The 57,671-nt window shown below is 71.6% G+C and carries 46 protein-coding genes and 2 tRNA genes (1 of these 48 cut by a window edge); 24 read left to right on the forward strand and 24 right to left on the reverse strand.

The annotated features are described in order from the left end of the window. Positions 1-312: 312 nt before the first annotated feature. The 4 genes from KZ829_RS21400 to KZ829_RS21415 form a co-directional block, all read right to left on the reverse strand. Positions 313-1,092 carry a PIG-L deacetylase family protein gene (locus KZ829_RS21400; RefSeq protein ID WP_220145708.1) on the reverse strand — a complete coding sequence of 260 codons (780 nt, stop codon included), beginning with the start codon at positions 1,090-1,092 and terminating at the stop codon, positions 313-315. Between the two features lie 54 nt (positions 1,093-1,146). After that, positions 1,147-1,836, reverse strand: coding sequence for a phosphotransferase (locus KZ829_RS21405; protein WP_220145709.1), 690 nt, complete (start codon positions 1,834-1,836; stop codon positions 1,147-1,149). Between the two features lie 180 nt (positions 1,837-2,016). Beyond that, positions 2,017-4,161, reverse strand: coding sequence for a 3-hydroxyacyl-CoA dehydrogenase NAD-binding domain-containing protein (locus tag KZ829_RS21410; protein WP_220145710.1), 2,145 nt, complete (start codon positions 4,159-4,161; stop codon positions 2,017-2,019). Between the two features lie 14 nt (positions 4,162-4,175). Next, a complete protein-coding gene (locus KZ829_RS21415) occupies positions 4,176-5,390 on the reverse strand; it encodes an acetyl-CoA C-acetyltransferase (RefSeq protein ID WP_183221707.1) in 1,215 nt (404 codons plus the stop codon). Between the two features lie 114 nt (positions 5,391-5,504). Here KZ829_RS21415 and KZ829_RS21420 point away from each other — a divergent pair, with 114 nt between their 5' ends. Further along, on the forward strand, positions 5,505-6,710 hold the full coding sequence (locus KZ829_RS21420) for a TetR/AcrR family transcriptional regulator (protein ID WP_220145711.1): 1,206 nt from the start codon (positions 5,505-5,507) through the stop codon (positions 6,708-6,710). A 109-nt stretch (positions 6,711-6,819) separates the two neighbouring features. Beyond that, complete coding sequence (locus KZ829_RS21425) at positions 6,820-8,655, forward strand: AMP-dependent synthetase/ligase (protein WP_220145712.1); 1,836 nt, start codon at positions 6,820-6,822, stop codon at positions 8,653-8,655. A gap of 49 nt (positions 8,656-8,704) precedes the next feature. Here the strand turns inward: KZ829_RS21425 and KZ829_RS21430 are convergent, their stop codons facing one another. Both KZ829_RS21430 and KZ829_RS21435 read right to left on the reverse strand, forming a co-directional pair. Beyond that, positions 8,705-9,115: a hypothetical protein gene (locus KZ829_RS21430; protein ID WP_220145713.1), complete on the reverse strand. Its 411-nt coding sequence runs from the start codon at positions 9,113-9,115 to the stop codon at positions 8,705-8,707. A 171-nt stretch (positions 9,116-9,286) separates the two neighbouring features. Beyond that, positions 9,287-9,904 (reverse strand): hypothetical protein, encoded by a 618-nt coding sequence (locus KZ829_RS21435; RefSeq protein ID WP_220145714.1) that lies wholly within the window; start codon positions 9,902-9,904, stop codon positions 9,287-9,289. Positions 9,905-10,180: 276 nt separating this feature from the next. Between KZ829_RS21435 and KZ829_RS44585 the strand changes: the two genes are divergently transcribed. After that, on the forward strand, positions 10,181-11,275 hold the full coding sequence (locus KZ829_RS44585; protein ID WP_220145715.1) for a glycoside hydrolase family 26 protein: 1,095 nt from the start codon (positions 10,181-10,183) through the stop codon (positions 11,273-11,275). Positions 11,276-11,313: 38 nt separating this feature from the next. Beyond that, positions 11,314-11,868: a riboflavin biosynthesis intermediates N-glycosidase gene (gene ybiA / locus KZ829_RS21445; RefSeq protein WP_220145716.1), complete on the forward strand. Its 555-nt coding sequence runs from the start codon at positions 11,314-11,316 to the stop codon at positions 11,866-11,868. Positions 11,869-11,895: 27 nt separating this feature from the next. Here ybiA and KZ829_RS21450 read toward each other — a convergent pair whose 3' ends face one another. The 5 genes from KZ829_RS21450 to KZ829_RS21470 form a co-directional block, all read right to left on the reverse strand. Continuing rightward, a complete protein-coding gene (locus KZ829_RS21450; protein WP_220145717.1) occupies positions 11,896-12,387 on the reverse strand; it encodes a pyridoxamine 5'-phosphate oxidase family protein in 492 nt (163 codons plus the stop codon). Between the two features lie 72 nt (positions 12,388-12,459). After that, positions 12,460-13,242 carry a S1 family peptidase gene (locus KZ829_RS21455; RefSeq protein ID WP_220145718.1) on the reverse strand — a complete coding sequence of 261 codons (783 nt, stop codon included), beginning with the start codon at positions 13,240-13,242 and terminating at the stop codon, positions 12,460-12,462. Positions 13,243-13,373: 131 nt separating this feature from the next. Continuing rightward, a complete protein-coding gene (locus KZ829_RS21460) occupies positions 13,374-14,636 on the reverse strand; it encodes a M14 family metallopeptidase (RefSeq protein WP_220145719.1) in 1,263 nt (420 codons plus the stop codon). 69 nt (positions 14,637-14,705) lie between these two features. Further along, positions 14,706-15,623 carry an oxygenase MpaB family protein gene (locus KZ829_RS21465; RefSeq protein ID WP_220145720.1) on the reverse strand — a complete coding sequence of 306 codons (918 nt, stop codon included), beginning with the start codon at positions 15,621-15,623 and terminating at the stop codon, positions 14,706-14,708. Between the two features lies 1 nt (position 15,624). Beyond that, positions 15,625-16,638: an LLM class F420-dependent oxidoreductase gene (locus KZ829_RS21470; RefSeq protein WP_220145721.1), complete on the reverse strand. Its 1,014-nt coding sequence runs from the start codon at positions 16,636-16,638 to the stop codon at positions 15,625-15,627. Positions 16,639-16,705: 67 nt separating this feature from the next. On the opposite strand from KZ829_RS21470, the gene KZ829_RS21475 reads away from it, so the two are divergent. Beyond that, positions 16,706-17,338, forward strand: coding sequence for a GntR family transcriptional regulator (locus tag KZ829_RS21475; RefSeq protein WP_220145722.1), 633 nt, complete (start codon positions 16,706-16,708; stop codon positions 17,336-17,338). Here the strand turns inward: KZ829_RS21475 and KZ829_RS21480 are convergent, their stop codons facing one another. Continuing rightward, positions 17,339-18,775 carry an aldehyde dehydrogenase family protein gene (locus tag KZ829_RS21480; protein ID WP_220145723.1) on the reverse strand — a complete coding sequence of 479 codons (1,437 nt, stop codon included), beginning with the start codon at positions 18,773-18,775 and terminating at the stop codon, positions 17,339-17,341. 94 nt (positions 18,776-18,869) lie between these two features. Between KZ829_RS21480 and KZ829_RS21485 the strand changes: the two genes are divergently transcribed. The 6 genes from KZ829_RS21485 (at position 18,870) to KZ829_RS44590 (ending at position 24,155) form a co-directional block, all read left to right on the forward strand. After that, a complete protein-coding gene (locus KZ829_RS21485; protein WP_220145724.1) occupies positions 18,870-19,994 on the forward strand; it encodes an acyl-CoA dehydrogenase family protein in 1,125 nt (374 codons plus the stop codon). A 308-nt stretch (positions 19,995-20,302) separates the two neighbouring features. Beyond that, positions 20,303-20,695 carry a hypothetical protein gene (locus KZ829_RS21490; RefSeq protein WP_220145725.1) on the forward strand — a complete coding sequence of 131 codons (393 nt, stop codon included), beginning with the start codon at positions 20,303-20,305 and terminating at the stop codon, positions 20,693-20,695. A 169-nt stretch (positions 20,696-20,864) separates the two neighbouring features. Continuing rightward, positions 20,865-22,004: an ankyrin repeat domain-containing protein gene (locus tag KZ829_RS21495; protein WP_220145726.1), complete on the forward strand. Its 1,140-nt coding sequence runs from the start codon at positions 20,865-20,867 to the stop codon at positions 22,002-22,004. Between the two features lie 14 nt (positions 22,005-22,018). After that, positions 22,019-22,093: transfer RNA gene (locus KZ829_RS21500), tRNA-Cys, on the forward strand. 138 nt (positions 22,094-22,231) lie between these two features. After that, positions 22,232-23,161, forward strand: coding sequence for an LLM class flavin-dependent oxidoreductase (locus KZ829_RS21505; protein ID WP_220145727.1), 930 nt, complete (start codon positions 22,232-22,234; stop codon positions 23,159-23,161). Between the two features lie 79 nt (positions 23,162-23,240). After that, positions 23,241-24,155 (forward strand): DMT family transporter, encoded by a 915-nt coding sequence (locus tag KZ829_RS44590; RefSeq protein WP_220145728.1) that lies wholly within the window; start codon positions 23,241-23,243, stop codon positions 24,153-24,155. Positions 24,156-24,252: 97 nt separating this feature from the next. Here the strand turns inward: KZ829_RS44590 and KZ829_RS21515 are convergent, their stop codons facing one another. Continuing rightward, positions 24,253-24,927: an enoyl-CoA hydratase-related protein gene (locus KZ829_RS21515; RefSeq protein ID WP_220145729.1), complete on the reverse strand. Its 675-nt coding sequence runs from the start codon at positions 24,925-24,927 to the stop codon at positions 24,253-24,255. Positions 24,928-25,045: 118 nt separating this feature from the next. Here KZ829_RS21515 and cmk point away from each other — a divergent pair, with 118 nt between their 5' ends. The 3 genes from cmk to KZ829_RS21530 all read left to right on the forward strand — a co-directional run bounded on the left by cmk (position 25,046) and on the right by KZ829_RS21530 (position 27,284). Then, entirely contained in the window at positions 25,046-25,726 is a 681-nt protein-coding gene (gene cmk / locus KZ829_RS21520; RefSeq protein WP_220145730.1) for a (d)CMP kinase, read from the forward strand. Then, positions 25,723-27,159 carry a ribosome biogenesis GTPase Der gene (gene der / locus KZ829_RS21525; RefSeq protein WP_220145731.1) on the forward strand — a complete coding sequence of 479 codons (1,437 nt, stop codon included), beginning with the start codon at positions 25,723-25,725 and terminating at the stop codon, positions 27,157-27,159. Before cmk ends, der begins: the two co-directional genes overlap by 4 nt. A gap of 51 nt (positions 27,160-27,210) precedes the next feature. Further along, a tRNA-Pro gene (locus KZ829_RS21530) sits at positions 27,211-27,284 on the forward strand. 180 nt (positions 27,285-27,464) lie between these two features. On the opposite strand, the gene KZ829_RS21535 is transcribed toward KZ829_RS21530, so the two are convergent. Next, positions 27,465-27,698, reverse strand: a complete 234-nt coding sequence (locus KZ829_RS21535) for a hypothetical protein (RefSeq protein ID WP_220145936.1) — start codon at positions 27,696-27,698, stop codon at positions 27,465-27,467. A gap of 98 nt (positions 27,699-27,796) precedes the next feature. Continuing rightward, positions 27,797-28,051 carry a hypothetical protein gene (locus tag KZ829_RS21540; protein ID WP_220145732.1) on the reverse strand — a complete coding sequence of 85 codons (255 nt, stop codon included), beginning with the start codon at positions 28,049-28,051 and terminating at the stop codon, positions 27,797-27,799. A gap of 439 nt (positions 28,052-28,490) precedes the next feature. Between KZ829_RS21540 and KZ829_RS21545 the strand changes: the two genes are divergently transcribed. From KZ829_RS21545 to KZ829_RS21575, 7 genes are all read left to right on the forward strand, one after another. After that, the gene (locus tag KZ829_RS21545; protein WP_220145733.1) at positions 28,491-29,276 is read left to right on the forward strand and encodes a hypothetical protein; all 786 of its coding nucleotides are present in this window, start codon (positions 28,491-28,493) and stop codon (positions 29,274-29,276) included. A 20-nt stretch (positions 29,277-29,296) separates the two neighbouring features. After that, on the forward strand, positions 29,297-30,958 hold the full coding sequence (locus KZ829_RS21550) for a right-handed parallel beta-helix repeat-containing protein (RefSeq protein WP_220145734.1): 1,662 nt from the start codon (positions 29,297-29,299) through the stop codon (positions 30,956-30,958). A 132-nt stretch (positions 30,959-31,090) separates the two neighbouring features. After that, positions 31,091-32,602 carry a glycosyltransferase family 39 protein gene (locus KZ829_RS21555; RefSeq protein WP_220145735.1) on the forward strand — a complete coding sequence of 504 codons (1,512 nt, stop codon included), beginning with the start codon at positions 31,091-31,093 and terminating at the stop codon, positions 32,600-32,602. A gap of 14 nt (positions 32,603-32,616) precedes the next feature. After that, positions 32,617-34,311 (forward strand): glycosyltransferase family 2 protein, encoded by a 1,695-nt coding sequence (locus tag KZ829_RS21560; protein ID WP_220145736.1) that lies wholly within the window; start codon positions 32,617-32,619, stop codon positions 34,309-34,311. After that, complete coding sequence (locus KZ829_RS21565) at positions 34,308-35,321, forward strand: glycoside hydrolase family 26 protein (protein ID WP_220145737.1); 1,014 nt, start codon at positions 34,308-34,310, stop codon at positions 35,319-35,321. The genes KZ829_RS21560 and KZ829_RS21565 overlap by 4 nt, the downstream gene beginning before the upstream one ends. A gap of 55 nt (positions 35,322-35,376) precedes the next feature. Then, positions 35,377-36,624 carry a type VII secretion protein EccE gene (locus tag KZ829_RS21570; protein WP_308285601.1) on the forward strand — a complete coding sequence of 416 codons (1,248 nt, stop codon included), beginning with the start codon at positions 35,377-35,379 and terminating at the stop codon, positions 36,622-36,624. Then, positions 36,621-37,679, forward strand: coding sequence for a hypothetical protein (locus tag KZ829_RS21575; protein ID WP_220145738.1), 1,059 nt, complete (start codon positions 36,621-36,623; stop codon positions 37,677-37,679). Before KZ829_RS21570 ends, KZ829_RS21575 begins: the two co-directional genes overlap by 4 nt. Positions 37,680-37,709: 30 nt before the next feature. Here the strand turns inward: KZ829_RS21575 and eccCa are convergent, their stop codons facing one another. Next, positions 37,710-41,672: a type VII secretion protein EccCa gene (gene eccCa / locus KZ829_RS21580; RefSeq protein ID WP_220145739.1), complete on the reverse strand. Its 3,963-nt coding sequence runs from the start codon at positions 41,670-41,672 to the stop codon at positions 37,710-37,712. A 161-nt stretch (positions 41,673-41,833) separates the two neighbouring features. Between eccCa and eccD the strand changes: the two genes are divergently transcribed. Together eccD and eccB are read left to right on the forward strand one after the other, a co-directional pair. Then, a complete protein-coding gene (gene eccD, locus KZ829_RS21585) occupies positions 41,834-43,243 on the forward strand; it encodes a type VII secretion integral membrane protein EccD (protein WP_220145740.1) in 1,410 nt (469 codons plus the stop codon). A gap of 6 nt (positions 43,244-43,249) precedes the next feature. Then, entirely contained in the window at positions 43,250-44,617 is a 1,368-nt protein-coding gene (gene eccB / locus KZ829_RS21590) for a type VII secretion protein EccB (protein WP_220145741.1), read from the forward strand. On the opposite strand, the gene KZ829_RS21595 is transcribed toward eccB, so the two are convergent. Then, complete coding sequence (locus tag KZ829_RS21595) at positions 44,618-45,862, reverse strand: S8 family serine peptidase (protein WP_220145742.1); 1,245 nt, start codon at positions 45,860-45,862, stop codon at positions 44,618-44,620. It abuts the gene before it with no gap. A gap of 20 nt (positions 45,863-45,882) precedes the next feature. Beyond that, the gene (locus KZ829_RS21600) at positions 45,883-46,410 is read right to left on the reverse strand and encodes a hypothetical protein (protein ID WP_220145743.1); all 528 of its coding nucleotides are present in this window, start codon (positions 46,408-46,410) and stop codon (positions 45,883-45,885) included. A 19-nt stretch (positions 46,411-46,429) separates the two neighbouring features. Here KZ829_RS21600 and KZ829_RS21605 point away from each other — a divergent pair, with 19 nt between their 5' ends. Then, on the forward strand, positions 46,430-47,293 hold the full coding sequence (locus tag KZ829_RS21605) for a hypothetical protein (protein ID WP_220145744.1): 864 nt from the start codon (positions 46,430-46,432) through the stop codon (positions 47,291-47,293). On the opposite strand, the gene KZ829_RS21610 is transcribed toward KZ829_RS21605, so the two are convergent. The 6 genes in view from KZ829_RS21610 to KZ829_RS21635 are tightly spaced (at most 51 nt apart) and all read right to left on the reverse strand, a layout consistent with a single transcriptional unit that may run on beyond the window. After that, the gene (locus tag KZ829_RS21610; RefSeq protein WP_220145745.1) at positions 47,235-48,113 is read right to left on the reverse strand and encodes an SseB family protein; all 879 of its coding nucleotides are present in this window, start codon (positions 48,111-48,113) and stop codon (positions 47,235-47,237) included. The two genes, KZ829_RS21605 and KZ829_RS21610, sit on opposite strands and share 59 nt — an antisense overlap. Next, positions 48,110-49,087 carry an SMI1/KNR4 family protein gene (locus tag KZ829_RS21615; RefSeq protein WP_308285602.1) on the reverse strand — a complete coding sequence of 326 codons (978 nt, stop codon included), beginning with the start codon at positions 49,085-49,087 and terminating at the stop codon, positions 48,110-48,112. The genes KZ829_RS21610 and KZ829_RS21615 overlap by 4 nt, the downstream gene beginning before the upstream one ends. 51 nt (positions 49,088-49,138) lie before the next feature. Continuing rightward, on the reverse strand, positions 49,139-50,023 hold the full coding sequence (locus tag KZ829_RS21620) for a hypothetical protein (RefSeq protein WP_220145746.1): 885 nt from the start codon (positions 50,021-50,023) through the stop codon (positions 49,139-49,141). A 21-nt stretch (positions 50,024-50,044) separates the two neighbouring features. Then, the gene (locus tag KZ829_RS21625) at positions 50,045-50,779 is read right to left on the reverse strand and encodes a hypothetical protein (protein ID WP_220145747.1); all 735 of its coding nucleotides are present in this window, start codon (positions 50,777-50,779) and stop codon (positions 50,045-50,047) included. 24 nt (positions 50,780-50,803) lie between these two features. Continuing rightward, a complete protein-coding gene (locus KZ829_RS21630) occupies positions 50,804-51,379 on the reverse strand; it encodes a hypothetical protein (RefSeq protein WP_220145748.1) in 576 nt (191 codons plus the stop codon). Continuing rightward, positions 51,376-57,671: the 3' portion of a WXG100-like domain-containing protein gene (locus KZ829_RS21635; protein WP_220145749.1), read on the reverse strand. 3,757 nt of this gene lie beyond the right edge of the window; only the last 6,296 of its 10,053 coding nucleotides appear in the window; the start codon falls outside the window, past its right edge; its stop codon occupies positions 51,376-51,378. Before KZ829_RS21635 ends, KZ829_RS21630 begins: the two co-directional genes overlap by 4 nt.

A 57,671-nucleotide genomic window follows, 5' to 3' on the forward strand; every position in this document is an offset into this window, starting at 1 on the left:
TGCCTGGTTGGTGGCGGTGGGGAGCGCGCCTGGTTGGGTGCCCGGGTTGGTGGTGGGGGGCGTGGCTGTAGGGGGTGTGCCGGTGATGGGCGCGCGGTTGGGCGCCGTGGTGGGTGGGGGCGGCTGGTCGGGGTGGCGGGCTGGTTGGTCGTGGGGTGGGCCGGATGCCGTGGGTGGGGTGGGGCCCGGAGGGTGAGTCCCGGGCCGGACCGGCGCGGGCCTCGCCTGATGGACCGGTGATCAGGTGGCGGACAGCTTGGGGACGGACTGGTTGTGGTCGGGGACGGGCTTGTCCGTACAAATCGCGGGGGGTTATGAGTGGGTGGCGCATCTCCAGCGAGCCTCGTCGGGGTTCCACCAGCAGCGCGGGCAGGGGTGGTGGGGGAGGGGCGCCGCCTCGGTGAAGGCCTCCTCGGCGATCCATGCGGCGTAGGCGGCCGGGCCCATCTCGGCGATCAGGGTCGAGGTCTGGGTGGTCTGGGCGGCCAGGGCGCGCAGTTTGCGGTCCACAGTGGGTTCGTCGAGGGTCAGGTGCAGGGTGAGGGCCTGCTCCGGCCGGGTTTTCGGGTAGCCGGGGAGGAAGACCTGGAAGCGGTCGTTGACCGTGCGCCACCGGTCGGCCCAGGTGTCGGATACGGCGGCCTGGAGCAGGCGGGTGTGTGCGGGGGCGGCGTGGTCGACGGCGGTGGCGGTCCAGCGGGCGACGGCCTGGTGGTCGGGGTGGCCGGTGTTGCCGTCGGGGCCGAAGCTGACGACGGTGTCCGGGCGGATGTCGGCGATCAGGGTGCTGAGCCGGTCGATCGCCGCGGATGGCGGGATGTCGGCGCATTGGCCGTCGGGGTAGCCGAGCCAGTGGTGTTCCTCGACGCCGAGCAGGCGCAGGCAGGCGTCGAGTTCGGTGGTGCGGCGCTCGGCCAGGCGGTGTGGTGGCCAGGTTCGAGGGTCGGGCGTGCCGCGTTCGCCGAAGGTGGCGGTGACGCAGACCACCCGCGAGCCGGCGTCGCGGGCCAGGGCCATCAGGCCGCCGGACAGGTAGGCCTCGTCGTCGGGGTGCGCCCAGACGCCCAGGATGGTGCCGAGTTCGGTGAGCATGGTCTCACTCTGGGGCCGCGTGCTTGCCGGACGCTTGCGGGTCCCTTGTACGGGTTACCCCGGGAAGGTGGCCAGCTCCTTCACGGCCATGGCGAGACGTGCGTCGAATCCGGAGTGGACCAGTTCGCGGCAGTCGTGGTCGCCGGCGGTGGCGAGGCGGCGGATGTCGTGGATGGCGGCGCTGACGCGGTCGCGGACCTCGCGGATCATGTCGGCGGCGGTGCCCTGCCAGCGGTAGGCGTCGAGCAGCATCCGCAGCCGGCGGGGCCGGTCGGCGAAGGCGGTCCAGCCCTCGGCGAAGGCGACGTCGCGGGCGTTGAGCGGCACCCAGGCGAAGGCGGTGAAGGCGAGGTCGGCGGCGCGGGTGACGGGGCCGGCGAAGTCCCAGCCGACGAAGCCGGTGAGGCGCTGCCCGGCGCGGGTGGCGTTGTAGGGCGCGACGTCGTTGTGGCCGATGACGAGCCCGGGTTCCCAGGCGCCGCCCTTGCGCCAGACCGCGTCGTCGGGCGGGACGAAGTCGGCGACGGCCTCGTGGTATTCGCGCAGCCACTGGGCGACCTGCCAGAGGGTGTCGTCCTGGCGGGTCCATTCGGGCCAGGGGAGCACGGTTCCGGTGCGTACGCCGCGGAGGGTCTGCTCCTCGACCGGCGGCGCGCCGTCGAATCCGGCGTCCTCCAGGTGCCGCAGCAGGGCCTCGACCGCGGGGGTCCAGGGCTCGCCCGGTAACTCCTCGTCCTGATTCATGATCAACCTCCGGCATGGACGGTAGCCCGGAGATCATGGATCATGCATCGGCCGGGTGTCCTACCGGCCGCCGTCGAGTGACGGATATCGCCCAGGCCCGCCCCCGTTCGAGGGCGGGCCGGAGCGGGCGGATCATCTCCGCGGCCCGCCCCTCCGACGGGGAGCGGGCCCGGAGGAGAATCAGGCGAAGATCTCGCCCGCGTCCGCCTTGGCGATCAGCAGCGGCGGCGGGGTGAACCGGTCGCCGTAGCGCTCGGCGAGCTGCCGGGCGCGGGCCACGAAGCCGGGCAGGCCGCCCTCGTACTGGTTGATGTACTGGAGCACACCGCCGGTCCAGCCGGGGTAGCCGATGCCGAAGATGGAGCCGATGTTGGCCTCGGCGACCGACAGCAGCACCCCCTCGTCGAGGCATTTCACCGTCTCGATCGCCTCGATGAAGAGCATCCGCTCCTTGAGGTCCTCGAACGGGATGCTCACGTCGGGCTTGGCGAAGGCGGACAGGCCCGCCCACAGCCCGGTGCGCCGGCCGTCGGCGTACTCGTAGAAGCCGGCCCCGCCGGAGCGGCCGGGCCGCCCGAACTCGTCGATCATCCGGTCGATGACCTCGTCGGCGGGGTGCGCCTCCCACTGGCGGCCGGAGGCCGAGGCGGCGGCGCGGTACTCGTTGCGGATCTTGCGGGGCAGGGTGAGGGTCAGCTCGTCCATCAGCTGGAGTACCGGGGCCGGGTAGCCGGCCTGGCTGCTGGCCTGCTCGATGCTGGCCGGCGCGACACCCTCGGCGAGCATCGCGATGCCCTCGTTGGTGAAGGTGCCGATCACCCGGCTGGTGAAGAAGCCGCGGCTGTCGTTGACCACGATCGGCGTCTTGCGCAGGCGGCGGACCACGTCGAGCGCCCGGCGTACGGTCAGGTCGCTGGTCTTCTCGCCCTTGATCACCTCGACCAGGGGCATCTTGTCGACCGGGGAGAAGAAGTGCAGGCCGATGAAGTCGGCCTGGCGCTGGACGCCGTCGGCGAGCGCGGTGATCGGCAGCGTGGAGGTGTTGGAGCAGAGCAGCGCGTCGGGCGCCACGATGCCCTCGATCTCGGCGAAGACCTTGTGCTTGAGGGCCGGGTCCTCGAAGACGGCCTCGATCACCAGGTCGGCGCCGGCCAGGTCGGCCACCTGGTCGGTGGCGGTGATCAGGTCGAGCAGGGCACGGCCCTTGTCCTCGCTGATCCTTCCGCGGCCGATGTCCTTGGCGACGATCTTCTCCGCGTAGCCCTTGCCGCGGACGGCGCCCTCGAGGGAGACGTCGCGGAGCACGACCGGCAGGCCGGAGCGGGCGCAGACGTACGCGATGGCGGCGCCCATCATGCCGGCGCCGAGCACGGCCACCTTGGTGATCGGCGGCACCTCGCCGATGTCGCGCTGGCTGACCTCGTTCAGGTCGAAGAAGAACGCCTTGATCATGTTCTTGGCGACCGGGCCGGTGACCAGCTCGACGAAGTAGCGGGTCTCGATGACGAACGCGGTGTCCACATCGACCTGGGCGCCCTCGACGGCGGCCGACAGGATGTTGCGCGGCGCCGGGTAGAACGCGCCCTTGAGCTGCTTGCGCAGGTTCGCCGGGAAGGCGGGCAGCATCGAGGCGAGCGCCGGGGTGGACGGGGTGCCACCGGGGATCTTGTAGCCCTTGGTGTCCCACGGCTGGGCGGCGGCCGGGTTGGCGGCGATCCACTCGCGGGCCGCGGCGATCAGCTCGTCCGGTGTCTCCACGACCTGGTCGACGAGGCCCAGTTCGAGCGCCGCGGCGATCCGGTGCCGGGTGCCCTGGAGCAGCACCTGGGTCAGAGCATTGACAAGACCGAGCAATCTCACGGTACGGACGACGCCGCCACCCGCGGGGAGGAGTCCGAGGGTGACCTCGGGCAGGCCGATCTCGGTCTTCGGGTTGTTCAGCGCGATCCGCCGGTGGCAGGACAGCGCCAGCTCCAGCCCGCCGCCGAGCGCGGAGCCGTTGATGGCGGCCACGACCGGTTTGCCGAGCGTCTCGAGCCGCCGCAGCTGGCCCTTGACCCGGGTGGACAGGTCGAAGACGTCCTGGCCCCGGCCGGCCGGTACGGAGCCGAGCTGGTCCAGGTCACCGCCGGCGAACCAGGAGTTCTTCGCCGAGGTGATGATGACGCCGGTGATCTGGTCGCGTTCGGCCTCCAGGCGGGAGACGGTGGCCTCCATGCTGGCGACGTACGCGTCGTTCATGGTGTTGGCGCCGCGGCGCGGGTCGTCGAGGGTGAGCACGACGATGCCGTCGTCACCGCGGTCGTAGCGAATGGTGTCAGTCACTGTCGGTTTTCCCCTCAGAGCCGTTCGACGATGGTGGCGATGCCCATGCCGCCGCCGATGCAGAGCGTGGCCAGGCCGTACCGGCCACCGCGCCGCTCCAGCTCGTCGACGAGGGTGCCGAGGATCATGGCGCCGGTGGCGCCCAGCGGGTGGCCCATGGCGATCGCGCCGCCGTTGACGTTGACCTTCTCCGGGTCGAGTTTGAGGTCGTCGATGAAGTGCAGCACGACGGCCGCGAACGCCTCGTTGATCTCGACGAGGTCGAGGTCGTCGACGGTCAGGCCCGCCTTGGCGAGCGCCTTGCGGGCGGCCGGGGCCGGGCCGGTCAGCATGATGGTGGGGTCGGCGCCGCTGAGCGCGGCGGAGACGATGCGGGCGCGCGGGGTGAGCCCGGCGCGCTGCCCGGCCCGCTCGGAGCCGATCATGACCAGTGCCGCGCCGTCCACGATGCCGGACGAGTTGCCGGCGCTGTGCACGTGGTTGATCTTCTCGACCCAGTGGTACTTCTGGAGCGCCACGGCGTCGAAGCCGCCCTGGTCGCCGATGGTGGCGAAGGAGGCGGGCAGTTTGCCCAGGCTCTCCACCGTGCTGTCCGCGCGGATGTGCTCGTCGCGGTCGAGGATCAGCAGGCCGTTGCGGTCGCGGACCGCGACGACGGAGCGGTCGAAGTAACCGTTCTGCCAGGCCTTCGCCGCCTTCTGCTGGGAGCCGACGGCGAAGGCGTCGACGTCCTCACGGCTGAACCCGTCCATCGTGGCGATCAGGTCGGCGCTGATGCCCTGCGGGATGAAGTCGGTGTTCAGCGCGGTGTCCGGGTCCATGGCCCAGGCGCCGCCGTCGGAGCCCATCGGCACCCGCGACATCGACTCGACACCGCCGGCGAGGACCAGGTCCTCCCAGCCGGAGCGGATCTTCTGGGCGGCGATGTTGACCGCCTCCAGGCCGGAGCCGCAGAAGCGGTTGAGCTGTACGCCGGCCGACTCGTACGGCAGGCCGGCGGCCAGCGCCGCGGTCTTGGCGATGTCGGAGCCCTGGTCGCCGAGCGGGGACACCACGCCGAGGACCACGTCCTCGATGTCGGCCGGGTCCACCCCCGGGTAACGTCGCCGCAGCTCGTCGATCAGGCCCACCACCAGTGAGATGGGTTTCACCCCATGCAGGGATCCGGTCTTCTTTCCCCGGCCGCGCGGTGTGCGCACGGCGTCGTACAGATAGGCCTCGGTCGTCATCGACTGCTCCCCTGGATGCGAATTGCGGCTAACTTTTGCCGATGTTTCCGCTAGGTGTCAAGGATATGGCGACGAAGGTCGGGCGAACCACAGATCACCGATAGGCTGTTCAGCATGAGCATCGCCGCGGCCGGCGAGCCGGCCCCAGCCGAGGTCCGCAAGCGGCCGAAGAACCGTAAGACGCAGCTCGCCCTGGCCGCTGCGGAGATGTTCTGTGACCGGGGTTACCACGGCGTGAGTCTCGACGAGATCGCCACCGTGGTCGGGATCAGCGGCCCGGCCATCTACCGCCACTTCCCGAACAAGTACGCGATGATGGTGCACGCCACCCGCCAGCTCGCCGACGCCGTGCTGGCCGCCACCGACCTGCCCGACGGCCCCGATCCGGAGCAGCGGCTCGACCAGTTGCTGGCGGTGCTGGCCCGGCTGGCCGTCGAGCACCGCCGGGTGGCCGGGCTCTACCAGTGGGAGTGGCGTTATCTGACGCCCGAGCACCGGGAGGAGTTCATGGTCGACCTCGGGGTGCTGGCGGAGCGTCTGGCCGTACCGTTGCGGGGTCTGCGGCCCGAGCTCTCCGGCCGGGACGCGGCCGCCATGGTCCGTGCCGCTCTCAGCGTGTTCGGCAGCCTGGGCACGCACCGGGCGGTGATCGCGCGCGGCCGGGGTGAGGCCGTCCTGCGCCGCGTGGCCTGGGCGGTGCTGCGCGACGAGCCGGCGACGCCGGCGGCGCCCACGACGGAGTACCCGGAACCGGAGCCGACGCTGGGGGTGACCGCGCGCCGGGAGATCCTGCTGGCCGAGTCGGTCAAGCTCTTCCACCGGTACGGCTACCACGCGGTCGGTGTCGAGGACATCGGTCGTGCCGCGGGGATCAACGCGTCCAGTGTCTATCGTTACTTCCCCGGCAAAGCCGACATCCTGGCGGCCGCCTTCTACCGCGCCTCGGAGCGGGTCGCCGAGTCGACGGCCGCCGCCCTGGCCGGCGCGACCGACGACGAGGACGCGCTTCGCCGGATGGCGGAGTCCTACGTGGAGCTGACCTTCGAGCGCAGCGCGCTGGTGTCGGTCTACCTCGCGGAGAACAACAACCTGCCCGAGGCCGACCGTCATGAGCTGCGCAAGGTGCAGCGGCTGCACGTGGAGGAGTGGGTCCGGCTGCTCGGCCGGCTGCGCCCCGGACTGCCCGTCCCGGAGGCCCGGGTGCTGGTCCATGCCGGTCTCAACCTGGTCACCGACCTGAGCCGGCTGGTCCGTTTCGATCGTCGCTCCGGCATGGACCGGCACCTTGTCCGGCTCGCTCTGACGGTGCTCCGTGCCTGATCCACGACGAAAAAGTTAGGCCGGATTCGCTCGCCGCCTTCCCAGGAAGTTAGTGCGCGTTTACAGTCGCGCCATAGCCGTCCGTCTTCGGCTCTCCAGGAGGCAGCTCATGGATCCCGCCCTTGCACAGCGATGCTCGGACATCGCCCGCGATCTGACGATTCCCGCACTGCTGCACCGCAACGCCACCGAACATCCCGATCTGCCGGCGCTCAGCCGGCTCGGCTCACCAGAGACGCTGACCTGGCGGCAGCTGCGCGACGAGATCACCGTGGTCTCCCGCGGGCTCGCCGACCTGGGGCTGAGCTCCGGCGACCGGCTGCTGATCATGATGTCCAGCCGGCCCGAACACTGGATCGTCGACCTCGCCGCCGCCCATCTGGGCGCCGTCCCGTCGACCGTCTACGCCACCCTCTCCACCGACCAGTTGCGCTACCTGGCCCGGCACAGCCACGCCGAGATCGTCGTCCTGGAGAACCAGGCGGCGCTGGAACGCTGGCAGCCGATCCTCGACGACGTACCGGAGATCCGCCGGGTGGTGGTGGTCGACGCGGAGAACACCGGCGACAGCGACACCGGCCGGGTGGTCTCGCTGCGCCAGGTCGCCGTCCGTGGTTCCGCCGCCCACCAGGCCGACCCGGCCGCGTTCGAGAAGGCGTGGCGGGAGGTCCGGCCGGACCAGCCGGTCACCCTGCTCTACACCTCCGGCACCACCGGCGACCCCAAGGGCGTCGTGCTCACCCACCACAACGTGATCTACCAGACCGTGGTCATGCGGCACACGATCGACACCCCGGAGCACACCGAGTCGCTGGCGTACCTGCCGCTCGCGCACATCGCCGAACGCGTCCTCGGCGTCTACAACCCGATCTACCGGGCCGGGCACGTCACCATCTGCTCCGACCCGGCCCAGCTGCTCGCCGGGCTGGTCAAGATCCGGCCGGTGTCGTTCTTCGGCGTGCCGCGGATCTGGGAGAAGATGGTCGCCGGGGTGCAGGCACAGCTCGCCGGCGCCGACCCGCAGATCAAGGCGGCCGTCGACATGGCCCGGGAGGTCGCCCTCCAGGTCCACCGGCTGCGCGGTGCCGAACAGCCGGTGCCCGGGGAGCTGGCCGCCAAGCACGCCACCCTGGACGCCCAGGTGCTCAAACCGCTGCGCGCCCGGCTCGGCATGGACAACATGCTGTGGGCCGGCAGCGGCGCGGCGCCGATTCCGGTCGAGGTGCTCGACTACCTGGCCAGCATCGGGATCGACGTGCTCGAGGTGTGGGGCATGACCGAGACCACCGGTACGGCGACGATCAACACGCCGGAGCACTTCCGTACCGGATCGGTCGGCCGGCCCAACGGCGGCATGGAGATCCGGCTCGCCGAGGACGGGGAGATCCTGGTCCGCGGGCCGCTGGTCTGCGCCGGCTACCTGCGCGCCGACGGCGGCATCGAGCCGATCACCGACGCCGACGGCTGGCTGGCCACCGGTGACGTGGGCGTCCTCGACGACGAGGGCTTCCTCACCATCACCGACCGCAAGAAGGAACTGATCATCAACTCGAGCGGGAAGAACATCTCACCCGCGCAGATCGAGAACCTGCTGCGGGCGCATCCGCTCATCGCGCAGGCGGTCGCGGTGGGTGACCGGCGGCCGTACGTGACCGCGCTGATCGTCCTGGACGAGGAGATCGCCCCGCTCTGGGCCCGGTCCAAGGGCCTGCCGTCCAGCGCCGTCGCCGAGCTGGCGAGCGATCCGGTGCTGATCGCCGAGATCGAGGCGGCCGTGGCGGTCGCCAACGCGAAACTGTCCCGGCCGGAGCAGGTCAAGACGTTCCGGATCCTGTCGCGTTCGTGGACCCCGGAGACCGGGGAGCTCACCCCGACGCTGAAACTGCGCCGCCGGGTGATCCAGGAGCGCTACGCCGGCGAGATCGGCGCACTGTACGGCGGATGAACGGCACCGGCCGGAACAGCACTGTTCCGGCCGGTGACGTCAACAACACTCAGCGGCAGAAGATGCGCCATCCCCGGTTGAAGCCGGTGTCGTAGCCGCGCTCGTAACCCCGCTCGTAGGCGTTGCGGTAGCCGCCGCCGTACCGGTAGTTGTAGCCGTGCGCCTTGCGGCAGAACCGCTTGGCCTGACGGAAGCCTTCCTCGTAGCCACGGTCGAATCCTGCCCGGAAGGCGCCCCGCTCACCGTAGCCGCGGTAGCTGTCGTCGTAGCGGTCCCGGTAGCGGTCCCGGTAGCCGTAGTCGTAGTCGTTGTCATCGTCCGGCGGCGGGTAGACCGAGGCGACGGTGATCGCGGTGCTGGTGTCCGGCGCCGCCATCGCGGGCGATCCGGTCAGTGACGTTCCCACGGTCGCCAGGACGAGCGTGCTGGCGGCCAGGACACAACTCTTGCGAAGTTTCATGAATACTCTCCCCGTTGTCGCCGGAGCCTTTTGCGGCGTTCCGGCACTCGGCAAAAAAGCTACGCTTCAAGTCCGCGGGCATCCGGCGAAACGGCGTGGCAGAGACGTTCGGCCGGAATTCTGAGGTCGTTCAGGTAACAGCGCGCGAGCGAACCCGCGGAGTGGTATCAATCAGCGGCAGTTCTTCCCGGACCCCTTCGTGAAGCCCGACTCGAATCCCTGCGCATAGCCGCGCTCGAAGGCGCCGCCGGTCTTCGTCGGCGCGTCCCGGTAGCCCGACGGACGCTGGCACGACTTCTTGGACAGCTTGAGGCCGTCCTTGAAGCCCTCCTTGAAGCCCTTCTTGAACTGCTTCTTAGACGCCTTTCCGGTGTCGCGGAAGTCGTCGAACTTGCGGTCGTCGTCCTGATAGCCGCCGGGCTTGCGGTCGTCGTCCTGGTAGCCGCCGGGCTTGCGGTTGTCGTCCTGGTAACCGCCGCCGGGCATCCCACCTGGCATCCCGCTGTCGTCCTGGTAGCCGCCTCCGCCGGGGTAGCCGCCCCCACCGGGGTAGTCGTCCCCGCCCGGATAGCCGCCTCCACCGGGGTAGCCACCTCCGCCGGGGTAGTCGTCCCCGCCGGGATAGCCGCCACCGCCGTCGCCATACGGGTCGCCGGGTGGCGGATAGTCGACGCCCACCACGACGGTGTCCGGCGCGGCCACGGCCGGAGCGGCGGTGGTGAGCGCGAGCCCGGCAGTCGCCAGGACGAGGCACCCGGTGGCCAGAACGCGATTCTTACGAATTCTCATCAATCAATCTCCTGATTCTCGCCGAAGTCGCCGGAACAGCGTCCCCGGCACTCGCCGATGAAGTTACGTGCCATTTCGGTCACCGTCCGGGAAACGGCCGACACGGTCGCGGACGGTCCGGTGACAACCGGACAAGAATGCCCGTGGAGGCCTTGTCGGACATGGTGGAAAGTGCCCGGGATCCGGCTGTGGGCTTGGTCATCCGGCTGTTCAGGTGAGACGCGTTCCGCGCCGGTAGGGCATGATGAGGCGGATTCACGGGTCGTCTCATCGGGGGTGGGTGTCGTTTTGGAGCCGGGCAACGGGCGTGTGCTGAAGCGCCGTCAGCTGCTGACACTGCTGGCTCTCACCGGCGCCGCCGGCTGCGGCTCGGCGTCGTCAGCGGAGACACCGGCCGCGCAGGCGGGAGGAGGCACCCCGCCGCCCGCGCCGCCGTCCGCGTCCCCCGGGGCGACCGCCCGGCTCGGCTCGGCGATGACCGTCACCTCCAGCGCTCCGGCCCCATCGGCCTCGGTGTCCACCGTGGCGTCCTCCGGTCTCGGTGGCGCCGTCCAGGCCCCGGCCGACCGGGTGATGCTCGGCTCCTATCTGGCGCTCGGCGGCAGGAGTCTCCAGCAGAGCCTCGCCCTGCGCCGCCGGCAGCTGGGCCGGGAGCAGCGGATCGTCCACCGGTTCTACCCGTGGGACGGCTACGTGCCCACCTCCGAGCCGGAGGTCGCCAGGAGCAGCGTCCTGATGGTCTCCTGGCACGGCGCCCCCTACGCGGGCATCCTCGACGGCGGCTCGGACGGCAACATCCGCTCGGTCGCCCGCAAGCTCAAGGGCATGAAACGCCCCATCCTGCTGCGCTGGGGCTGGGAGATGAACGGCGACTGGTTCGAGTGGGGCGGCGCACAGAACGGTCAGAGCGCCGCGAGCTACGTGAAGGTGTGGCGTCGCCTGCACCGCATCTTCGCCGAGCAGGGCGCCGACAACGTGTCCTGGGTGTGGAGTCCCAACTGGAACTCCTCTCCCGGCGACTCCTGGAACAGGGTGCAGGGCTACTACCCCGGCGACGACTACGTCGACTGGGTCGGCATCTCCGGCTACAACTTCTTCAACGAGACCCCGTCGACCCTGTTCGACCCGGTCACCGACCGGTTCGGTGGCAAGAAGCCGATCATCCTGTCGGAGACGGCCGCGGTCCAGGGCAAGGCCAAGTGGATCAAGCAGTTGCAATCCTGGGTCGAGAAGACGCCGGCGGTCGGCGCCGTCGTCTGGTTCGACACCGACATCCAGGAGGGCACCGACAACAACTTCCGCTTCGACACCGACTCCGCCGCGCTCGCCGCCTACCGGGCCATGGCCCGCAGCCCCCGCTTCAGCGGCTGATTTTGATCGTACGGGGCGGGGCGGGCAGACTTCCGGGCATGTCCGGAGCGATGCGTAGTGTTGATGACCTGGTGGTGGCGGAGGCCACCGAGCAGCGGCTGAGGTTCCTGTTCTTCTGGGGGCACCAGCCCGAGCGCGACGGCAGCATCGGGGCCGGCTGTCTCAGTCAGTGGTTCCCGTCGCCGTTCACGGTGGACGGCACGCGGTTCGCCACGGCCGAGCACTACATGATGTGGCGCAAGGCGGTGCTGTTCGGCGATGCCGCCATGGCGCAGCGGATCCTGGCCGCCGGGCATCCGCACGAGGCGAAGACGCTGGGTGGCCGGGTGGCCGGGTTCGATCAGAGGACGTGGAACGAGCACCGCGTACCGATCGTGGTGGCCGGCAATCTGGCGAAGTTCGGCGGCGACCCGGCGCTGCGCTCCTACCTGCTGGGCACCGGCGACCGGATCCTGGTCGAGGCCAGCCCGCGGGACCGGATCTGGGGCATCGGCCTGTCCCGCGACGACGACGCCGCCTCGTCCCCGTCCCGCTGGCGCGGCCTCAACCTGCTGGGTTTCGCGCTCATGCGGGTGCGCGAGGAGTTGCGGTAACGGCGCCCGTGCCGGGGGTCGCCTTCCTCACGGCAGCGTCAGAGTCTGACGTGGGGCGTACCCGTCCCGTTTGAGCCAGTGGTCGGTGTAGACGATCCGGGCCGGGCTGATCACCCCGAGCACACAGCGTGACGGGTCGGCGAGGAAGCCGGCGCGTTCGGCCTCGTCGATCCGTGGGCTGACGATCGCCCAGTGCTCGTCGAAGGCGGCGTCCCCGGGCGCCAGCACCCGCGCGGTCCCGAAGAGCTGCGCCCCGCGGCTGCTCTCCGGTCCGGCGAGCGGCGCGAAGACCCCGGCCGAGACGCGCGGATCGGCCCGCAGGTTCCGGATCTTCGGCGAGCTGCCGAGCGACGTGAAGATCAGCGTGAACTCCCGCGAGAAGTAGCGGACGGGGGTGGCGTGCGGCGCCCCGTCCGGATCACTGGTGGCGAGCACGCACATGTTCAGCGACGCGAACAGATTGAGGACACGCTCCGTGAGCCGGTCCCGTTCCAGTGTCCGGGTGGGCTTGATCGTCATCCCCCCAGCAAACACCCGGGCGCCCACCGCGGGAACGGCGGGCGCCCGGAGTGCGGGGAACGGGAAGGCCGGTCAGCCGCCGAGGCTGGTGGCGGCGGAGCGGATCGCGGCGGAGAAGTAGCTGACCTGGGTGTAGACGCCGGGCTTGTTCGGGCGGGCGCAACCGTCGCCCCAGCTGACGATGCCGACCTGGACCCAGCCGGACGCGCCCTGGCGGAACATCGGGCCGCCGGAGTCGCCCTGGCAGGTGTCGACGCCGCCGGAGGTGTATCCGGCGCAGATCTCCTCGGCGGCGATCACCTCGCCGCCGTACATGGCGGAGGAGTTGCAGGTGGCGTCGCTGACGAACGGCACGGTGGCCTTGAGCAGGTAGCGCTGCTGGGAGCCGCCCTCGCTGGCCGCGCCCCAGCCGGCGATGGTGAAGGTGCCGCTGTCGTACGCCGTGGACGTGACGATCGGCAGGGTGGCGATGCCGGTCACCGGGCTGGCGAGGCGGATGAACGCCCAGTCGTCACCGTTGCCGTTGTAGCCGGGCGCCCGGTAGACGTAGTTGGATCTGCGGGTGATCCGGCTGGACGACTGGAGGTCGACGACGCCGAGGGTGGCGGTGATCGACGTGTTGGCGCCGGTGCGGCTGACGCAGTGGGCGGCGGTGAGCACGAGCGTCGGGCTGTAGAGCGCGCCGCCGCATCCCATCGAGAGCCGGACCATCCACGGGAATTCACCCTGGGTGGCGCGGGTGCCGCCGACGACGTACGGAGTGACGGGGTCCGAGGCCGCCGCGGGGCTGGGGGACATGGTGGCGGCGGTGACGACCGCGGCCAGTATCGCCAGAAGGGTTCGCCATCTGCGCATCTCGGTTCTCCTCTGAATCTGGGGTACACCGAGCTTGTCATTGATGTACGTCGATATAAACATCCCGGCTCGCTTATATCGCGAGCGGGCGGTCCCGGCCGGGAGCCGGAACCGCCCACCGCATGCGGGGCTCAGCAGTACGTGGACTGCTTGTTGATCACCTTGTAGGGGCAGTCCGCCGCCTCGGCGAGCATCAGCGCCGCCGTCCGGTTGCGGGACGTCTGCGCCGGGATCACGCTGGCCGGCGGGTAGAAGCCGCCGCCGCCCGAGCTGCCCGGGTACAGCTCGAAGGTGTACGCGAAGATCTTGTGCACGCCCCACAGCCAGTCGAGCGAGTCACCGTCGGTGATGTAGAGATCGCTGGACTGCTGCGGGGTGTAGCCGTTGGTGGCCGCCATCTGCCGGCCCAGCGTGGCGAACGTGTTGGCCTGGTCGGCGTTCATGCCGGTGGCGGTGTTCGCCGTGGTGTGCCCGTACGGCCACAGCACCAGCTGCGAGTAGGAGTGGAAGTCGATGGCCACCTTGATCTGCTGCACCCCGCCGACGACCCGGCTGTTGACGAAGTCCCGGATGACCCGGGTCTCCGGCGCCGAGAACGCGGACGGACCGCGGTAGGTGGCCGACGACGTGCTGCCGGACGAGCCGCCGCAGCATCCCCAGTTGTAGCCGTAGTTGCGGTTCAGGTCGGTGCCGACGTAGCTGGAGCCGCTGTTGGGCTGCCGGTTCTTGCGCCACGACCGGTAGCTGCCGGTGGCGATGTCGTACTCGACGCCGTCCGGGTTCACCATCGGGACGATCCAGATCTCCCGGGTGTCCACGATGTTCTTGATACGCGTGTCGGTGGCGTACGTCTTGGTGAACTGGCCGAGCAGGTAGAGCGCCTGCTCCACGGTCAGGTGCTCACGGGCGTGGTGGTTGGCGTCGAACAGCACCTCGGGCTCGGACTCGTCGGTGCCCACGTTGTCGGAGATCTTCACTGCCACGATCTGCCGGCCCTCGTACGACGTGCCGAGCACCCGCTTGCTGGCGATCGCCGGGTACGCGGCCACCACCGAGTTGATCTCGGCGATCGTCTCGGCGTAGTTGTGGTAGGCCGAGTCGGCGGGCGGGAAGTCGAGTGTGCGCAGCACCGGTTCGATGGTGAAGCCGAGCCGCTTGAGCCGGGACACCTCGGCGCCGGTGGCGGTCACCGTGGCGACGCCGTGCTCGATGTCGTCGATCGCCACACCGGTGCGAGTGATCGTGTTGCGCTGGGCCAGTGTGCGGACGTCGTAGATCTCGTACTCGCCGGCGGGGTCGGGCACCGGTTCGGCGGTGGCGGGGGAGGAGGCGCTGATCGCCGCGGTCGCGCACATCGCGACCGCGGCGAGCACCGCCAGGGACCGTCGTCTCATGAACGACCTCCGGATCTGGGGAAGACAGTGCTCACAGCAAACCCCCAGAGATTGAAGGTCAGCAATGCATCAGGCCATGTCAATATTCCCCTGATCCTGACGTGATGGCCGCCGCAGCTCCTCCGGCAGGTCGTCCGGCGGAGGCGGCGCACCCAGATCGGACGGCCGGTAACCGGTCGGATAACCCGGGTACGTGCGGTTGCTCTTCGGATTGCCGAGCACCGACTCGCGGCGCGGCGGGAAGAACCGCAACGCCCCGGCGCGGGCTTTCAGACCGGCTCCGGCCAGGGCGCCGACCCACGCGGGGGCCGGCTCGAACCCGAACGCCCGCAGCATCCGGTCGTCGAGCATCCCGCGGACGCCCAGGCGCACGGCCGGCCTCATCGGGGCGGGGAACCAGCCCGCGAACAGGCCGACGGTGTACTCCCCGATCTCACGGTTGGTGTCCGAATAGACGAAGTGCTTCTCCTCGTACGAATCCTTGAAGTTCCGGAAATCCGGAAAGGTCTGCGGGATGTCCTTGATCCCCATCCGCTTCCCGACCTCGCGGTAGTAGAAGTAGGCCGCCAGCTTCTCGTTCGAGTGCAGCGGCCGCCAGCCGTAGCGGGTGATCCAGTCGATCGGGTCGTAGATGAACGTCGACAGCACGTACAGCATGTCGTCGTTGCTGATCGTGTAGCGGCCGTGCGCCCGGTTCACCACCTTCAGCGCCTCCCGGCCGCGGTCCGAGTCGTAACCGTGCGCCGCCATCTCCGCCATCAGCAGCGCCGTGTCGTCGTACCGTCGCTGTGCTCTGTCCCGGAACTCGCCGGTCGCCGCCAGCAGCTTCGAGATGCTCGGCACGCAGTAGGTGCGGAACAGCGCGAACTCCAGCGCCCGGGTGTAGTCCCAGGGGAACTCCTGTCCGGAGGAGATCTGGTAGATCTCCAGGTGGTCCTTCTCGGGGTCCAGCGCGGCGATGCGTCTCGCCAGGTCGAAACGGCCCATCTCAGCTGATCAACTCCTTCACACGGGCGATCTGGCGCAGCGGGTCACCGAACGGGATCACGTTCAGCACGGTCACTCCGGCCTCCTTGTACGCGGCGATCCGGTCCCGGACGTACGGCTCCGGGCCGATCAGGCTGGTCAGCTCCAGCAGCTCGTCGGGGACCGCGGCCGCCGCCTCCTGTTTGTGTCCGGACAGGTACAGCTCCTGAATGCGGTCGGCGGCGGCCTCGAACCCGTACCGGCTGACCACGTCGTGGTAGAAGTTGCGGCCCTTGGCGCCCATCCCGCCGACGTACAGGGCGACGATCGGCCGGGCCAGATCACGCAGGCCGGTGACGTCGTCGCCGATCGCCAGCGGGCCGCCGGCCACCACCTCCAGCGGCGCCAGATCGGTCGGCCGTTTCGCCGTGCCCTCGGCCAGCGGCTTGCCCCACACGTCGGCGGCACGCTCCGGGATGTAGAGGAACGGCAGCCAGCCGTCGGCGATCTCGGCGGTCATCCGGACGTTCGCCGCGCCCAGCGATGCCACGTAGACCGGGATCCGGTCACGCACCGGGTGGGTGAGGATCTTCAACGGCTTGCCGAGGCCGCCGGGCAGCGGCATCCGGTAGAGCCCGTCGTGGTCGATCACCTCGCGCCGCCAGATCGCCCGGCAGATCTCGATGATCTCCCGGGTCCGGCCGATCGGCTTGTCGTAGGACACCCCGTGCCAGCCCTCCACCACCTGCGGCCCGGACGCGCCCAGACCGAGGATGGCCCGGCCGCCGGACATCGCGTCCAGCCCGGCCGCCGTCTGGGCGAGCAGCGCCGGGGTACGCGAATAGATCGGCAGGATCGCCGAGCCGATCTGCACCCGCTCGGTCTTCGCCGCGAGATAGCCCATGATCGTGGGAGCGTCGAACCCGTACGCCTCCGCCACCCACAGGATGTCGAGGCCCGCCCGCTCCCAGCCGGCCACCTCGTCCGCGGTCGTCCGCGGGTCTCCCGCATACATCAGTGTCGTTGCCAGGCGCATCGTCGAACCTCCCGTGTTTTTTGATATTTGATACGGTGAAGCCTGATAAAGCGAGAGGTAGACGGACATGCTCTCCGAAGAGGTCGCATCCGCGCTGCGGACCAGGATCATGTCCGGAGACCTTCGCCCCGGCGCCCGCATCAGGCTCGAGGAGGTCGCCGCCGGCCTCGGGGTCAGTATCACCCCGGTCCGGGAGGCGCTGCTGACACTGCGCGGCGAGGACATGGTCATCCTGGAGCCGCGCAAAGGATATGTGGTGGCCCCACTGTCCCGGCAGGACATTCTCGACGTCTTCCAGTTGCAGGGCGACATCGCCGGCGAGCTGGCCGCCCGGGTGGCCGTCGCGATCGGCGAGGCCCAGCTGGCCGAGCTGCGGGTGGCGCACGCCAAGGTGGCCCGCGCCCGCCGCGCCGCCGACGTCGAAACGCTGGAGTACGAGTTCCACCGTGCCGTGAACCGGATGGCCCACTCCCGCAAGCTCAGCTGGTTCCTGCGCACCGCCACCCGCTACACCCCGGCCCGCGTCTACTCCGCCGACCCCGGCTGGCGCGACGGCATGCGCACCGACCACGAGGCGCTGCTCACCGCCTTCGCCCAAGCCGACGCGGACGGCGCCCGCACGGCGATGACCAGGCACTTCACCGATGGGGCGGAGCGCCTGGTCAAACACCTCGACGGCCTGGGCATCTGGGACAGCTAGCTAGCGCCCGTGGCGCATCCGGAAGAGCTTCACCGCCCGCGCCATCACCTTCGGGTCCCGGTCCAGCCGCATCAGATCCAGCGGCGCCTGGAACCGCTGCCGGGTCACCGACTGCGCCCGGGAGAACTCGCGCAGCCCGTCCGCCCCGTGGATCCGGCCGAAACCGGAGTCGCCCACCCCACCGAACGGCAGTGACGGCACCCCGGCGAACCCCAGCACCGCGTTGATCGACGCCGCCCCGGTCCGCAGCCGCCGCGCGATGCCGGTCGCCGCGTGCGCGTCCTTCGTGAAGATCGACGCGGCCAGACCGTACTTCACCGCGTTCGCCCGGCGGACCGCCTCATCGAGGTCGGCGACCGGGTTCACCACCAGCGTCGGCCCGAACGTCTCCTCGGTCACCGCCGTCGAGTCCTCCGGCACGTCGGCCAGCACCACCGGCGCGATCCGGGCGCCCCGCACCGACTCCGGCCCGCCGACGATGGCCCGGCCGCCGCGGGCCAGCGCGTCCTCCACGTGCGACAGGACGATCGCCGGCTGCTCCGGGGTGGTCATCGGGCCGTAGGACGCCGACTCCGCCAGCTTCTGCAACCGGTTCAGGAAGTCCTCGTAGACGGACCGGACCACGTACACCCGCTCCACGCCGGCGCACGTCTGCCCCGAGTTGCCGAACCCGCCGAACGCCGCGGCCCGGGCCGCCGCGTCCAGGTCGGCGTCGGCCGCCACGATCAGCGCGTCCTTGCCGCCGCCCTCCACTACCAGCGGGGTCAGGGTCTCCGCGCAGGCCGCCATCACCTTGCGGGCGGTCGCCGCCGACCCGGTGAACGCGATCTTGTCCACTCCGGACCAGCACAGCGCCGCCCCGGTCGTGCCGTCACCCACCACGGCCTGGAGCACCGGCTGCTCACCCGGCCACGCCTCGGCCAGCCACTGCCCGGTGCCCGGGGTGTGCTCGCTCGGCTTGAACACGACCGCGTTGCCGGCGGCCAGCGCGTACGACACCGAGCCCAGCGGCGTGTAGACCGGATAGTTCCACGGCCCGATCACCCCGACCACACCGAGCGGCAGGTACTCCAGGGTCGCCGCGTGGTTGGCCGCCAGCATCCCGGACGGCACCTTCCGCCGGCTCAATACCTTCGGAGCGCTGCGGGCCGCCCAGTCCAGATGCTCGACCGCGAGCATCACCTCCAGGACGGCGTCGTCGACCGGTTTCCCGGTCTCCGCCGACACCAGAGCGGCCAGTTCCTCGATCCGGGTGGCGATCGCCCGCTTCCAGGCGAGCAGCCGCACCCGGCGCTCCTTGAAACTCAGGCCACCCCACCAGCGGGCGGCGTCCCGGGCCCGGTCGACGGCGGCCCGGACAGCCTCGGAATCGGCGACCGGGTACTCCCCGACGACGTCCGTGGTGCCGGGTGAGTAGGAGCGCAAGACAGTGCCCATGGCGTACTCCCGACGCTGAAAATTTGATATTTGATATGTTACGGTCGCTGTCAACATTACGCGCCACCTGCACAAACCATCGGAAGGTGACGACATGAGCATCGATCTAACGGATGAGCAGCGGGCTTTCGTGGACGCCGTCGCCGACTTCTGCCGCCGGGAGACCGGCACCCGCGAACAGCGCGGCGACGGCCCCCACCACCCCGACATCTACCGCAAGATGGCCGACCTCGGCTGGCTCGGCGTCACCGTCCCCGACCAGTACGGCGGGGCCGGCGCCGGCATGGTCGACACCTGCCTCTTCCTCGAACAGGTCGGCTACGGCCAGGCTCCCGTCGGCGGCTTCACCACCTCCGCGATCGTCGCCGCCGCCGTCGAACGCTCCGGCAGCGAACCCCAGAAGAAGACCGTCCTCGGCGGCCTCGCCACCGGCCGCGTCTACGCCATCGCCATGTCCGAACCGGAAGCCGGCTCCGACGTCGCCAACCTCTCCTGCCGTGCCGTGCTCACCGACGACGGCTACGTCGTCAACGGCCAGAAGACGTGGTGCTCCAACGCCCACATCGCCGACGCCATCCTGCTCGTCGCCCGCACCTCCGGCAGCCCCGGCGACCACCACGGCCTCACCATGCTGCTGGTCCCGGCCGACAGCCCCGGCCTGCGGATCAGCGGCATCGAGACGATGGGCGGCCGCGAGGTCAACGACCTCTACTTCACCGACGTCGTGGTCCCCGCCGACGCCGTCGTCGGCACCGTCGACCGCGGCTGGCAGCAGCTCATGGCCGGCCTCAACGTCGAACGCCTCATCCTCGCCGCCCTCATGCTCGGCACCGCCCAGCGCGCCTTCGACGACGCCCTCGACTTCATCAAGCAGCGCAAACAGTTCGGCCGCCCGGTCGGCTCCTTCCAGGCCCTGCGCCACCGCGTCGCCGACCTGGCCACCGAGATCGAATGCTGCCGCCTGCTCGTCCACCGCGTCGCCACTCTCGCCGATCGCGACCCCCACAAGGTCCTCCCGCGCGAAAGCTCCATGGTCAAACTCAAGACCACCGAGGTCGCCCGCCAGGTCGCGCTCGCCGGCATGCAGATGATGGGCGGCTACGGCTACGCCACCGAATACGACATGGAACGCCACGTCCGCGCCACCCTCGTCAGCACGATCTACGGCGGCACCAGCGAAATCCAGCGCGACATCATCGGCAAGACCTACGGCCTCTGAAGACCACCCCTTTCCTGTACGGGTGAGCCCGCACCACAACCACAACGACGGCCGTCCCGCCAGTTCGGGGCGGCCGTCTGCCGGGTCAAGGCCGTAGGCCCGCTGCGGGCGTGCCCGCAACCAGGGCTTTACAACGTCCCCGGCCAGTAACCACGTCCGGCACCGTGATCGCAATGCGGGTAACCCGGTGGGCGGTCTGAACCGCTCCCCGGAATGAATTCCGTTCACCGTCGGTAATGCCGCGAATACTGTGGTGTGAAGCGGCTACGGAAGGCGGGGATGCCATGGGAACGGCGACTTTCAGGCGGATGGCGGTTCTGGCGGGATTTCTCGCGAGCCTGCTGATCGCGACACCGGCCGGCGCCGACAGCGACAGCGAAACCTGGTACCAGCCGGGAGGCGACCAGTTCACCCCGTCGCTGATCTGGCATTTCGACTCAGGCACCGGCAGCGGGTATTCGACCAGCTATCTACCCAGCCAGACCGCGTGGCCGGTACAGAGCCAGAAAACCTTCACCTTCGAGGTGTCCGAGTCGACGATCACCCTGAAATACCCGGTCTGGGGCACCACCGGCACCGTCGAACTGCTCCGGTACGCCGACTCCTCCGACACCCTCACCGTCAAGGTCGACGGATACCAGCAGAAATGGTACGGCTGCCAGGCCTCCGGACTGCCGGCCGCGGTCGTCGCGGCCTGCTGAGGCAGCTCGGTCCTTGGTTTTCGCGGCCTGTTTCGGCAGCTGAGCCCGGATGCGGCCGCACGGGCGCGCCCCGGCAGATGATCGCCGGAACCTCCGGAAACGGGGCGAATGCGGCGGAACTGCCAGTCCCGTACCGGAAAAGGGGTGATGAATTTGAGAGAGTGACCCCGTGCTGAGCGAAAAAGACCGGGAAACCGCCGCCGAAGCCGGGATCGTGGTTTTCGCGAACCGGATCATCACCGAAGCGGAACCGCCGATCGACGGCGAAACCCTCGCGGCCGTGGCGGCGCGATGTCGCGGAACCATTCCGGTGGAACTGGTCGCGCTGTGGCGGACAGCTTTCGGCGGCCGCCTCGATTACGACCTGGACGCGCCCGTCTCGTTCAGCGAGGTGTTCGGTTCCCACGACGGCTATCACGACCTGTGGGGATGGATCGACCACGAGGCCGAGCTGGCCGGATCACCGAAGCTGCGGTATCTGCCGTTCGGCGGATTCGAATACCTCGACCGGCTCTATGTGGACACCGAAGGCGACGGCGCCGTCGTCTACTGGCAGCAGGGGCTCCCACCCGGATGGGAACTCGAAACCGGTGACCACGCCGATTCGCTGGCGTCCGGGCTGACCGAGCTGTTCGGGCGGCTGGCCCTGGAAGAGGACCCGTGGAACGGCGGCGAATCCGGCCTGGAACTGCGCGACGCGATCGACGAACTGGGCGGCGAATCACCGGACGTGGCCGCGAAACTGCGTGATCTGGCCCGGTCGACGATTCTCGACTGGCGTGCGGCGCTGGCAAGGGGCGAGATCGCCGCACAGCCCCGGCTACGGCGCATCGGCCTGGACCGCGCCGCCGCGACCGGCGACATCGACCTGCTCGACCGCCTGGCCGCCGCCGGCTGCGACGTGGCCGAACCGGTCCGCAACGGCCTCACCCCGATCGACATCGCCCTCGCCAACCGGCATCTCCCGGCCGTCGAATGGCTGCTCACCCGCCAGGTCCCGGTGACGAACACGCTGCGCGTCGGCGCCCACGCGGCCGACGCCACCCTGGCCCGCCGCCTCGCCGCACAGGGCGCGCTGATCACCCCCGACGCGTTCGGCCACGTCGTCGAGAGCGAGGACATGGACCTGGTGACGTTCCTGGCCGCGTCCCTGCAACCGTCGGAGGAGATGCGCCACCACGGCCCCCGGCTGCGGATGCAGGCCGCGCAGTGCCGGATTGCCGCCGACCAGACGGCCGACGAGACACTGCGCCACCGCTCAGCGGTGCTCCGGGAACTCGCCGAACGCTTCGACCCCGGCGGCCGCTAGGCTGTCGCGCGAGTGGGGACCGTAGCGCAGAGGTCGTCGCGCCGCCCTGCACAGGCGGAGGACGCCGGTTCGAATCCGGCCGGCCCTCACTCCCCTTCCGCGTACTCCTCATCGGTCGCCCCACGCAGCTCCCCGCTCTCCGGATCCGCCACGAGCCAAGGATCCCATCGTCTGCCGTCCGCAGAAACGGGTTCCCGGGGGAGTGGCGCGCTGCCAGGCTCGAACGGGTGACGACCTTCGCGCTCCAGGCCGTACCCGAAGACGCCGCCTCCTGGCTCGCCCTGGCGAGACGGACCGAGGCCGCCGGATTCGACGCCCTCTACTCGCCCGACCACCCCGGATCCTGCGCCGCCCCGAGCGTGGCCCTCGCCGCCGCCGCGGCGGTCACCGAGCGGATCGGCCTCTGCGCCTATGTGTCCAATGCGGGCGTACGCGAGCCGATCCACCTGGCCGTCGACGCCGCCACCCTGGACGTGGTCTCCGGCGGCCGGGCCCGGCTCGGCCTCGGCGCCGGGCACACCCCGGCCGAATGGCGGGCGATCGGCCGGCTACGCCCGGGCGTCCACGACCGGGTGGACCGCTGCCTGGCCGTAGCCGAGGCCACCCGGGCCCTGCTCGCCGGTGACACCGTCACCGTCCACCAGGCCGGAATCGACATGCACGAGGCCCATCTCGACAAGCCCCGCCCCGTGCAGGAACGCATTCCGCTGCTCCTGGGCACCGCCAACACCCGCATGCTGCGCTGGGCCGGCGAACACGCCGACATCGTGGGCCTGAGTGGCCTGGGCCGCACCCTCGAGGACGGCCACCGGCACGAGCCCCGCTGGCTCCCGGACCAGATCGACCACCAGATCGAGCAGGTCACGGCGGGTTCGGCCGGTCGCGACACCCCGCCCGCACTGGAGGCTCTCGTCCAGATCGTGGCGGTCACCGACGACGCCGAGGCCGAAGCCGCACCCCACGCCGAACGCATCGGCATGACGGTCGCCGACGTCCTGGCCGCGCCGTTCGTGCTGATCGGCACGGTCGCCGAGATCCGCGCCGCGATCGAACGCCACGAGAAGCGGTGGGGCATCACCCGCTACGCGGTCCGCAAAGACGCCTTCGACGCGATCCGGTCCCTCGGCCTCCTGACCGCGAGCCAGGCATCATCCTGATCCGCTTGCCGCGGCGCCGCTCAACGCGATGTCCGAATCTCGCTAGCCGCGTGCCGCGCGGCACGCTTAGCTTGCCCATGTGACCCCAGATTCTGTACGCCCGGAGCGTTCCGCCGTCGTAGCCGCAGCCGTCACGGTGGTGTTGTGGGCATCCGCGTTCGTCGGAATCCGGGCCGCCGCCCCACATTTCGCCCCCGGCTCGCTGGCCCTGGGCCGCCTGCTGGCCGGCTCCCTCACCCTGCTGATCTTCCTGCTGATCAGCCGCCAGGGCCTGCCGCCGCGGGCCGCCTGGCCGGGAATCCTGATTTCCGGGGTGGTGTGGTTCGGCGGCTACATGGTCGCCCTCAACTGGGGCGAGGAGCTCGTCGACGCCGGCACCGCCGCCATGCTGGTCAACGTGGGCCCGGCCATCATGGCCCTGCTGGCCGGTTGGCTGCTGCACGAGGGTTTCCCGCCCCGCCTGCTGGCCGGAATAGCGGTGTCCTTCGCCGGAACGGTCATCGTCGGCTACTCGATGTCCGGCGGTGGCGGTTCCTCGGTCCTGGGCGTGATCCTGTGCCTGGTGGCAGCGGTCACCTATGCGGCCGGAGTGGTGGCCCAGAAGCCCGCCTTGAAGCACGCGTCAGCGTTGCAGGCGACCACGTTCGGCTGTCTGATCGGCGCGATCGCCTGTCTCCCGTTCGCCGGCCAGCTCATCGCCGACGTCCGGGCGGCCCCCGTCGCGATCACCCTGAACGTCGTCTACCTGGGCGTCTTCCCCACCGCGATCGCGTTCACGACATGGGCGTACGCACTGGCCCGCACCACCGCGGGGAAGATGGGCTCCACCACGTACGCGGTCCCGGCCGTGGTCGTCCTGATGTCCTGGCTGATCCTCGGCGAGGTGCCCGGCTGGCTGACCCTGGCCGGCGGCGCCCTGTGCCTGGCCGGCGTAGCCGTCTCCCGCAGCCGCCCCTCCCCGGCCCGTGACCACGAGCCCGCTCGCAGTAGCTGAACCGAGCCCGCGGGGCAGGGCCGGCGGACGCCACCGGCTTCCTGGGCGAGAGAAAGCCGGTGGCTGTTGCGCCGGGCGGTGCGCTTTGGGCGTACGTCTAGAGCCGGGGTGAGCGCAACGCTTGCAGAACGTCGGGGTACAGGCGGGTTTTGATCGTGCCGAGCGCGGGGCCGGCCTTGCTCGCCAGCGACGCGGCGAGCGAGATCGCGCTCGGGAGGACGTCGTCGGCGGGGAGGGCTTGGTCGATGATGCGCAGCTCAGCGGCTTCGAGGCCGCCGTAGCGGCGGGCGGTGATCATCGCCTCGTGTGCGGTCTGTGGGGTGAGGCGGGCCTGGATGAGGGCGCTCATGCCGGGGGTGAAGGGCAGGTTGATGTCCGCTTCCGGCAGGCACCAGAAGCCGCGGTCGGCGCGCATGATGCGCAGGTCGTGGGCGAGCGAGAGCATGGCGCCTCCGGCGAAGACGTGGCCGGGCATCGCGGCCACGGTCACCATCGGGAGGGTCAGGATCCGGGCGAAGAGATCGTGTACGGAGATGGCGTACGCCAGGCGCTCCTGGGGGTGGCCGGCCAGCCAGTCGAGGTCGAGCCCGAGGCTGTAGTGGCGGCCGCTCGCGGTGGTGACCAGGGCTACCGGGCGTGGCGCGTTCCGGATGTCCGCCTCGATCTCGTCGAGCAGTTTGTTGAGCGCGGTGAGCATGTCGGGATGGAGCCGGTTCTCGGTGTCGCCGAGGTCGAGGACGTACACGTCGTCGTGGCGGTCAAGGGTCGGCATGCCGGGCCTCCTTAGTTACCTGTCGGTAACATAGCGGACCGGCCCCGGTTCGTCGATGGCTCCGAGCCCCGGCACAATGGGAGGGTTGGTTTGCCATGAGAACCCCTCAGGAGGAACGGTGGCGCTTTCGGAACGGCCGGAGAAGTGCGTGGTGGCCGTCGACGGCCCGTCCGGATCGGGCAAGTCCACCGTCTCCCGGCGACTGGCCAGCGCTGTCGACGGGGTCTACCTCGACACCGGCGCGATGTACCGGGCGATCACCTGGGCGGTCCTGCAGGGTGGCGCTGACCTGGCGGATCCCGACGCGATCGCCAAGATCGCGCTGGAGACCGAGCTGTCGATCGGCACCGACCCGACGGCCCCGCACTTCGCCGCCAACGGCACCAACGTCGACGGACCCATCCGCGGCTCCGAGGTGACCGGCGCGGTCTCCGTGGTCGCCGCCGTCCCCGCGGTCCGCAAGCACCTGGTCGCGCTCCAACGGGCGATCATCGCCGCCCACCCGCGGATCATCGTCGAGGGCCGTGACATCGCCTCCGTGGTCGCCCCCGACGCCGACCTCAAGGTCTACCTGACCGCGTCGGCCGCCGCCCGCGCCGCCCGCCGCAGCGCCGAGAACGCCACCGACGTCGCCGCGACCGAGGCCGACCTGGCCCGCCGCGACAAGCTCGACTCCAGCCGTGCCGTCGACCCGCTCAAGCAGGCGTCCGACGCCATCGAGGTCGACACCACCGGTATGGGTATCGACGAGGTCGTCCAGCATCTACTCGGTCTACTCAACAGCAAGGTAAGTAAGTGACTGAACTTCCCGCCGGCCTCGATCTCAACGACTTCGAGGGCGGGTTCGAGTTTTCCGATTCCTCCCCTGACTCCTCGTCCGAGGAATTCACCGGCCCGGTGCCCGTCGTCGCCGTCGTCGGGCGGCCCAACGTGGGCAAATCCACGCTGGTCAACCGGATCATCGGCCGTCGCCAGGCGGTCGTCGAGGACAAGCCCGGCGTGACCCGCGACCGGGTGCCCTACGACGCCCAGTGGAGCGGGCGGCGGTTCACCGTCGTCGACACCGGCGGCTGGGAGCCCGACGCCAAGGACCGTGCGGCGGCCATCGCCAACCAGGCCGAGATCGCGGTGCAGACCGCCGACGTGGTCGTGTTCGTGGTCGACGTGTCGGTCGGCGCCACGGACGTCGACGAGGCGGCCGTCAAGATGCTGCGCCGCAGCCACAAGCCGGTCATCCTGGTCGCCAACAAGGCGGACAACCAGAACCTCGAACTCGAGGCCGTCTCGCTGTGGTCGCTGGGGCTCGGCGAGCCGTACCCGATCTCGGCCCTGCACGGCCGTGGCTCCGGCGACCTGCTCGACCAGATCCTGGAGTCGCTGCCGCCGACGCCGCCGGTCACCGAGGGCGGTCCGCGCGGCCCGCGCCGGGTGGCGCTGGTCGGCCGCCCGAACGTGGGCAAGTCGAGCCTGCTCAACCGGGTCGCCAAGGAGGAACGGGCGGTCGTCGACTCGGTCGCCGGCACCACCGTCGACCCCGTCGACAGCCTGGTCGAGATGGACGGCGAGGTCTGGCAGTTCGTCGACACCGCCGGGCTCCGCAAGCGGGTGCACCAGGCCTCCGGTACGGAGTACTACGCGTCCCTGCGCACCGCCGGCGCCGTCGAGGCCGCCGAGGTCGCGGTGGTGCTGCTGGACTCCGGCGAGGTGATCAGCGAGCAGGACCAGCGGGTGATCACCCAGGTCATCGAGTCCGGGCGTGCCCTGGTCATCGCCTTCAACAAGTGGGACCTGGTGGACGAGGACCGCCGGTTCTACCTGGACAAGGAAATCGACCGGGACCTGAAGCGGGTCACCTGGGCCGTCCGGGTGAACATCTCCGCGAAGACCGGCCGCGCCGTCGACAAGCTGGCCCCGGCGATCCGCCGTGCCCTGGCGTCGTGGGAGACCCGGATCCCGACCGGCGCCCTCAACCAGTGGCTGACCGCCCTGACGCAGGCAACGCCGCACCCCGTTCGTGGTGGTCGCGCGCCGCGGGTCCTCTTCGCGACGCAGGCCGGCGTGGCGCCGCCGCGGTTCGTGTTGTTCACGACCGGCCCGTTCGACGCCGGTTACCTGCGCTTCATCGAGCGCAAGCTGCGCGAGGAGTTCGGCTTCGAGGGCACGCCGGTGGAGATCTCGGTGAAGCCCCGCAAGAAGACAGGGCCGGGGGGTCGCGGAAAAGCCCACGGGTGAGGTTGCTAGTCTTTAGGAGATGTCGCGCGGGGCTGGGGTTCCGGGCGGGATCGGGCTGTAGCGCAGCTTGGTAGCGCACTTGACTGGGGGTCAAGGGGTCGCAGGTTCAAATCCTGTCAGCCCGACTTAACAAAAGGCCAGCGTAGCTGGCCTTTTGCATTTGTCGATGTCGTGACACCTCGCCGAAACGGGCGCCCGTACGGTGACCTTGTTTGGTTCGCCGGCCCTCTCGGTGGCCGGTGACTTCATGATCGTGGTTGGTGGCGGTAGTCCCGGTGCCCCGTGACGGACGCCGTCCTCGCGGATCACGACGATGTCGACTCCCGTGGTGGCGAGTTCCGCTCGGACGCCACGAAGTCCACGACATCAGCCAGCCACTCCGCCGTCTCGTCGGTAATTCGCGATGCGACCGGGCAGACACCGCCATGATTCGGCCATCGGCGAGGATCGAGATCGGCGCCGTCGACCGTCACCTCGTAGAACTTGTGGGAGCTCCCGCTGTCCTCGGAGAGTTCGAGATACGTCGTTTCCGCCGGCATCCGGGCCACCCTTCGGCCTTGGGGGAACGCCGACGAACATAGCGAAGGGGTACGACATCGCCGGTTCGCGTGCCCGGCGTGCGGTGCTGCTGGGCGGCTCAGCCGGCGCGTTCGGTGTGGACCGCGCCCACGGCGGCCAGGAGGAGGGCTTCGTCGAGGCGGGCGGGCCGGTACCCATTACACTCCTTGATCGCGCCCAGCCTCCAGGTCACCGTGTCCGGGCGGGGCGACGCGAGGCTGGAGACGGAGAGGCACATGCGGACCGCCGGGCAGTACCGTTTGCAGCAGGCGCTGAGCACCTGCGAGGTCGGTGACGTCTGGTCGGGCGTCGGAGCGCGCGGAGAAGCCGTCACCGTGGCCGTGCTCAATGAGCTGGCCTCAGCCGACGATCGCTGGCGCAAAGCGTTCGGGGCCGCGGCGGACGCGCTCGCCAACGCCACCGCCGACCGTCTCCCGATCGTCGGCAGGGACTACCAGGGCCCGCGGCCGTGGGTGGCCTGCGCGCCGGAGCAGGGCAGCGGCGCCGGGCAGGTCTTCGAGGTGCTCGGGCAGCGCCTTGTTCCGGTCGCCGTTCCGGAGGTGGCGCCCGCACCCGCGCCGACGCCTGCACCCGCGCCTACGCCTGCACCCGCGCCTACGCCTGCACCCGCGCCTACGCCTGCACCCGCGCCTACGCCTGCACCCGCGCCTACGCCCGCGCCTGCACCCGCGCCTGCGCCTGCACCCGCGCCTGCGCCTGCACCCGCGCCTGCGCCCGCGCCAAAACCCGCGCCGAGGCCTGTGGAAGCCGAGGTGTCCACACCGGTGGACGACCCGGCGGTCGCCCGGGTCGGACCGTCGTCTCACGCTGAGCGAAACGACCGGCCCGTACCCCCGCTGCGGTTTCCGCCCAGGCCGCCCGTCAAGCGGCGGCGTGCCGGCCTGGTCGTCGCACTGGCGGCCCTCGCCGGGCTGGTCGCCGGCGCCGGTGGCACGGCGGCCGGGATGTCGCTGCGTGACGACCCGGCCCCGGCTCCCCGGCCTAGCGCCACGCTGGCGCCGACCGACGAGCAGTTGCTGCTGGGCGATCCCACCGCGCCGGGGGTGGAGCCGCCGGTCGGCGGCGGCTGGCCGTCGTCCTGGCCGACCTTCGTGTCCACCGAGCCGACGAAGCCCATCAAGGGGCTGGACGGCGTCGGCTTCGACTTCCGCGTCCCGCCGACGTGGAACTGTGAGCAGGTGGCCACGGCGGCGGCCGCGGCTCACTACCGGTGCGGCGGCGGGGACGCGGGCGGTGGCGACCTGACCGTGCGGACCTGCGAGACGCCGTGCACCGAGGATCGGCGCACGGCTCTGCGGCAGCGCGAGGAGGCGTGGGGCCTGCAGTGGACCCGCAGCGGCCCGTTCGCCACCTGGGCCGAGACCACCCAGATCGACGGCAAGCGCATGTACGGTCTGGTCTACGTCGCGTTCTGGCGGTCCACCCCGGAGGGCCAGATCGATCGTCAGCTGGTGGTGCGCCTGACCGCGCCGCTCGCCACCAGTGACCACCTGAAGAAGGTCGTCAACTCGATCCGTGACGAGACGTTCACCCTGTGATGATCCTCTAAGGAGTGCTCGTGGCCACGACCCTGGCGGTACCCGGGGCCTATCCGACCATAGCCGACGCTCTCGAGGTGGCGCCCGACGGAGCGGTCATCTCCCTCGCGCCCGGCACGTACGCCGAGCGGTTGCGGGTCGCCGGGCGCCGGCTCACGGTGCGGGCCGCCGGCGAGGCCGGCTCGGCGGTGATCGAGGCGACCGCGCTGGACGGCCCGGCGCTCGCCGTCGTGTCCGGTGAGGTCACGGTCGAGGGCGTGGTGTTCACCAGCGGCGACTACCCGGCGGTCACCGCCACCGGCGGCCGGCTGCGGCTGCGCCGGTGCGAGCTGTCCGCCGGCTACGGCGCCGGCCTGCAGGCCAGCGACGGCGCGACCGTCGAGGCCAGCGAGGTACGCGTGCTGCGCGGCCAGCACGGTCTCGTCTTCTCCGACGCGGGCGGAACGGTGGAGTCCTGCGAGGTGCGGGGCGTCACCGACGACGGCATCATCGTGCGCCTCGGCGCCGACCCGGTGGTGCGGAGCACGACCGTGGCGGACTGCGGTCACCGGGGCGTCTACGTCTACCAGTCCGGGCGGCCGACGATCGAACGGTGCGACATCTCGGGCACCGGTGACGCGGGCATCGTCGTGGCGAACGGCGGCGCGCCGACGATCGTGGAGAGCTGGATCCACGACACCCGGGGAGTCGGTATCGCCTTCGGCCCGGGCTGCGGTGGTGTCGTCGACCGGTGCCGGGTCGAGGCGACCGCGGCGCCCGGTGTCGACGTGGACCCGACGGCGAACCCGGCGGTCACCCTGGACGAGGGCGCGGCGCCGAAGTCCGGCGTGGGCGTCACCGACGGCGCCACCGACCGGAACGAGGCCGAGGTCGAGCAGTTGCTGGCCGAGCTGGATTCCATGATCGGTCTGGCCGGGGTGAAAGCGGAGGTCCGCGCGCTGATCGACGAGATCCAGGTGAACGAGTGGCGGCGCAGCGCGGGCCTGTCGGTGGGCGCCGCCAGTCACCACCTGATCTTCACGGGCGCCCCCGGAACCGGCAAGACGACCGTCGCGCGCATCTACGGCAAGCTGCTCAAGGCGCTGGGCGTGCTGCCCAACGGTGAGTTCCGTGAGGTGTCCCGGCGTGACCTGGTGGGCCAGTACATCGGGCACACCGCGGAGAAGACCACCAAGGTGTTCGAGGACGCGATGGGTGGCGTGCTGTTCATCGACGAGGCGTACACGCTGGCCCGTGCCGGCGGGGCGGCCGCCGACTTCGGTCAGGAGGCGATCGACACCCTGGTGAAGTTGATGGAGGACCACCGGGACCAGGTCGCGGTGATCGTCGCCGGCTACACCCGGGAGATGTCCGACTTCCTGGACGCCAACTCCGGTCTGGCGTCCCGGTTCGCCAAGACCCTGGAGTTCGAGAACTACGGACCGGACGAACTCGTGATGATCGCCGACCGGATCGCCCGGAACGACGACTACACCTTCGCGCCGGGCCTGAGTGACGCACTCCACGAGTATTTCTCCCAACTGGAGCGCGACCGTAACTTCGGCAACGCCCGAGAAGCCCGCAAGCTGCTGGAAGGCATGCGGAAAGCGCAATCCGGACGGCTGCGGGCGCTGGGCCGGATGCCCAGCCGCGAGGATCTGTGCGCGTTCGTCCTCGATGATCTGCTCACCGCGATCCGCTGATTGCCGGTACGCTGGCCGATCCGAGAGACCGAGCTTCATGATCATCCACCCGGGCAGTGACAACCACGAATGTCAGGACGCTTACCGACCATGCGGGCCACGAGCACTGATCAAACGGCGATCATCGTCCGGGTGCCCCACCAGCTGACGGAGCCGGCCGACGGTGGACCGGCGACCTGGCCGCCGTCGCCGGAGGACCGCCCGGACGAGCCGGAGCCGCTCACCAATCCGCGGCTGACCGTCCTGTCCTGGCTGGTCCCGTTCCTAGTCGCCGGTGGCCTGGGCTGGTGGAACCTGGCCAGGCCCGGGCTCAGCGAGGACGAGCTGGCCACCTGGGGCATGGTCACGATCGGCTGGGCCGAGTTCCGCGGTGTGCTGGAGAACGTGGACGCCAGCGTCGGCGCCTACTACGTCCTGTTGCGCCTGTGGGCCGCCGTCGCCGGCGACACCGACCTGCTCCTGCGACTGCCGTCGGTCCTGTTCGGAGCGGCTGCCGCGGCGGTGGTCGCCGGCATCGGGATCCGGCTGGCCGGGCGCCGTGCCGGGCTGACCGCCGGCCTGGTCTTCGCGCTGCTGCCCGGCTTCTCCCGCTACGCTCAGGACGCCCGCCCGTACGCGCTGGTCATGCTCGCCGCCGCGGTGTCGACCTACGTCCTGATCGGCCTGGTCGAGCGTCCCCGGGCCCGCGCCTACGTGGGGTATTCGTTCTCCGTGCTGGTCCTGGGCCTGTCGCACGTGGTGGCGCTGCTGCTGCTCGTCGCCCACCTGCTGCTGGTCGTCCGGGTGCGCCGTTCCTGGCGGCCGTTCCTTGCCTGGGCCTGCGCCGTGCTGGTGGGTGTCTCGCCGGCCCTGCCGGTGCTCTATCTGGGCCAGGTGCAGAGCGGCGGCCAGATCGGCTGGATCCCGCCGCTGACCTGGGACCGCCTCGCCGAGACGCCGGAGCGCCTGTTCGGCGCCACGATCATCGCGGGTGCGGTGATCGTGCTCGCACTGACCGCCCTGTCGCTGCGCACGAGCGCGCACGCGCTGACCCTGTGGGCGCTGGCCCCGGTGGCCGCCCTGGCGGCTGTCGCCCAGCTCACCCCGCTGTGGGTGCCGCGCTACCTGCTGTTCGTCCTGCCCGCCTGGGCGCTGCTGGCCGGGCTGGCGCTGTGCCGGCTGAGCGTGCTGCGCGGCCTGGTGGCGGTGCTCGGGATCGGCCTGCTGGCGATCCCGGCGCAGGCTGACATCCGTACAGTGTACGGCCACGATTACGCCAGCCGCGACATCGCCGAAGTGATCAAGGCGAACCAGGCGGCGGGCGACGCGGTGCTGTTCGGGCCGTTCGCCGACGGCGACCAGCGCACCAGCCGCGACGCGTTCATGCGCTACATGCCGGCGCAGCGGCCCGCCGACAAGCTCATGGTCCGTGCCCCGCGGACCGGGGGCACCCTCGGCGCCCAGGAGTGCCCGGACGCGGAGATCCCGTCCTGTTTCGGCAAGCCGTCCCGGGTGTGGGTGGTCCGCAAGGGCGGCTGGACCAACATCGTGCAGAACATCGGGGACGCCAAGGAGGCGCTGCTGCGCCAGGACTTCGTGCAGTCGGAGATCTGGCCGCTCAAGGGCTTCACCGTGGCGCTCTACATCCGTAAGCCGGCCGGCTGACGAGGCGAGGACGGATGACGGCGACCCAACCCGACGACACGGTGATCATCGAGATACCGACGGCCCTTCTCCCGGTGATCGGGGATCGCGGCCGGCCGCGGACGCTGTCCGACCTCATCCCGCAGCAGCGCCGGCCGAGTGTGCGGGCGGTGGGCGTGGCGTCGCGCGACCGGGCGGCCGCCCCGCTGCTGTCGCCGCCGTCCGACGAGGAGACCGGCCTCTACGGCAAGCGGCGGCTGTGGGTGCTCACCGGCTTCTCGTTGATCAGCTTCGGGTCGCTGCTGGTCAGCCAGGTGCTGTTCCTGCGGATGTCACCGTGGCTGTACCTGCTGGTGCCGGCGCTCGGGTTCACCGTGCTCTACTACCTCATCTCGCTGGCGGTGAACGTCGGCACGCCCGGGTTCGACCTGCGCCGGCACCGCGAGCTGGTGGCGAGCTGGAAACCGGAGCAGTACCCGTCGGTCGACGTCTTCCTGCCGGTCTGCGGCGAGGCCCTCGACGTGCTGCGCAACACCTGGCAGCACGTGGACATGATGGCCGACCACTACCCCGGCCGGGTCTGTGTGTACGTGCTCGACGACTCCGCCTCCTCCGAACGGCAGGAGATGGCGCTCGACTTCGGCTTCGTCTACCAGCGGCGGCCCAACCGCGGGTGGTTCAAGAAGGCCGGGAACATGCGGTACGCGTACCACCGCACGCTGGGTGACATGGTCCTGGTGCTCGACGCCGACTTCACGCCCCGCGCGGACATGCTCGACCAGACGCTGCCGTACCTGGACGCCTATCCCGACCTGGGTATCCTCCAGTCGCCGCAGTACTTCCGGCTGGCCCGCGGCCAGGGCTGGCTGGAGCGCGGCGCGGCAGCCGTGCAGGAGCTGTTCTACCGCTCGGTGCAGGTCTCCCGGCAGCACCACGAGGCCGCCATCTGTGTCGGCAGCTGCGCGATCTACCGCCGCGCCGCGCTCGACGACATCGGCGGGTCCACGCTGATCGAGCACTCGGAGGATGTGCACACCGGCTTCGACATGCGCCGCAAGGGGTGGCTGCTGCGGTACGTCCCGGTGCCGCTGGCGGCCGGCCTGTGCCCGGCCGACCTGAACTCCTTCTACACCCAGCAGTACCGCTGGTGCGCCGGCTCGATGAGCCTGCTCGGCTCGACGAAGTTCTGGAACCTGCGGATGCGGCTGCGCCAGCGCCTGTCGTACTTCTCCGGATTCTGTTATTACGCGCACACGGCTCTGTTCACGTTCGTCGGCCCGATGGTGCCGATCGTGATGCTCTTCTTCTTCCCGCAGTTCGTGAAGCTGCACCACTACCTGCTGATCGTGCCGAGCGTCCTCTACAACTTCGTGGTCTTCCCGCTCTGGCACCGCACGTCCTACCGGTTCGAGACGTGGACGGTGAAACTGGTCTACGGCTGGGCGCACGCCTTCGCCATCTGGGACCTGCTGCGGGGGCAGCCGATGGGCTGGCAGCCGACCGGCAGCACGGCGAAGAAGTCGCGCACCCGCCGGCTGCGCACCGGCATCACGCTGTGGAGTCTCGGCACCGCGCTGGTCTGGACCCTGACCGCGGCGGCCCGGATGAGCACCATGGATCTGGCCACGTTCACCCCCGCGTTCCTGGCCGGGACGGTCTACCTCGCCACGGTGCTGCAGGCGCTGCTGGTCGACCCGGTACGCGACGTCCCCCGGAGGCAGGACTCATGAGGACACCGCACCTGATCATCGCGATGTCGGTCTTCGTCGCAGGCGTGTTCGGCTACGCGGCGCTGGCTCCGTCACCGGAGGCGGACCGGGCCGCGCAGACCGTCGCGGAAGGGACCACAGTCCCGCCGAGCGCCGGCGCGAGCGCCTCCGCGGCGCCCACCGTCTACGACGTCAGTCACCTGATCAATCCGAGCCGCGACTACTTCGGCACCGCCATCTCGGGTGCGCCGCAGGACATGAGCCGGGTGGACGCCTTCGCGAAGCGGGTCGGCAAGAAGCCCAACATGATCACGATCTACGAGAGCTTCGACGACGACTTCGCGGCCTCCGAGGTGCGTGACATCTACCAGCACGGCGCGCTGCCCATCGTCCGTTGGGAGCCGTTCAAACAGGGGCTCGGTGACATCGCGGCCGGCCGCTTCGACGACTACCTGACCGAGTTCGCCACCGCGGTGCGCACGCTGAACGTGCCGATCGCGCTCACCGTCGCCCACGAGATGAACGGCCACTGGTATCCGTGGGGCACCCGCAAGAACCAGCCCCGCGACTTCGTCGCCGCCTGGCGGCACATCCACCAGATCTTCGAGCGGGCCGGGGCCACCAACGTGATCTGGACCTGGACGCCGAACGTCATCAACTACCTGCCCGGGGTCGCGCTCAAGCCGTACTGGCCGGGGGATCGGTACGTGGACTGGGTCGGCGTGGACGGCTACTTCACCCAGTCCGGCGTCAAGCACTTCACCGAGCTGTTCCGGCCAACGCTCAACGAGATCAAACGGTTCACCGCCAAGCCGGTGCTGATCGTGGAGACCGGGTCCGAGCCCGGCTCGATGCGCGCCACCGCGGTGAAGGAGCTGCTCACCGAGGTCGCGAAGAGCAAGGAGATCATCGGGTTCGTCTACTTCAACGCGCGCGGCTCCGGCGACTGGGTCCTCGACAACGATCCGAAGGCGCTCCGCGTGTTCCGTACCCACCCGGACCGCGACGACTTCTCCTTCGCCGTAAAGTGATCGTTCTCGCCGCTGTGCACCGTGGGTTGCCGGCGGTCCGGTGGAAAGGAGCGCGGTGATCGAGGGCAACGGCCATCCGGGACAGACCATGATCAACGCCACGCCGGCCGGCCCGTCACCGTCGGATGCCGCCGAGGTGCGGCCGGTACGCCGCAGCGGATACCTGGGCCCCGTCAACGTCGGCCAGATCATCGTCGCCGAGGCCGCGCTGCTCGGCGCGGGCGCGGCCGCGGCCCAGGGCCTCACCGCGGGCCTGGCCGCCGGCGCCGGCGCCGTCGCGCTGCTGGGAGTGGTCTTCGCCCGCCGGCAGGGGCGGTGGTGGCTCGAGAACCGCACTATCGCGTGGCGGCACCGCCGCCGGCGCGGCACCACCGCCGGCGGCGTGGGCGGGCCGCTGCGGGCGCTGCACGCGGTCGCCGCGGGACTGGTGGTCCGCGACGTGTCCGCACCCGACGGAGCCCGGGTGGGTGTCGCCCGCGACGACGCCGGCTGGTACAGCGTCGTCGCGCTGAACCCCACGGCGCCCGTGCATCAGGAGGCCGGCCCGGTGCCGCTGGACACCCTGACCGACGTGCTCGCCGCCACCGGTCAGCCCGGGCTGGTGGTGCAGATGGTCACCCACACCGTTCCGGCCACCGGACTGGACGTGCATCCCTCATCGCCGGCCGGCTCGTCGTACCGTCAGCTCGCCGGCTCGCTCAGCCCGGTGCCGGTGCCCGCCCACCACGAGTCCGCGGTGGTGGTCCGGATCGACGCGCGTACGCTCGCCGGGGCCCTTCTGGACCACACCGCCGACCCGGAGGCCGCGGCGGCGCTGGTCGCCAGCCTGGGCCGCAAGGTCGCCACCAGCCTGCGCCGCTTCGGCATCGGCTGCCGGGTGCTCGACGCCGCGGAGGTGACCGCCGCGCTGCTCCGCTCCTGCGACGTGGACCCGGCCACCGCCGGGGCCGTCCAGGTGCGCGAGGAGTGGACGCGATGGCACTCGGCGCGGCTGAGCCACCGTACGTTCTGGCTCAAGACCTGGCCGGGCACCACCGCCGCGATCACCGACCTGCTCACCTGGGTCTCCGCGGTGCCGGCCGCGCAGACCAGCGTGTCGCTCGTGCTGGACCCGTCGGACAGCACCGATGTCACGGTCCGCTGCCTGATCCGGCTGGCCGCCCGGCACGAGGACGACCCGCAAGCTCTGGAAAGGCACTTCGTCGAAGGTGTCAGACGGTTCGGCGGGGAGGTGGAACCGCTCGACGGCGAGCAGGGACCGGCCGCCTACGCCACAGCGCCGACGGGTGGTGGTGCGGGATGACCTATCCGGATCGGGACGGGGCCTGGCGGCCACGACCGGCGCAGCGGCCCGAGGAGGAGACGACCCAGCCGTTCCAGGCCCTTCCACCGCCGCCGTCGATCTTCGCGCCGCCGCCGGTGGCCGTGCCGCGCCCGGAGGCCCCGGTCGCGCCGGTGGCCGCCGAGCCGGTCGCGCCGGCGCCGCGGGAGACAGAGACGGCCGACCCGGTGGCGCGGCGGCTGGCGGCGCCCGCGGTGACCAGCGCACCGCTGGCCGCGCCGAGCGCGCTGGCCGCCGTCGGCGTGCCATCGGTCACCGACCGGCCGGACAGCGGCGGGCCGCCGCCGGAGGGCGGTGCCGAGGCGGCGGCCGATGCCCGGGTCCGTCCCTCCGGGCGGATGCACCGGCTGCACGCCGGCCGGCACACCATCTCCCGGGCCACGCTCAAGAGGATCACCGTGGCGCCCTCGACCGGCGCCGGCCTGATCATCGGCCGCGACCGGCAGCACGCCGCGGTCCCGTTGCGACTGTTCACCCCCGAGCCGGTACGCGTGACGCTGGTCGGCGGCGTCTGGGCCGCCCAGCTGGTGGTCTTCCGGGCGTTCTCGATGGGCGCCCGGGTGACCGTGGTGACCGACGAGCCGCACGCGTGGGCCGGGTTCGGTGAGCGGGCGACCGGTCAGCACAACCGGCTGCGCGTGCTCAACGGGCCGCCGGGACCGGCCGGGCCGGGCACCCCGCAGGCGCCGATGCTCACCGTCTACGACCTCGGGATGACCGGGCCGGCGGCGACCACACCGCTCGGCCCGTGGCGCAGCCAGCTCACCGTCCTGCGCCAACTGGACCGGTCCGGTGTGCCGGCCCTGCAGGACGCCCAGGTCGTCCTGCTGCAGCGCCTCGGCGGCGACGAGGCGGCGCTGGTCTCCTCGGCGCTACGGCTGCGCCCGCACAGCAGCCAGTTCCTGCAATTCATGGCGGACGACATGATGGCTCTGATCGACGAGGGGACGGACCGTTACCTGTTCCTCGCGCAGACCGAGGCCGAGCACCGGGAGGTCGGCGCCCCGCGGCGCTGATTCAGCGCCGCGGGCCGCCCCGCCCGCACGTCAGCGGGCGGGGGGCGTCCACGCCAGCTGAACCAGGCGGGACCCCTGTTTACGGGTGACCATCCAGGCCCGGCCGGGCGGCAGGATCTGCGGCTTGATCGTGCCGAACAGCGGCCCCTCCTCGCGCGGCCCGGACATCATGAGGCCCGGCGTGGCCAGCTCACGGAGCCGGCCGATCACCGGGTCGAACATGGCCCGGGCGGCGCCGCCGATGCGGCGCGTGACGATCAGGTGCAGGCCGATGTCGCGGGCCTGCGGCAGGAACTCCAGCAGCGGCAGCAGCGGGTTGGTGGCCGCCCCGGCGACCAGGTCGTAGTCGTCGACCAGCACGTACAGCTGCGGGCCCTTCCACCAGCTGCGGTCGTTGAGCATTTCCGGGGTGACGTCCGGTCCGGGCAGCCGCTCGCGCATCGCCACCGCCACCTGGTTGATCAGGTCGGCGGTGACCTGGTGCGAGGTGCCGTAGCCGATGGTGTGCCCGGCGTCCACACAGCCGAGCAGGCTACGGCGCAGGTCGACCAGCAGCAGCCGGGCCTGCGACGGGTCGTTGGCGGCCGCGATGGACCGGGCCAGACTGCGCAGGAAGGAACTCTTGCCGCTCTCCACGTCGCCGAAGAGCAGCGCGTGCGGTTCGGCGTCGAAGTCCAGGTGGACCGGTTGCAGGTCGGACTCGGCGATGCCGATCGGCACCAGGGCGCCCTCGGCCGGCGGCACCGCCTCGAACGGCAGCTGGGGCGGCAGCAGGCGCACCGGCGGGGCGGGCGGGCCGGACCAGTGGTCGGTGGCCGTCTTCACGTACTCGCTGACGGAGTCGGACAGGTCCTCGACGCGCTGCTCCCGGTCCACCCGCGGCAGTGCGGCGAGGAAGTGGAAGCCGTCCGGGGTGAGACCGCGGCCGGGCGCCTGCTCCGGCACGTTGACCGCCTCACGCCGGTTGATCACCGAGTCCGCGGGCTCGCCGAGGCGTAGCTCGACGCGGGTGCCGAAGACGTCGCGGATCTGCGGCCGGATGTCCATCCACCGGTTCGCGGCGGCGATCACGTGGATGCCGAAGCCGAGGCCCCGGTTGGCGAGTTCGTTGACCGTCGGCTCCAGGTCCTCGAACTCGGCGCGCATCGTCGCCCAGCCATCCACCACCAGGAAAACGTCGCCGAACGGGTCCTCGGCGAACCGGCCCTGCGTCTTGGCCCGGCGGTAGGCGGCCACGCCCTCCACGTTGTGCGCGGCGAACACCTCCTCGCGGGCCCGCATCAAGCCGTGCACCTCGGCGATGGTGCGGCGGACCCGGTCCACGTCGCGGCGGGTGGCCACGCCGCCGACGTGCGGCAGGTCGGCGAGCCCGCTGAGCGGGCCGCCGCCGAAGTCGAGCCCGTAGAACTGCACCTCGCGCGGGGTGTGGGTGAGCGCCAGGCTGACCACCAGGGTGCGCAGCAGGTTGGACTTGCCGGACTGGGCCGCGCCCACCACCACGAGGTTGCCAGCCGCTCCGGCGAGGTCCAGCCACATCGGGTCACGGCGCTGTTCGAACGGCTTGTCGACGATGCCGACCAGCGCGTGCAGCGTGCCGAACCGGTCGGCCGCGTCGGCCACCAGCCCGCGGACGGGGTCGGTGACGAGCGGCGGGAGCAGCTGGCCCAGGGTGGGTGCGGTCTCCAGCGGTGGCAGCCACACCTCGTGCGCCGGGGTGCCCCTGCCCTCCATCTGCCGGACCAGGACCTCGAGCAGGGTGTCGCCGACGACGCGCTCCTCGTCGGCGCCGGCGGCGTCCTCGGGGTCGGCCTCCGGCTGCTCGTCGCGCAGCGGAGCGGCGTAGAAGGTGGAGAAGTCGCGGATCGGGTCGCCCAGCTTCACCCCGGCCGCCGCGGCGGCGTTCTCCTGCCGGACCGCTCCGGAGACGTACGCCGCCTTCAGTCGCACCAGGCCCTCGGTGCCGGTACGCAGGTAGCCGTGGCCGGGGGATCGGGGCAGTTCATAGGCGTCCGGCGCGCCGAGGACGGCCCGGCTCTCCATCGACGAGAAGGTGCGCAACCCGATCCGGTACGACAGGTGCGACTCGAGCCCGCGCAGCCGCCCCTCCTCGAGTTTCTGCGAGGCCAGCAGCAGGTGGACGCCGAGTGACCGGCCGACCCGCCCGATCTGGACGAACATGTCGATGAAGTCCGGCCGGTGGGTGAGCAGCTCGGAGAACTCGTCGACGATGAACAGCAGGCTGGGCAGCGGCGCGAGCGGCACGCCGGCCGAGCGGGCCCGTTCGTAGTCACGCTGGGACGCGTAGTTGCCGGCTTTGCGCAGCAGCTCCTGCCGCCGGGTCAGCTCGCCCTGGATGGCCCCGAGCATCCGGTCGACGAGCGTCAGCTCGTCCTCCAGGTTGGTGATCATCGCACTGGTGTGCGGCAGCCGGTCCAGGGAGGCGAAGGTGGCGCCGCCCTTGAAGTCGACCAGCACGAAGTTGAGGATCTCCGGGCTGTGCGTGAGCGCCAGTGCCAGCACCAGCGTGCGCAGCAACTCGGACTTGCCGGAGCCGGTGGCCCCGACGAGCAGGCCGTGCGGGCCCATGCCGTCCTGCGCGGACTCCTTCAGGTCCAGCTCGATCGGCCGCCCGTCGAGGCCGACCCCGATCGGCACGCGCAGCCGGTCGCGATTGGGGCGGCTCGCCCACAGCTCGTCGAGGTCCACCTGGTAGGGGTCGTCCTGCCCGAGCAGCTCGGCCAGGCCGAGGTCGTGCAGGACCGCGGCCTGGTCCCGGTGCGACGCCACGGAGAGCCGCAGCGGGGCCAGCTCCCGGGCCAGCACCTCGGCCTGATGCGTGCCGAGCGCGTCAGCGCGGCCGACCTGGGTGCTGCCGTCCATGGTGGTGCCGGTGACCGTGCCGTCGGCGGCGATCTCCAGGACCACCGAGCTGTCGTCGAGGAGCCGGGGCGGCGGCACCGACAGGTCGAGGATCGTGACGCCGGCGACGCCGCCCTCGGTCATCAGGTGGTCGGAGCCGGCCGTCGAGCCGCCGTCGATCACCACCACCACGTGCGGGCCGTTGAACGGCGGCCCGTTCGGGTCGAACCGGGGCCGGTTGACCAGCACGTCGTCGACGATGGCCTCGAGTGCGGGCACGCTCGGCGCCACCAGCCGCACCGAGCCGACCGCGTCGGTCTTGCCGGGGTGCTGGGCGTGCGGCAGCCACTTCACCCACTCCCAGCGGGACCGCTGGTGATCCGGCACGCACACGCCGATCCGCAGATCGTCCGGGGCGTGGAAGGTGGACAGCTGGGCGATCAGCGCACGGGTCAGGTCCAGCACCGCGTCGTCGCCGCCGCGCAGGTAGATGTGCGAAAAGTCGCGCAGCGCGACCGCCACCGGCAGGTCCGGCACCACCGAGTAGGTGCTGACGAACTTGCGCAGCGCCATCGCGCAGAGCGGCTCCAGCTCGTCGACCGGCCGGGTCTGCGGCGGCACCAGACGGGTCGCCACCTCCTGAGCGCCGAGGCCCACCCGGATCACGGTGAAGTCCGCGTCGCCCTGGCGGCGCTCCCAGAGCCGGCCGCCGCCGGTCAGCGTCCACAGCGTGTCCGGGTCGGGATTGCGGTAGTACATCGCCTCCCGCTGCTGCCGGACGGCGTTGCGGACCTGGGCCCGCAGCTGGGACAGATGGCGCAGGTACTGCCGCCGGGCCTCGATCATCTCGCGCTTGCCGGGACCGGTGGTGTTGGTCACCATCATGGCAATCATGCCGAGGATGGACACGCCGTACATCGCACCGGCCACGTAGGCGATCGCACCGCTGCGCTGCGTACCCATCATCAGCCCCATGGCCGCGGCGCCGGCGCCCATCGGCAGGACCATCAGCATCCGCGTCCAGCCCTTGCCGCCCGCGGGCGGCACCTCGGGCGGCGGGTCCAGCAGCACCTCACCGGAGGGCATCAGGGGCGCCGGACGGCGCGGAGGGCGCTTGACGATGGTGACTGTCACGCTGGCGTTCCTCCTAGGCGGCTGGTCGGCGCCCCATCCTAGTCATCCGCACCGGAGCCGGCTCAGCCCCATCGGTGCGGGCGAATCCCAGGTCACCTGCTCATCGGCCGCGCCTGCTAGGTTGTGGCGCGAAGATCGGCGTCCAAGCTGGAGGTGATCGCATGAACGCACCGGGTGGCCCTAATCTGGCCCGGGTCACGATCGCGGCTCCGGAGCGCCGGATGGACGTCGCGCTGCCGGACAACATGCTCGTCGCCGAGCTGCTGCCGCACCTGCTGCGGCACGCCGAGGGCGGGCTGGGCGAGACCGGCGACCTGGGCGGTGGCTGGGTGCTGCGCCGTGCCACCGGCGCGGCGCTGGAGCCCCATCGCAACCTCACCGCGCAGGGCATCCGCGACGGTGAGCTGCTGCATCTCAAGCCCACCCGGGAGGACTGGCCGGAGCTGGCCTACGACGATGTCGTCGAGGTGATCGCGAGCGGCTCCCGGCGGGCCGGGCGGGCCTGGGCCGGTGCCGCCACCCGTGACACCGGGCTGGCGATCACCGCTGTCGCGCTGTTGGTGGGCCTCGCCGGTCTGGCGTTCACCGGGCCGCAGTGGCGCACCCCGGGCGTCATCGCGATCGGCGTCGCCCTCGCCCTGACCGTCGGTGGCGTGCTGCTGTCGCGCGCGTTCCGCGATGCCGGCGCCGGTGCCGTCGTCGCCGCCGCCGGCCTGCCGTACGCGTTCTTCGGCGGCGCCTGGCTGATCATGCCGGGCGACGCGGGCTTCCTCGACACCGGCGCTCCCGGCCTGCTGCTGGGCTCGGCGGCGCTCCTGGTGCTGAGCCTGCTCGGGCACACCGGCGTCGCCGGCCTGCCGCGCCTGTTCGTCGCGGGCATCGCCGCCTCGCTCACCGGTCTGCTGGCCGCGCTGCTGAGCATCGCCGGCATCACCGCGGCCGGTGCGGCGGCGGTCGCGCTGACCACCGCCATCGGTCTGCTGCCGGCCTATCCCGTGCTGGCCGGCTGGCTGGGCCGGCTGCCGTTTCCCGAGCTGCCGAGCCGGGCGGAGGAGATCCTGGCGGACAAGCCGACGCCGCGCCGCTCCGACGTGTTCGCCGCGGTGGTGCGCGCCAGCGAGGTGCTGACCGGGCTGCTGCTGTCCACCGCGATCTGCAGCGCCGTGGCGATCGTCTACCTCACCGCGCAGCGACCGGACATCTCCGGTGTCCTGCTGATCGTGGCCGCGGTCGCCGCGCTGCTGCTGCGCGCCCGGCTCCTGCCGGTGCCCCGGCAACGGGTGCCGTTGCTGGTGGCGGGCCTGACCGGGCTCGCGGTGCTGGGGCTCGGCGCCGCGTACCACGCCGGTGGCCGGTCGCCGGGGATGCTGTTGCTGGCCGGCGCCGGCGTGGCCGCGGTGATCGCCCTGTCCGCGGCGCTCGTGTTCAGCCGCCGGCAGCCGTCGCCGTACCTGGGACGGGCCGCGGACGTGTTCGACGTCGTCGCGATCATGGCGCTGATCCCGCTGGCGTGTGCGGTCATCGGCATCTTCGGGTCGATCCGGGGGCTCTTCGCCTCGTTCGGCGGGTGACCCGCGATGGCCTCCCGTCGTGATCAGCTGCATTCGTACCAGTTCATGAACCAGCGGGTGGTCTCCGCGTTCGTCATGCGCGAGACCGACCCCGCCCAGTCGCCGCTGCGCCGCGGCATCGGAGCGCTGTTCGGTGGCCTGATGGTGGCGGTGCTGGTCGGTGCGGTGTACGGCATCATCGGCCTGCTCACCAAGGTGGGCACCGACACCTGGAAGAGCGACGGCTCCGTGGTGGTGGAACGCGAGTCCGGCGCAAGCTTCGTCTACCTGAACGGCAGGCTGAACCCGGTGCTCAACCTGGCCTCGGCCAAGCTCGCCGCCGGCCGGCCGAATCCCACGGTGTTCCGGGTGGCGGCGAAGTCCCTGACGGAGGCGCCACGGGGTACGACGATCGGCATCCCCGGCGCGCCGGCGTCGTTGCCCGAGCCGGACCGGCGGTCCGGTCTGCCGTGGACCATGTGCGCGCTCGCCGGTGACAAGCCCTGGTCGGTCCTGCTGGCCGGGTCCGGCGCTCCCGCGGCGAGCGAGCTCGGCGACCGCGGGATGCTCGTGAAGGACGCCGCCAAGGGCATGAACTATCTGGTGTGGCACGGCCGCAAATACCAGTTCCAGGACTCGCGTACGACGATTCCGGCGCTGTTCGGAGCGGTCTCGGCGACGCCGGTCGGCACCGCCTGGCTCGACGCCATGCCGTCCGGTGTCGACATCGCCGCCATCGCCGTGCCCGACCGGGGCGCGCCCTCCGGCAAGGTGCCCGGCCGTCGCAACGGCGAGGTGCTGGTCGCCGGCACCGGCAGCGGCGAGCAGTCGTACCTGGTCTTCGACGACGGTCTGGCCCCGATCACCGCGTTGCAGCGGGCCGTGGTCGACGCCCGGTTCCCCGGCGCGCCGGTCGAGACCACGGTCAACGCGGTCGGCCAGGTGCCGGTCAGCAACCGGCTCGACGGCCAGGACCCGGCGACGCAGCCGCCTGCCGCACCGCCCGAACTGGCGCCGGTGAACGACGGCGAGACGCTGTGCGCGCAGACACGCGACCCGGCCGAGCCGCCGGTGGTGTCCGCGGGGGGCCCGGCGGCCGCACTGGCCGGGGCCGTGCCGACGATCGGCACCACCGGAGCCGGTCGTGCGCTGGCCGACGCGATCCTGGTCCCGGCGGGGCGCTACCAGCTGGTCAAGGTGCCCGGCTCGGGCGGTTACACGCTGGTCACCGATCTCGGCGTGCGCTACCCGATCCCCGGCGCCGAGGTGCTGGCCATGCTCGGATACCCGGCCGAGTCGGCGATCGAGGTGCCCACCGCGCTGGTGAACCGGATCCCGGCCGGGGTGACACTCGACCCGGCCGCCGCGATCCTCCCGGCCGCGCCGGCCGGCTGATCAGCTCTGGCGCGAGTCGGCCAGGTCGTCGAGCAACATCACCGGCGGGCCGGGCTCGACCGGCTCCTCGGGGCGCGGCAGCGGGGCCGCCAGACCCGGCCGCCAGCCGCGGCGGCGCAACGCCGCGGTGGCGAGCAGCACGCCCACGACCAGGATCAGCACCAGGCCGGCGCCGAGAAGCGCCAGGTCGCGGCGGCGCCGCTCGGCCGCGGTCTCCGGCGGGGAAGCCGGCTGGACCGCCGGCAGAGCGCGGTGGCTCGGCGCCACGACCTGCTCGGTCAGGGCCGCGTACGGGTTCACCACGCCGGCGCCGTACTGCGGGCCGGCCGGTGTGGGGCTGGCCGCGGCGATCAGCGACCGGGTGATCTCCGAGGTGAGCAGGTTGCCCCGTTTGGCGCGGGCGAGCGCCACCGTTCCGGCGACGAACCCGGCGGCGACCGCGGTGCCGTCCACCTGCACGAGACCGGTTCCGCGCTGCAGGGTGGGCACGGCGACACCCGGGGCGACCAGGTCGACGAAGTCGCCGCCCGGCGAGTTCCTCCAGATGCCGCCGTCGGGGCCGATCGCGCCCACGCCGAGCACATCCGGGTAGGCCGCCGGGAACGAGGGGACGGACCGGCCGCCGCTGGCCTCCAGGTCCCCGGCCGCCGCGACCACCACGATCCCGCGGGCCACCGCGGCGGCGACGGCCCGGCTCAGGCTCGCGTCGCCCGTGTGGAGCGGCGTCGCCACGACGATCACGTCGGCGCCGTTGTCGGTGGCCCAGGTGATGCCGCGGGTCAGGGCGGCCGGCTGGGCGACCGCGCCGAACGGGATGTCCGGGACCACGCGTACCGGTTGGATCCGGGTGTCCGGCGCCACGCCGACGACGCCGTTGCCGGTCGAGCCCTGGGCCGCGATCACCCCGGCGATCTGGGTGCCGGTGCCGGTGCAGTCGGTGTCGGCCGGGCCGCGGCCGGAAACCGCGTCGAAGCCGGGCAGGACCCGCCCGCGTAGCTGCGGGTGCGCCGCGTGGACTCCGGTGGACAGCAGCGCGACCGTGGTGCCGCCGCCGCGGGTGAACGGCCGCACCGTGTCGAGCGCGAGCATCGCACGTGGCCACGGCGTTTCGGCCGGGATGTCCTCGGGCTGGGCACAGCGGTCCACCGGGGCGGCGGAGGCCGGTACGGCGGACGCGGGCACGACCGGAAGGGTCACCAGCGCGGCCAGGACCGCGCCGAGAAGTCGGTGGCTCGTCGATAGCACCCGGGAATGATATTCGCCGGTCAGGTTCGGCTGCCGAGCGCGGCCCGCCGGGCTTCCAGATCGGAGCGCCGGAAGCGGTTCGGCGCCCGGTCACGCAGGGCCCGCCCCGGGACGCTCCAGAACGCGTCGCCGGGCACCGCGGCCTCTCCGGACGGCACGAACTTGAGTGCCTCGCCGAGACAGGCCGCCGCCGTGGCCAGCCACTCCCGTGCCTCCTCGGCGGTGATGTCGGGCAACTCGGCGGCCAGGGCCATCATGTCCGCGATCTCGACCCACTCTCCCGGGTCGAAGAGCACCGACGTCTCCTCGTCCGCGCCGAACGTGACCGTGGCGCCGGCGCGCGGCGGCGTCGGGCGCCGCGGCAGGGCGAAGACGAACCGCCGCTCCCGGCCGCACCCGTCACACCGGCCGTGATAGCTGCGTGCCGGCACACCGTCCTCCTCCACCAGGGACTCGGACCAGGGCACCTCCACCGCCATGCAGTCGGGACAGCCGTGCAGGTCCATGTAGAGATGGGCTTCATCGCGGGTGCGGGCGGCGGGCAACACGCATCGAATGATAGAACCGTTGACCATGTCTCGTGGACGGATCATCCTCAGCGCCGTGGTGGTGCTTCTCGGCGCGGTCGCCCTGTTCGTCGTGTCGAACATCGACGCGCCCGGCGGCTCCGCGGACGCGCGGAAGCTGCTGACCGGCGTCGAGTCCCGGCTCCGTGCGGCCGGCAGCGCCCGGGTCGGATTCACCGCCGAGATCCGTCCACAGGTCTCCGGGCCGAAGGCGACGTTCGCGGGCACCAGCCTGATCAGGTTCGGCGAGATTGGCGAATGGGACACCACCTTCTCCGGCATCGTCGCCGACGGCCAGGCGCCGGTCGAGGGCCGGGCCATCCGGGCCGGGCGGCAGACGTACCTCACGTCGCCGAGCTTGACGGCCGACGACGGGCGCGCCTGGTTCGCGGCGACGACACCGGCGTTCTGGGGCAACACGATGGCCAACCCGAACCTCGGCCTCGCCGATCTCACGGTCTGGACCGGCTTCCTCGCCCGCACGCCCGGGCAGCTCGCGCTCAACGCCGCGACCGAGGAACTGCCCGACGTCGAGGACGCCGAACACGAGTTCCGGGTGCGGTGCACGCCGGCTCAGGATCCGCACTGCCCGCCGCCGTTCGGCACCGACCTGGACGCGCTGTTCGACGAGGCGGGCTTCCCGGTCTATCAGGCCTGGATCGACGACGACGGCCTGATCCGCAAGCTCGAGGTGAGCTTCAGCGTGATCAACAGCGGGACCGGCGCCGCCGACCCGCTGCGCCCGCAGGGTGAGTACCAGGCCCACCTGACCTTCACCCTGGACGATTTCGGCACGCCGGTGACGGTCACCGCCCCGCCGGCTGATCAGGTGACGCAGAGCCGCCTGGTGCGCCGGCGGGAATGAACGTCAGCAGCACCAGCACGTCCTCCGCGGAGACCTCGACGGCGCCGTCGCCGCCGGGGTCGACCGCCAGCCCGTGCCCCTCGGGCCACACCGCCAGTGCGAACGGCAGCGCCACCTCGACCGCGGGCACCGGGCCGGGATGGCGGCCGGCCAGCGCCTCCGGGGTGGTGAAGACCTCGATCATCCGATCCGGGCCGGGCAGCCATGGGAAGCCGGGCTCGACGATCTCCTCGGCGGTCACCGGCCGGCCGGTCGGGATCAGCACCACCGAGTCGAGCAGGCGGTCCAGGTAGCCGTACACGTCCCCGGCGCGCGCGGCGGCGGTCAGGGCCGCCGGCACGTCGTCGACGGGATGGTCACCGGCCGTCTGCAGGGCACGCAGCTCCTGCTCGGCGATCTCGTCCTGCTCGGCCTCCTCGGCCAGTTCCGCCAGCGTCGGCACGGTGACATCGCCCACGGCCGCCCGCTCGACACCCTCCACCGCGAGGTACGCGTCGATCGGCGTACCCGGGTTGATCGCCAGCCGCCACCGCGGATCGGGCCACTTGCGGCGCAGCTCGGCATAGCTGGTGACGGTGTAGCCGTTGACCGCGTGCCCGAACTGCGCCGCCAGCGCCTGTACCGAGGTGAAGACCGGCAGGAACACCTCGTCGAACGCGTGCACGGTGAGGAACCGCTGCCCGGGCGAGTCGTCCCCGGCGATCTGCGGCAGGTACAGCTCGGCGAGCGCCACCAGCTGGAAGTAGGACTGCCGGTCGTCCTCGCCGGCGGCCAGCAGCATGGCGCGCTCCACCTCGTTGACCGGCTCCCAGCCGGTCACCGCGCGGCCCGCCGGTGCGAGGAGGGCAGAAGAACGCCGAGGCCGTCCGGTGAGACCGATTCCGCGGCGGCCGCGGCGTTCGCCGCGAGAGCTTCCAGATCGGAGGGTACGGGCCGCAGCGCGACCCAGAACGACGCGAAGTCGCCGGCGAGCCGGTGCAACAGACGGGCACAGACGTCGTCGGCGGTGAACGCGTCACGATCGCGGGGATCGTCGTCGTCGAGGTAGCCCACCGCGCCGGTGTCCGGGCCGCCGGTCCGCAGCACGAGCAGGCCGCCCTGGACGTGGCCGATCGCCAGCCAGTCCGCGGTCAGCCGGTCGCCGAACCAGGCGTTGCGGTAGGCCAGGTCCTGGGTCCGGTCCTCCCGGAAACCGAACAGCGGCTGGTCCAGGACGAACCCGTGGCCGGGGAGGACGGCGGGCGCCCCGGGCGCGCCGCCGTTCGTGCGCTCCAGGAACTCCCGGTACGCCGCCGGTAGGCGTACCCCCAGGGTCTGTTCGGCCTTGACCACCGCGGCGCTGGAGAGACGCTCGGAGACCAGGATCCGCGGAGCGGCGCCGGTCCGGGCGGTGAGCCCGCGCCCGGCGGAGCGTGCGGCGGCGACACTGACTCCGCCGAGATGCCGGAACGCGGCGTGCAGTTCAGCCGGCACCAGCGCGAGGAAGCGGCCCTGCGCCGCGTGCGCCCAGGTCCAGCCGGGCGGCGTGCCGACGCTGCCGTCCCACAACGGGTCGCCGTCCGCCCGGGCGGCCAGCTCGGCGGCCCGCACGGCGACCACCCGGGCCTCGTCGATCGTGAGGTCCGCCACCGGCGGTGGCAGCGCGACAAGGGTGCGCGCATAGGGCGTCCAGTCCGGGAAACCCCATGGATCGACCGGTACGCCGTGGCGGTAACGCACCCGCAGCATCGGCGATGCCGGGTGCGCTGCCCGGAAGGCGTGGCGCGCGCCCGCGATCCGCTCTCTGGTCCCCACTTCGGCTCCGTCTCCACACCGTATCGATCGGACAGACAGGTCGGCGGCGCGTCAGATGTCGAGGCGCAGGCCGGTCTCCGGGTCCAACCCCATGATCTCGCGGGCCCGCAGGGTGTACTCCCGGTCCGCCTCCGGCGACGCGTCGACGTCGACGTGGTGCAGGTTGTAGTCGGACTCGCCGGGATGCAGCTCGGGCCGGAACGGCGTGGTCGCCGCATGTTTGCGCTCCCATTCCGCGTGCCAGGCGCTGAGCGCCCGCAGGCGCTCCGCGCGGGTAGGCGGCGGCGGCTGACCCGGCACGTTCGGCTCCTGGGCGCGTTCCGTGCCGTCGGCGTCCGCCGCGGTCTCCAGCAACCGCCGGGCTCGCTCGATCACGCCCGGCGCGAGGTCGGGTGGGAGGAGGAACATCCGCGCTTCGATGTGGCGGTGGAACAGGTCCTCCGGGTGGTTGCCGGTGGCCAGGACCTCGGCGGCGATCGATTCCGGCCACACCCACATCCCGTCGGTGCGGTACGTGCCGGCCGGTCCGTCGCTCACCAGTGGCGCGCGGGTCAGGAACGCGACCACCTCGGCCTGCGCCTCCGCGTCCAGCGGCCCGAACGCGGCGCCCGTGCCCGGCACGGCCAGGCGCAGCACGACGTCGCCCGCCCGCTGCCGCTCCAGCGCACGCCGAACGGCCCCGAAGTGCTTCCGGGCGGTGGCCGCCATCGCCGTGGGCGGCCGGTGGCTGGTCCGCCGCAACGTCCCGGGCAGTTCGCCGCGTTCGGCGCGCGCCAGCATGTCCGACGGCCGCCACACCCCGTCACGGCCGAGCAGTTCGTCGACCGTCCCGGTGGCCGAGACGACCCGGCGCAGCGTCCAGGAGGGATTGGCGACCGACTCGCCGGGACGCAGGCGGGCGAAGTACAGCATCTCGGTGGCGGTCGATTCGTCCATAGCCATGGCAATCTACCCGTCTCACGCCCGCTGGAGCAGGGCCGCACCGGCGAGCGCGGTCCGGTGGTAGGGCGGCAGATCCTCGCCGGTCCAGAACACCTCGACCTGCGCGCCGGGGTCGCCGTGCCGGTGCAGCGCCTGCTGGACCGTACGCGTGATGTCCCACGCCGCCGCGCCGGCGGCGACCTCGATCAGCACCACCCGGACGCCCGCCCCGGGCGGGAAGCGCCAGGCCCGGGCGATCGAGAGCACGTCCTCGCGACCGCGCAGCACGCTCAGCGGTGCGCTGTCCTCGAGGTCGGTCAGCCGGGTGGCCAGGTCGTCCAGGGGGGCCAGCGCGGGCGGCAGGTCCCACAGGTCGTCACCGGGCCGGCCGCTGAGGTCCAGCCGGGGCGGGATCCGGGCCCCGTCGGTCGCCAGGACGTCCGCCGGCACCGGGGAGAACCGGTGGGCGGTCGCCGGGATCTCCTCCGCGATCCGTACTCCGTCGATGCGCATCGGCTCCCGGCCGCCGAAGAACGTCGCCACCGTCTCGCGCAGCAGCGCCACCTGGCCGGTGGTCAGCGGCACGCCGAGCTCGGCCGTCGCCCCGGAGACGTGGTCCGGGATCTTGGCCAGGTCACCGGCGGCGAGCATCGCCCGGACGTGGTTCAGCCAATCGTCGGGGACCCGGCCGGCCAGGTTCAGCAGCAGCCGGTGCAGGCCGCTGAAGTGGCGCCAGCCCTGCTCACCCAGCTCCACCCGCGCGTCAGCCATGTCCACGCCCCTCGCCCATGCCGGTCACGACACCTCCCCGGCAGGCCCGCCGTCGGGTCCGATGAGGTATCCGAACTGGGCGACGGATCCCGCCCGGTCGATCTCATCGAGAACCTCGGGAGCGAAGCTGGGCATCGGCGGGTCGCCGGCATGCTTGCGCCAGCCGCGCATCGGCACGGACCGGTACTCGAGGTCGACCTCGCCGTTCTCGATGTGGAAACCGCCGTCGCGTTCGAACAGCAGGATCAGTGGCTCGAACGGGTCCGCGAGACCGGCCGGGACCACGAATCCGGGGGTGGCCCGCAAGGCGGCCCAGTGCAGGACGAACGGGATCACATTGTCGACGTCCCAGCCCCCGTCCACGTCGTCGACCAGATCGTCGATCACCCGCTGGCCGGCGCGGACGCCCGGATCGACACACGCCGCGATGTCGAAGAAGGGTACGGCGGTATCGCACTCACGGGCGGCCGCCCACTGTGCCGCCCGGCGGAAGTATTCGCGCAGCAGGGCGCTCTTCGACCAGCAGCGGTGCCCGTGGCGTGCCCAGTCGACGGCGCGCAGACGGGCGGCCACGGCGTGTACGGCTTGATCAGGTGTCATCGCCGCAATCCTCGCAGAGCCGCTTCGACGACCTGATCCAGGTTCGAGAGATCGTCGGCCATCCGGATGCCGGAACCGTCCAGGCCGAAGATCCGCCAGTGCCGGAAGGGCGCCTCGGGCCGCCACTCGTTGGGCGCCAGGTCGTGCGCGCCGGGATGGTCGGGGTTCAGGACCGACACGCCCTCGGCGTCGAAGGCGTCCGGATGTGCTGACCGGTAGGGCAGGCCGGCCTCCATCAGCCGGTACTCGACGTACTCGTGGGCCGCGAGACTGCGGAACCGGGCCAGGTTCTTGGCGTTCAGGGTTCCTTCGCGGGCGCCGTCCCAGAGTTCGGCCACCCGGTCGATCGGGGTGAAGTAGCCCCGCGTCACCTGGTTCGGGCCGAGGGGCACCTCATGCTGCTGGACGAACAGGTTCTGCCGCATGCCCTCGATGACGGCGGGATCGATGCCGGTGTTCGCGGCGACGGCCGCCGTGTCCTCCGGGCTGTCACGGATGCGCACGTACGCCTCGGCGGCCCGCTCCGAGTAGCCCTCACCGTCACTGATGAAATCGGTGCCGTGCGGCAGGTCCGTCCGGAAACCGCCGCTCTGCTCCTCCAGCACGATGATCCGGGTCCGGTCGCGCCACTCCGGTGGCAGCTGATCACGGGTCTGCTGCTCCAGGACCGGATCGTGCACCTGGCGGGTGCGCGACCCGGGCGGCAGCACCGCCTCCTGGTCCCTGGGGAAGGAGGAGAACACCGAGATGTCGCGGGCGTTGACGCCGGTGAGTTTGTAGACCGCGATGATCCGGTTGTCGCTGGCCGGGTTCTCGGCCATGAACCGGACGGCGACCTCCGGCAGGCGGCTGACGCTCAGCACGCTCAGGGCGGTCCCGTCCGGGAACATCCGGTTGCCGTAGATGGGCGACCAGACCGGGGTCGACCAGTCGCCGCGGTAGGCGATCACCGGGCGTTCGGGCGTACCGATCGCCGGTAGTTGCCGCAGGGCGTCGTAGACCATGTCGGCGTGCCAGCGGACCTCCTCGAAGAGCCGGGGCGCCACCTCGCCCAGCTCCCGGCCGATCTGCTCGCGGGCCGCCTGGATCTCGGCGTCGGCCCGCATGACCTCGGCCTTCGCCTGTCGGGCCGCGACCCGGTCGCCCTCGGCCAGGTGACGCCGCACGTCCTCCCTGGCCGCCTGCATGTCGTTGACGGCGTCGAGCCATCGTCGCGCCGCCGGGCGCAGCGGTGAGGTGGAGTCCAGGTGCCCGGGGCCGTCGTGCAGCACCGGCCGCAGCGCGAGGGGCAGCGGCAGCGGCTTCTCGCCCTCGGACAGCTTGCCGAGGTAGTTGTCGACCAGTTGGCCGATCTTGCGGTCGTGCACCGCCCGGACGGCCGGCTCGGACGCCCCGAAGGTCAGCATCTGGGCGGTGATCACGTTGTTGATCAGGTAGTGGCTGTGCCGGGTGTAGACGGTCAGCGCCATGACGTGCGGCTTGGTCAGCCGCTGGGCGAGTTCGACCGGATCGGCGCCGTTGCGCTCCAGCCAGTGCGCCAGGTCGGCGTCGGTGACCCGGCCGGTCTCCAACTGGGGCCAGAGCCGGTCGGCGATCTGCGGCACCTTGTGCCGTGTCTCGGTGAACCCGTCCGGATCGAGGGCGTGGTGCAGGTAGCGGGCCTCGTGCGGCAGCAGGCCGTCGGGCGCGATCCGGGTACGCAGGGTGTGCTGGTCGATGCCGGGGATGTTGCGGTAGAGGTCGATCGCCGTCGGCCGCACCCCGCGCGAATGCACGGCGACGGGCTCGACACCGGCGATGCTGGCGCCGCGGAGCAGCTCGATCAGCGAGTGGTCACGGGCCGGCAGCATCCAGCCGATCAGGCTGTGCAGGAAGCGTTCCGCCGCCACCCCGTGAATGCCCAGCATCTTCGCGCCGGTCAGCATGCGGGTGGTGGTGGCCGAGACGCCGTCCAGCACCGGGTAGCCGTCCCGCCCGATCCGGGTGGCCCAGCCGCTGCCGCCGGTGTCGTGCCAGACGTACCCCTCGCGCCACGGCAGTTTGGTGTCGGCGTCCAACCGGCCGACGACCGACTCGACGAAGGCCCGTTCGAAGCGGCCGAGCGGCGCCCCCAACCGCTCGTAGTGCCCCAGGGTGGTGGCGAGCTCCAACTGTTCGTCGGGGCTCCTGGGCCGCCGGCCGGCCTGGCTGCTGATCACCTCGGTCAGATCCCGGAACGGCCGGTCCGAGCGCATGATCACGTTGGCGGTGGCGAACGGGTGCCGGTTGAAGCGCGGCGACTCCGACGGCGGGAACCGCTCCTCGACGCGGCCCATGATCGCTCGGTTGAGGCTGTGGTCCAGCTGGCGTTCCATGCCGCGCAGCTCGGTGACGTCGATGCCGGCCCGGCGCGCCTCGTCCCAGCGGGCGTTGTCGATCACGTCGAGCAGCGTCCTGGCGAGAGTGTGCGGGCTGTCCCGGTTGAAGTAGGCCGCGTTGTAGAACGCCGTGGTCAGCTCGCGGACGTTGCCGTCGCGCAGCAGCGCGTCCAGCGGCACGCCCAGGCCGACCTGCCCGGCGCTGGTGATGGCGCTCTCGTCGCCGCGGAAGAACGTCGCCTCGACGTTCCTGCTGATCGCCGCCCGGGCCGCCGGGTCGTTGACGTCACTGGTGGCGAGATCGGTGAGCACGTCGCGCAGCCGGCTGACCGCGTCCCGGGCCGCGTTCAGCGTCTCCACGTCGTTGAAGTAGTGCGCGCCGAGCCGTACCTCGAACGTGAGCGCCTCGGGCGTCCACTCCGGATCGCGGTAGAAGCGGTCGTAGCCGAAGGGCGGCTCCTCCGGTCGCCGCCCGCCGATCGGACGGTTCAGGTCACCAGGACCCGGCCGACGGCCACCGGCGTCGGCGTCACGCGCTGCACCACCAGCGTCGTGAGGTTCAGCTCGCGATTGCGGGGCGTCTCGAACTCCACCCCGAGAACCTCCGCCGTCGCCCCGGTCACCGCGTCCAGCAGGCTCTGCCCCGGCGAGATCTGCCCCGCGAGCACCCGGCCCGTCACCAGCAACCCGCCCCGGCTCGGCAGATCCAGGACCTCCTCGATCAGGAACTGTGCCTTCTCGGACACTCTCCCACCCTTCGAATCCCTGCCGGAACCGCTGGAGCGCGGCGGCTTCGCCGGCGAACGCCTCGTCCTCGAGTTGTCGCAACGTGTGCGTGCTGGGGTCGCGGCCCTCGCGGAGCTGGACGACGTGTGTGTGCTCGTGAGCGACGGTAGCGGCCAGGGTCTCCGCGTCGGCGAAGGCGGCCGGGCCGAAACGGATCTCCGCGCCCCGCATCTCCGGCGGTGTGACGGCGCTGATCCGGCCGGCGTCCATGTGCCCGAGCTCGGCCATGTCCGTCACCAGGCGGATGTCCACCCCGGTGAGGTCCAGGCCCATGAGGTCGGCGACGTGGGTGACGGCGTCCGGGTGCAGCGGCACGTCGCTGCCGTTGAAGAGCACATCGAGATTGGTACGGGCGGGCTCGTGGTGGACGGCCGGCCCGGGATCCGGCTCCGGGAACCGGTCCGGGTTCAGCGCGCGGTCGATCCGGTCGCGCTGGGCCTGCCGCTCCGCCTCGGTGAGGACCTCGTCGTCGCGCCGGTACAACGACGGCCGGTCCTCGGGCGCCGGGTCGCCCGGTCGTACGGGCTCGTCGGCCGGCGGCCGTTCCGGGTGTGCCGCGGCGGGCGGGTCCGGTTCGGCCCGCAGCGGCGCCTCGGGGCGCGGCTCGGGCACCTTGGACCCGTGCCAGCTGCCGCCCATCATGGCCCGTTTGCCGATCCAGGTGGCGCTGGAGCCGCTCTCGTCGGTGCGCCCGGCCTGGCTGATGTCGTACGGCGTCGGGAAGTCCGGGTCGCCGAACCGGGTGGCCCGGTAGTCCGCGAGCAGGTGCTCCGCGGCGGCCCGCTGGGCGTTGAGCCGATCCCACGCCGTGCCGGGGTCGTCGATGCCGTGGCGGTGCAGGATGCTGTCGACTCGGCGGGTGTCGCCCTGGAGTTCCGCCTCGTCCAGGCGGGCCAGGTCGTCGGTCAGCTTGGTGAGTTCGGCCTCGAGGCGCTGGAACGCCGAGTGCGCCTCGCTGCCGCCGAACCGGGTGGTGTCCCATCCGTAACCGGCACGGGCCCACGCGTACCCGCCCACGGTCGACGCGGCGTGCAGGCCGATGCGGCTCACGCCGGACTCGGCGTACCAGCCCTCCAGATGGTCGTTGAACGCCCGGGCGAACCCGGATCCCTGGATGCCGTGGTCCAGGGCCAGCGTGACGTGGAAGGCCTCGAGATGCCCGGTGTCGCGGTCGATGACGAACTCGCGGGTGATCCGTCCGACCGGGTCGGGCCGGTCCGGGTGCATGACGCTCATCCGGGCGACCATGTGGCCGGGCTGGGCGTGCACGCTGTCGACGCGTACGTCGAAGCCGGCGTAGTCGCGCCCGCTCAGCTCGCGCGCGAAGGCTCGCTCGGCCACCGGCCCCCAGTGCGCGGCCTGCTCCTCGGTGCGCGGGAAGAGCTCCCGCAGGGGGGTACGGGGTTCGCCGGGGCCTCGTGGACCGTCGCCGCCGGGATCGTGCGGCACCGGCTCCGGCGGAACCTCGTCGCGTGGCGCCGGGTCATGCGGCGTCCCGTCGTCGTCATGGGGCCGGCCGGTCTCCGGCCCGGCGTCGTCGAAGCGCGGCATCGCCGGGGTCTCCGGCCCGTCGTTGCGATACCAGTCCGGCACCCGGTACGCGGGATCCGGCGCCGTGTGCTGCCGCCCACCGATCACCGGGTCGAGGCCGGTTCGTGGTGGGGCCGTTCCGCCCCAGTCGAACAACTGGCGGGGAATCCGATGCCCCAGCGCCTCCAGGTCCCGGTCGAGGCCGTCGATCTCCTGCCGCAGCCGCTGCTGCTCCTCCGGCCGCCCGTGTGCCCAGTCGTGCAGCCGCTGCAGATGCAGCCGCTCGTTGAGCCGCGCGGCCGTGTGCGCGTCCACCCGAACCGCCCGCGGAACGGACGTCTCCGGCCGGGGCTGCTCCCCACCACCGAAGACGCGGCCGATCGCCGACAGCGCACGGCGGACCACGCCGTGCGGCTGCGCCCGGTTCTCGCTCGCGTGCTGGAGCGCCAGCGTCTCGGTGATCTCGTGCACCCACACCCGGGACAGCTGATCCGCCGCCACCCGGTTGTTGACCCGGACGATGTGCGGGTCGTCCGGCGTACCGGACCGGACCGTGGTCTCCGCCAGGGCGCGCATGCCCTGGCCGACCTCCGGCCGGAAGTGCCGGACGGCGCCATCGGTCATCTCCACCCGGACGGTCGGCCCGTCCGGCACGACGTACGCGACCCGGCCGTCGGTGAAGTCGCCCGCCAGCGCGTTGTGCGCGGCCTGGCGCAGGTCGCCCACCGTCACGTCGGGCTGCTGCCATGGCCGCCCATCGGGCACGAAGTCGGTGCCCTCGATCGCGCTGGCCGTGTGCCGGACCCCTTCCGGCCGGGCCGTCTCCATCGGCGTGACGCGGTCGAGGGCCTCGTCGCCCAGCCGGTCGACGGTCGCGGCGATCTCCTCGGCGCTCTTCGGCCGCGGTGTCCCGTTCCGGTCGTGGTCGGCGAGATGCTCGCCCGCCCAGCGTCCGAGCTGCTCCGGCCCGCCGCGGCCGGTCAGCGTCTGCCGCACGCTGTCCGGGGTGAGCGGTGGGGAAGCCGGCGGCTCGGACGGGTCCGCCCGGTGCACACCGACCCCGTCGGCGTCCCGCACCGGCACGTCGGGCGAGGTCGTCTCCTCCAGCCCGCGCAGCGCCTCCGGCCCGTCGGCGCGCGGCGGCGGGGTGTCGTCACCCGGCCGCGACGGTCCGTCCGGCCCGTCGCCGCGTGGCGGCACGCCGTCGTCCGCCGGCCGCAGCTGCGGCCCCAGCTCGTCGTGTACCGCCCGGAAGGCCGCGTCCAGCGCGTCGGTCACGTGCGGCGCGCGGGCCGCCGGATCTCCCGGCACATGCGGCGACAGCACCACACCGGCCGGTTGCGCCTGCCGCCAGCCGCCGCCGTCCAGCGGCTCCAGCGCGGGCCGGACCACCACCGACCGCCCGGGCGGCACCGACTCGTTGACCTGTACGACGACGTCGATCTCGAGCCCGTCGCCGTAGCGGACCCGCAGGGTCCGCGACTCCGCATCCCAGTCGGCGCGGTGCGGCTGGTCCGGCGCCCCGGCCTCGCGGCCGGCGACCAGCGCGCCCAGCTCGGCCTCCAGCACGGCGGCGACCTCGTGCGGCGCGGCCACCGGATGGTCCGGAACGGGCCCGT

Source organism: Actinoplanes hulinensis (assembly GCF_019429605.1).
Classification (GTDB): domain Bacteria; phylum Actinomycetota; class Actinomycetes; order Mycobacteriales; family Micromonosporaceae; genus Actinoplanes; species Actinoplanes campanulatus.

Coding starts and splice junctions, on each gene's coding strand:
- KZ829_RS21435 (WP_220145714.1), bottom strand. CDS start 9,904: ATGAGAATTCGTAAGAATCGCGTTCTGGCCACCGGGTGCCTCGTCCTG.
- KZ829_RS21620 (WP_220145746.1), bottom strand. CDS start 50,023: ATGGACGAATCGACCGCCACCGAGATGCTGTACTTCGCCCGCCTGCGT.
- KZ829_RS21625 (WP_220145747.1), bottom strand. CDS start 50,779: ATGGCTGACGCGCGGGTGGAGCTGGGTGAGCAGGGCTGGCGCCACTTC.
- KZ829_RS21465 (WP_220145720.1), bottom strand. CDS start 15,623: ATGGGCCGTTTCGACCTGGCGAGACGCATCGCCGCGCTGGACCCCGAG.
- KZ829_RS21565 (WP_220145737.1), top strand. CDS start 34,308: ATGAGGACACCGCACCTGATCATCGCGATGTCGGTCTTCGTCGCAGGC.
- KZ829_RS21425 (WP_220145712.1), top strand. CDS start 6,820: ATGGATCCCGCCCTTGCACAGCGATGCTCGGACATCGCCCGCGATCTG.
- KZ829_RS21560 (WP_220145736.1), top strand. CDS start 32,617: ATGACGGCGACCCAACCCGACGACACGGTGATCATCGAGATACCGACG.
- KZ829_RS21480 (WP_220145723.1), bottom strand. CDS start 18,775: ATGGGCACTGTCTTGCGCTCCTACTCACCCGGCACCACGGACGTCGTC.
- KZ829_RS21455 (WP_220145718.1), bottom strand. CDS start 13,242: ATGCGCAGATGGCGAACCCTTCTGGCGATACTGGCCGCGGTCGTCACC.
- KZ829_RS21460 (WP_220145719.1), bottom strand. CDS start 14,636: ATGAGACGACGGTCCCTGGCGGTGCTCGCCGCGGTCGCGATGTGCGCG.
- KZ829_RS21405 (WP_220145709.1), bottom strand. CDS start 1,836: ATGAATCAGGACGAGGAGTTACCGGGCGAGCCCTGGACCCCCGCGGTC.
- ybiA (WP_220145716.1), top strand. CDS start 11,314: ATGTCCGGAGCGATGCGTAGTGTTGATGACCTGGTGGTGGCGGAGGCC.
- KZ829_RS21450 (WP_220145717.1), bottom strand. CDS start 12,387: ATGACGATCAAGCCCACCCGGACACTGGAACGGGACCGGCTCACGGAG.
- KZ829_RS21515 (WP_220145729.1), bottom strand. CDS start 24,927: ATGCCGACCCTTGACCGCCACGACGACGTGTACGTCCTCGACCTCGGC.
- KZ829_RS21400 (WP_220145708.1), bottom strand. CDS start 1,092: ATGCTCACCGAACTCGGCACCATCCTGGGCGTCTGGGCGCACCCCGAC.
- KZ829_RS21430 (WP_220145713.1), bottom strand. CDS start 9,115: ATGAAACTTCGCAAGAGTTGTGTCCTGGCCGCCAGCACGCTCGTCCTG.
- KZ829_RS21475 (WP_220145722.1), top strand. CDS start 16,706: ATGCTCTCCGAAGAGGTCGCATCCGCGCTGCGGACCAGGATCATGTCC.
- KZ829_RS21420 (WP_220145711.1), top strand. CDS start 5,505: ATGAGCATCGCCGCGGCCGGCGAGCCGGCCCCAGCCGAGGTCCGCAAG.
- KZ829_RS21490 (WP_220145725.1), top strand. CDS start 20,303: ATGGCGGTTCTGGCGGGATTTCTCGCGAGCCTGCTGATCGCGACACCG.
- KZ829_RS21470 (WP_220145721.1), bottom strand. CDS start 16,638: ATGCGCCTGGCAACGACACTGATGTATGCGGGAGACCCGCGGACGACC.
- KZ829_RS21575 (WP_220145738.1), top strand. CDS start 36,621: ATGACCTATCCGGATCGGGACGGGGCCTGGCGGCCACGACCGGCGCAG.
- eccD (WP_220145740.1), top strand. CDS start 41,834: ATGAACGCACCGGGTGGCCCTAATCTGGCCCGGGTCACGATCGCGGCT.
- KZ829_RS21535 (WP_220145936.1), bottom strand. CDS start 27,698: ATGCCGGCGGAAACGACGTATCTCGAACTCTCCGAGGACAGCGGGAGC.
- KZ829_RS21415 (WP_183221707.1), bottom strand. CDS start 5,390: ATGACGACCGAGGCCTATCTGTACGACGCCGTGCGCACACCGCGCGGC.
- KZ829_RS21630 (WP_220145748.1), bottom strand. CDS start 51,379: ATGACACCTGATCAAGCCGTACACGCCGTGGCCGCCCGTCTGCGCGCC.
- eccB (WP_220145741.1), top strand. CDS start 43,250: ATGGCCTCCCGTCGTGATCAGCTGCATTCGTACCAGTTCATGAACCAG.
- KZ829_RS21485 (WP_220145724.1), top strand. CDS start 18,870: ATGAGCATCGATCTAACGGATGAGCAGCGGGCTTTCGTGGACGCCGTC.